The organism is Streptomyces sp. NPDC021562 (assembly GCF_040640875.1).
In the GTDB taxonomy this organism is placed as follows: Bacteria; Actinomycetota; Actinomycetes; order Streptomycetales; family Streptomycetaceae; genus Streptomyces.
This window is the reverse complement of record NZ_JBFACN010000041.1, coordinates 1-49,610: the sequence shown is the minus strand read 5'-3', so window position 1 is coordinate 49,610 and position 49,610 is coordinate 1. Positions and strand designations below refer to the sequence as shown.

Below are 49,610 nucleotides of genomic sequence, written 5' to 3'. Positions count from 1 at the left end.
CGCCCGGTTACATTCCGAACCCGGAAGCTAAGCCTCACAGCGCCGATGGTACTGCAGGGGGGACCCTGTGGGAGAGTAGGACGCCGCCGAACAAACATTGAAAGGGTTGGGCCCTGAACTTCGGTTCGGGGCCCAACCCTTTTTTGTTTTGCTTAACTTGACGTTCACTTGGCGCACCGAGCATCGCAGCATGAGTACTGCTGCAATGCTCAGGGCCGCCGGCGTCGGAGTCGGCGACGAGGTCATCGTGCCGGCCTTCGGGAACGTCGAGGTCGCCGAGGCCGTGACACTGGCCGGTGCGCTCCCGGTGTTCGCCGACATAGATCCGCTGACCTACTGCCTCGACGTGTCGGCGGTGGAAGCGGCCATAACGGAGCGTTCCGCGGCGGTCGTTGTCGTACACCGGTTCGGCCGGTGGGCCGACATCCCGCGGTTGCACGCCCTGGGGCAGCGGTACGGACTGCTGGTCCTGGAACAGGGCGAGTCCGAGGCGCCGTACGACGAGATCGCGCAGCGTCGGCAGCGGGCCGGCTACCTCGACGCGAAGCTGCGCGGGGTGCGGACTCCGGACGGCGGCGACGGGCACACCTACCAGCAGTACGTCGTAAGGGTGCCGGGGAACGGCAGGCCCGACCGGGACGCCTTCGCTCGGGCCCTGCGCGGCAAGGGAGTTGACTGCCGGGTGCCGGTGAAGACGCCCGTGCACCGGCTGCCCGAGTTCCGGCGGTGCGTGTCCCTGCCGGAGACGGAACTGGCCGCCGACGAGACGCTGGCGCTGCCGGTGGAGGCCTCGCTGACGAAGCGGGAGATGCAGCGGATCGTGTCCGCCTGCAACGCCCTCGGCGGACTGCTCCAGACCGCCTTCTGAGCGAATTTGGGAACTCGGGCGTCGTCGGGGTATGATCTATTCCGTTGCCGCGGGGGAAACCTCGAAAAGGCGACAGGCCCCTATAGCTCAGTCGGCAGAGCGTCTCCATGGTAAGGAGAAGGTCAACGGTTCGATTCCGTTTGGGGGCTCCATCGAAAAGGCCCCACCCTCACGGGTGGGGCCTTTTTCATGCCCTTTTCCCCGGCCCGCTCAGTCCTTCTGGAGGCCGGGGACCCGCATCGCCAGAATCGCCATGTCGTCCGAGGGCGCGTCCGACGCGAAACGCTCCACCGCGCGCATGATGCGCGCGGCCACCGCGCCCGCCGTCAGTCCCGTGCAGGTCGTCAGCACGTCCGCGAGGCCGTCGTCGCCGAGCATGCGCGTGCCCTCCCGGCGTTCCGTCACGCCGTCCGTGACGCACAGCAGGACGTCGCCCGGGTCGAGCGTGACCGTCTGCTCGTAGAGGTCCAGGTCCTCGATGACGCCGAGGAGCGGCTGGGGTTCGGCGGCGGCCTCCACCGTGCCGTCCTGGCGCAGCCGCAACGGGAGCGGATGGCCGGCGCACACCACCTTCATCTCGGCGCTGCCGTCCTCCTGGGGGCGCATCTCGCCGTACAGGAGGGTCAGGAAGCGGCTGCGGTCGCCCTCGTCGAGGATGGCCGAGTTGAGGCGCTCCAGGACGGCCGGTCCGCTGAGGCCCTCGCGGGCCAGCAGGCGCAGGGCGTGCCGGGCCAGGCCGGTCACCGCGGCCGCGTTCGGGCCCGTGCCGCAGACGTCGCCGATGGCGAAGCCGTACGCGCCGTCCGAGATGGGGAAGACGTCGTAGAAGTCGCCGCCGACCTCGTTGCCCTCGCCTGCGGCGCGGTAGATGACCTCGACCTCCATGCCCTCGATGTGCGGGGTCCCCGGGGGCAGCAGACTGCGCTGGAGGGCCTGGCTGATGGCGGTGCGTTCCGAGTACAGGCGGGCGTTGTCCAGGGCCAGGGCGGCACGACGGGAGAGGTCCTCGGCGAGTTCCAGGATCTCCTGGCGGAAGTGTTCGTCGGTGGGTTTGCCGAGCGTCAGCATGCCGATGACGCGGTTGCGGGCCACCAGGGGCAGGACGACGGTCTCGCCGCCGACGGCGGAGGCCGTGGCGAGGGTGGGGCCGATGCCGGAGGAGACCTGGCGGGTCGGGCCGCCGGTCAGGCCCAGGCTGCGCATGGAGCTGCGCAGGGCAGCCCGGTGGGCGTGTTCCCCGGGGGCGGTCCAGACGCGGGCGCCGGGCGTGGGCACCGGGTCCGGCGGGGGCACCTTGGAGAGCAACGACTTGATGCCGTCGATGAGTTCCTCGTCCTCGTGCAGGACGTACGACAGGTACGGCTCGGAGGCCTGGTCGGCGATCGTGTAGACGGCGCACCAGGTGGCCAGGGTCGGCACCGTCATCTGCGCCATCAGGGCGAGGGTCTGGTCGCGGTCCAGGGTGCCGGCGAGCAGGTCGGACGCCTCGACCAGGAAGCTGAGCGAGCCGCGGCGCAGCCGCTCCAGCTCGCCCAGGCGGGCCGACTCGACGGCCAGGGCGATGCGGTCGGCGGCGAACTGGAGGCGCAGCGCCTCCTCGTTGGAGTATCTGCCCGGAGCCTCGGCCGCGACACCCAGGGACCCCGTCAGGCGGCCCTCGACCTTCAGCGGGACCGTGACGACCGAACGCATGCCAGTGCCTCCCAGGAGGGGCACGGCGCCCGGTACGGCCGTCAGATCCTCGTGTACGGCCGGCATGCGGGCCGAGCCGTAGCGGCCGGGGCCCGCTTCGACGGGCACGCGCGCGAAGCGCTGGCGCGCGGAGGGCAGGCCGGTGGAGGCGCGGACCTCCAGCTCGGTCTCGTCGTCGGTGGCGAGGAGCAGGAAGGCGGAGTCACCGTCGAGCATGTCCCGGGCGCGTTCCACGGTGCGCTGGAGGAGGCCGTCGAGGTCGTCCGGGGCGGGGGAGCCGATGAACACCTCGAAGGGGTCCGCGCTCTGGCCGTCGGCGGTGCCGGTGGCGTCGGAGGCGGGCACGCGCAACGGGGTCTGCAGGACGGCGCGTTCGTGGTCCCGGACGAGCAGGCAGACGGTGGAGGGTTCGCCGTCGGTGTCGCGGACTCTCAGGTGGGAGGCGTAGACGGGGGTGACGCGGCCGTCCGCGCCGCGGATGCCGTAGCTGCCCTCCCAGCGGGAGAGCTGGAGGGCCTCGGCGATGCCGGTGCCGGTCCCCGGGGTGTGCGGCCAGGCCGCGAGGTCGGTGAGGGGCTTTCCGGTGACCTCGGCGGCGGTGTGGCCGAAAATGTCCTCGGCGTCCTCGTTCCAGGCCGTCACGGAGCCCTTGCGGTCGATCTGGATGACCGCCACGCGGACCCGGCCGTCGGCGAGGGGCAGCAGGTCGGGGGGGAGGGACGGGCCGGCGGCGCGGGTGCCGACGGGGCGCTCGGGGAGGTCGAGCTGGAACCAGACGTTCTTGTGGGTGGGGGTGTACTCGACGCCCCAGCGGGCGGCGAGGGCCGCGCAGAGCTGGAGGCCGCGGCCGCCCTCGCGGTCGGGGCTGCCCATGTTGACGGCGGATCCCTGGAGCGGGACCTCGCGTTCCGGGTAGCGGTCGGCGACCTCGATGCGGACGCCGTCCTCGGTGCGCAGGCACAGGACGTCGGCGTGGGTGCCGGCGTGCACCACGGCATTGGTGACGAGTTCGCTGGTGAGGACCACGGCGTCGTCGACGATGTCGGCGAAGCCCCAGCCCTGGAGGGTGTCGCGGACGAAGGCCCGGGCGGTCGCGACCGATCGCCCTACGGGCTCGAAGGTGGCGGCCGCGCGCGCGGTGATCACTGAACTCCTCGTCCGGGTCTCGACGTGCGGGCTCTGCCGGCCGGTGGGCTCGTGCCGCTGCTGCGGCATGCGCTCGCCCGTGGGCCGTGGCTCCGGGTTGTGTCCCCCGGGGATCACTCCGGTGGTCATGGTCTGCGGCCGCCCCTCCGAATGCCCGCTCGTTCTCGTGCCACCGCCCAGGCCGGACGGACCGGTGCGGCTGGACAGCCGCATGCAAGGTTACTTACCTTCGCCGTCCGAGCGGATGCCGGTCGCCGGTGTTTACGCCCCAAGGGTGTGCGGACGATGTGCGAAGCTGCCGAACTGTTATGGCCTGGTTCGGCCGGGGTGAAACACTGGGCAAGCTTCTGTTGAAGGTCCGGTCAGTCTGAGTGCGTTCCGTGTACGGAGGGCAGCAGCCCTTGGTGTGACCGGATCCCATCTGGCAGAAATACGCAGCAGTAACTGGTACGCCGAAGTAAGTGGTACGCCGAGTATGGCGGTATCCGGGCACGGCAGTGGCACAGCAGTAACGGTCGACCCCTGCGGGAGGGACACAGTGGAGTCTGGCGCAGCGACGCGGAGCACTCAGGCGCGCGCGAAAGGCGGACCGTCCCTGAGCAGGCGGCGGGGCGGCGGGACCACGGAGGTGGACTCGGCGTCTCTGGACCGGTTGCTGGCGGCTCTGGTGGCCATGCGGGACGGGAACTTCCGCAAGCGGCTCACGGTGTCCGGGGACGGCGTGATGTCGGAGATCGCGGCGGTCTTCAACGAGGTGGCCGACCGCAATCTCCACCTCACGGGTGAGCTGTCGCGGGTACGGCGTGTCGTCGGACGTGAGGGAAAACTCACGGAGCGGCTGGAGACGGGCGCCTGCGAGGGTTCCTGGGCGGCTGCGATCGACAACTCGAACGACCTGGTCGACGACCTGGTGCGGCCGGTCTCCGAGGTGGGCCGGGTCCTGACGGCGGTGGCCGAGGGTGACCTGTCGCCGCGGATGGAGCTGCGGACGCCGTCGCCGGACGGGGCCGGGCATCCGCTGCGCGGCGAGTTCCTCAAGGTCGGCCGTACGGTCAACAACCTGGTCGACCAGTTGTCGACGTTCACCGACGAGGTCACGCGGGTGGCCAGTGAGGTGGGCACCGAGGGCAAGCTGGGCGGTCAGGCACGCGTGCGTGGCATGTCGGGTTCCTGGCGGGACCTGACGGACTCGGTGAACACGATGGCGTACCGGTTGACGGCGCAGGTGCGGGACATCGCGCTGGTGACGACCGCGGTAGCCAAGGGTGATCTGTCCCGGAAGGTCACCGTGCAGGTGGCCGGCGAGATGCTGGAGCTGAAGGAAACCGTCAACACGATGGTGGACCAGCTGTCGGCGTTCTCCTCGGAGGTGACCCGGGTCGCCCGTGAGGTGGGTACGGACGGCATCCTGGGAGGTCAGGCGCACGTACCCGGTGTTGCGGGTACGTGGAAGGAGCTCACGGACTCCGTCAACACCATGGCGGGCAACCTGACGGCGCAGGTGCGCGGGATCTCGGAGGTGACCACCGCGGTCGCCAACGGTGACCTGTCGCGCAAGGTGACCGTTCCGGCGCGCGGTGAGGTCGCGCAGCTCGCCGAGACGATCAACCAGATGACCGAGACGCTGCGGATCTTCGCGGACGAGGTCACGCGGGTGGCCAACGAGGTCGGTGGCGAGGGGCGGCTCGGCGGGCAGGCGAACGTGCCGGGGGCGGCGGGTACCTGGAAGGACCTGACGGACTCCGTCAACACCGTCTTCAGGAACCTGACCACCCAGGTGCGTGACATCGCCGCGGTGACGACGGCGGTGGCCAACGGTGACCTGTCGCAGAAGGTCACGGTGGATGTGGCCGGCGAGATGCTGGAGCTCAAGAACACCGTCAACGGGATGGTTGACCAACTGTCGTCGTTCGGTGCCGAGGTCACCCGGGTGGCCCGGGAGATCGGTGTCGAGGGTGAGCTGGGCGGTCAGGCGCAGGTGCCGGGGGCGGCGGGTACCTGGAAGGACCTGACGGACTCCGTCAACACGGCGTTCCGCAACCTCACCGGTCAGGTGCGCAACATCGCCCAGGTGACGACGGCTGTGGCCAACGGTGACCTGTCGCAGAAGGTCACGGTCGACGTCTCGGGCGAGATGCTGAAGCTGAAGAACACCGTGAACACGATGGTGGACCAGCTGTCCAGTTTCGCCGACCAGGTGACGCGGATGGCCAGGGATGTGGGCACGGAGGGCCGGCTGGGCGGGCAGGCCCGGGTGGACGGTGTCTCGGGCACCTGGAAGGAGCTGACGGACTCCGTCAACTTCATGGCCGGCAACCTCACCTCGCAGGTGCGGCAGATCGCCCAGGTGACGACGGCGGTGGCGCGGGGCGACCTGTCCCAGAAGATCGACGTCGACGCGCGCGGTGAGATCCTCGAACTGAAGAACACGATCAACACGATGGTTGATCAACTGTCGGCCTTCGCCGACCAGGTCACGAAGGTGGCCCGTGAGGTGGGTACGGAGGGCCGGCTCGGCGGGCAGGCGCAGGTGCCGGGCGTGGCCGGGGTGTGGCGGGACCTGACGGATTCCGTGAACGGCATGGCCGGCAACCTGACGGCGCAGGTCCGCAACATCGCGCAGGTGGCGACCGCGGTGGCCCGGGGTGACCTCTCCCAGAAGATCACCGTGGACGCGCGCGGTGAGATCCAGGAGCTGAAGAACACCCTGAACACGATGGTGGACCAGCTGTCGTCGTTCGCCCAGGAGGTCACGCGCGTGGCGCGTGAGGTGGGCACGGAGGGCATCCTGGGCGGTCAGGCCGAGGTGCAGGGGGTGGCGGGCACCTGGAAGGACCTCACCCAGTCCGTGAACTTCATGGCGAACAACCTGACCATCCAGGTGCGCAACATCGCCGAGGTCACGACGGCGGTGGCCAAGGGCGACCTGTCGAAGAAGATCACTGTTGACGCGAAGGGCGAGATCCTCGAGCTCGTCACGACGGTCAACACGATGGTGGACCAGCTGTCCAGTTTCGCCGAGCAGGTGACCCGGGTGGCCCGTGAGGTGGGCACGGAGGGCATCCTGGGTGGTCAGGCGCGCGTTCCGGGTGTCACGGGCATCTGGAAGGACCTCAGCGACAACGTGAACCTGATGGCCAACAACCTGACCATGCAGGTGCGGAACATCTCCCAGGTCTCGGCGGCGGTCGCCAACGGCGATCTGACGCGGCAGGTGACCATCGAGGCGAGCGGTGAGGTGGCGCAGCTCGCCGACACCATCAACCAGATGGTGAAGACGCTGAGTTCGTTCGCCGACCAGGTCACCAAGGTGGCCCGTGAGGTGGGTACGGACGGTATCCTGGGCGGTCAGGCGCACGTACCGGGTGTGGCGGGGACCTGGAAGGACCTCACCGAGTCGGTGAACCAGATGGCGTCCAACCTGACCGGGCAGGTGCGCAACATCGCGATGGTGACGACGGCCATCGCCAAGGGCGACCTGACCAAGAAGATCGACATCGACGCGCGCGGTGAGATCCTCGAACTGAAGACGACGATCAACACGATGGTCGACCAGCTGTCCAGCTTCGCCGAGGAGGTCACCAGGGTCGCCCGCGAGGTGGGCACCGAAGGGGAGCTGGGCGGCCAGGCACGCGTGCGTGACGTGGACGGCACCTGGCGCGACCTCACCGAGTCCGTGAACGAGATGGCCGGGAACCTGACCCGGCAGGTGCGCGCCATCATGCGGGTGGCGACCGCGGTGACCCGTGGCGATCTGAACCTGAAGATCGACGTGGACGCCTCCGGCGAGATCCTGCAGTTGCAGGACTACATCAACAAGATGATCGCGAACCTGCGTGACACCACGATCGCCAACGAGGAGCAGGACTGGCTCAAGGGCAACCTGGCGCGTATCTCCGCGCTGATGCAGGGTCGCCGGGACCTGGCGGACGTGGCCGCGCTCATCATGAGCGAGCTGACGCCGGTGGTCTCCGCGCAGCACGGCGCGTTCTTCCTGGCGATGCCGCTGGTGGACGGGAAGGACCTGAGCGCGGAGAGCGAGGAGGCGTACGAGCTGCGGATGCTGGGTTCGTACGGTTACTCGATGGGTTCCATGCCGACGTCGTTCCGGCCGGGTGAGGCGCTGATCGGCACGGCCGCCCATGAGAAGCGCACGATCCTGGTGGAGAAGGCGCCGACCGGTTACCTGAAGATCTCCTCGGGGCTGGGCGAGGCTCCGCCGGCGCAGGTGATCGTGCTTCCGGTGCTGTTCGAGGGCAAGGTGCTCGGCGTGATCGAGCTGGCCTCGTTCACGCCGTTCACGCAGATCCAGAAGGACTTCCTGAACCAGATCGCCGAGATGATCGCGACCAGCGTCAACACCATCTCGGTGAACACCAAGACCGAGGTGCTGCTGAAGCAGTCGCAGGAGCTGACCGAGCAACTGCAGGAGCGGTCGGCCGAGTTGGAGAACCGGCAGAAGGCCCTGCAGGCGTCCAACGCCGAACTGGAGGAGAAGGCGGAGCTGCTGGCCCAGCAGAACCGGGACATCGAGGTGAAGAACACGGAGATCGAGGAGGCCCGGCAGGTCCTGGAGGAGCGTGCCGAGCAACTCGCGGTCTCCATGCGCTACAAGAGCGAGTTCCTCGCCAACATGTCGCACGAGCTGCGCACCCCGCTCAACTCGCTGCTGATCCTGGCCAAGCTGCTCGCCGACAACGCCGAGGGCAATCTGTCGCCGAAGCAGGTGGAGTTCGCCGAGACCATTCACGGCGCCGGTTCCGACCTGCTGCAGCTCATCAACGACATCCTCGACCTGTCGAAGGTGGAGGCGGGCAAGATGGACGTCTCCCCGACGCGCATCGCGCTCGTCCAGCTCGTGGACTACGTGGAGGCGACCTTCCGGCCGCTGACCGCGGAGAAGGGCCTGGACCTGTCGGTGCGGGTCTCGCCGGAGCTGCCCGCCACCTTGCACACCGACGAGCAGCGGCTCCTTCAGGTGCTGCGCAACCTGCTGTCCAACGCGGTGAAGTTCACCGACTCGGGTTCGGTGGAGCTGGTGATCCGGCCGGCGAGCGGCGAGGTGCCGGCGGGGATCCGGGAACAGCTTCTGGAGGCCGGTTCGCTCAGCGATCCGGACGCGCCGCTGATCGCGTTCTCGGTGACCGACACCGGTATCGGTATCGCGGCCAGCAAGATGCGGGTGATCTTCGAGGCGTTCAAGCAGGCCGACGGCACGACGAGCCGCAAGTACGGGGGTACGGGCCTGGGGCTGTCGATCTCGCGGGAGATCGCGCAGCTGCTCGGTGGTGAGATCCACGCGCAGAGCGAGCCGGGCCGTGGTTCGACGTTCACGCTGTACCTGCCGCTGCACCCGAGTGAGCTGCCGCCGCAGGGCTATCAGCAGTCCGTGCCCGCGCTGGAGGCCGGGGACCTGGTGGCCTCGCAGAACCGCAGCTCGGAGCTGTCGGGGGTGGAGATCGAGACGCCGGCCGAGGTGAAGTCGTACCAGGAGACCCAGAACGGCGCCGCCGCGCTCTTCCGGCGCCGGCGCCGGGGTGCTCCGGCGGTGCCCGAGACCTGGCCGGTGCTGGCCGAGCAGGAGGTGGCGGCCCCGCAGCCGCGCCGGGGGGTGCGGTTCGGCGGGGAGAAGGTGCTGATCGTCGACGACGACATCCGCAACGTCTTCGCGCTCACCAGCGTCCTGGAGCAGCACGGTCTGTCGGTGCTGTACGCCGAGAACGGCCGGGAGGGCATCGAGGTGCTGGAACAGCACGAGGATGTGGCGGTCGTGCTGATGGACATCATGATGCCGGAGATGGACGGCTATGCGACGACCAACGCGATCCGTCGGATGCCGCAGTTCGCCGGGCTGCCGATCATCGCGCTGACCGCGAAGGCGATGAAGGGCGACCGGGAGAAGGCGATCGAGTCGGGTGCCTCCGACTACGTCACCAAGCCGGTCGATCCTGATCACCTTCTGGCGGTGATGGAGCAGTGGATGCGCGGGGAGTGACCGAAACGATCAGGTGTGATGTGAACGGCAAGGGAACCTTCCGTGAGCGCGGGAAGTTGCTGACTCACGGTGGCCGAACCCGTGTAGAAGTGCGGGATTGGGGGAACCTTCTGGTCTCCGGCTGCGTTTCTGCTACGTGCACAGTGACATCGCGGTGACAGGGTGTGGCGACAGGCGGGGTGCGGCTACCATGACCGGCACAAGGACGGGCGGCGAAACGGAGTCGTCCCCTGGGGCGGCGCCCGGTGCACATCCGGGGCGAGGAGGGCGGGCCATGGTGCAGAAGGCCAAGATCCTCCTGGTCGATGACCGGCCGGAGAATCTGCTGGCGCTGGAGGCCATCCTCTCTGCGCTCGATCAGACACTGGTGCGGGCATCGTCCGGGGAGGAAGCGCTCAAGGCACTGCTCACGGACGACTTCGCGGTCATTCTGCTGGACGTCCAGATGCCGGGCATGGACGGTTTCGAGACCGCGGCGCACATCAAGCGGCGGGAGCGGACCCGGGACATCCCGATCATCTTCCTCACCGCCATCAACCACGGCCCCCACCACACCTTCCGGGGCTATGCGGCGGGCGCGGTCGACTACATCTCCAAGCCCTTCGACCCGTGGGTGCTGCGCGCCAAGGTCTCGGTCTTCGTCGAGCTGTACATGAAGAACTGCCAGCTCCGCGAGCAGGCGGCGCTGCTGCGGCTGCAGTTGGAGGGCGGCGGCAAGGGCGGCGCGGTGGCCGGCAAGGAGTCCGCGGGGCTGCTCGCCGAGCTGTCGGCGCGGCTCGCCGCCGTCGAGGAGCAGGCCGAGGCCCTGTCCAAGCAGCTGGACGACGAGTCCGCGGACGCGGCCGCGGTGGCCACGGCGGCCCACCTGGAGCGCAAACTCACCGGCCTGCGGCGGGCGCTCGACGCCCTCGAACCGGGTACGGGCGGCGGTTCCGCACCGCTCCCGTCGCAGAACTGACCACGGCGGCGGACCCAGTTGCCCATGCGCGTGCGTCAGTTCCGTGCCCCGGCAAGGGCGACACGAACGGGTGAAGCAGTGGGCACACGTGTCCCCTGTCGCATCCCCCGGTAACCTCACACCCATGGCCTCACGTCCCTCGGCAGCCAAGAAGCAGCCCGCGAAGAAGGCCGCTCCCTCGAAGGCTCCGGTGAGGAGGGCCGCCGCGAAGAAGGCCCCGGCCAAGAAGGCGCCGGCCAAGAGGACCGCGGCGAAGAAGTCCGCCCCGCCGCCCAGGCCGGCGCCCAGCCCCACCGGGGGCGTCGTCCGTCTGGTGCGCGCCCTCTGGCTCGGCCTCGCGCACGCCGTCGGCGCCGTCTTCCGCGGCATAGGACAGGGAGCCAGGAACCTGGACCCGGCCCACCGCAAGGACGGCGTCGCCCTGCTGCTGCTCGCCCTCGCCCTGATCGTCGCCGCCGGCACCTGGGCCGACCTGCGCGGCCCGGTCGGCGACCTGGTCGAGATCCTCGTCACCGGCGCCTTCGGGCGTCTCGACCTGCTGGTGCCGATACTGCTCGCGGTGATCGCCGTACGGTTCATGCGCCACCCCGAGCAGCCGGAGGCCAACGGCAGGATCGTGATCGGGCTGTCCGCGCTGGTCATCGGCGTGCTCGGGCAGGTCCACATCGCCTGCGGCGCGCCCGCCCGCAGCGACGGCATGCAGGGCATAAGGGACGCCGGCGGCCTCATCGGCTGGGCGGTGGCGACCCCGCTGACGTACACCATGACCGAGGTCCTCGCCGTACCCCTGCTGGTGCTGCTCACGGTCTTCGGGCTGCTGGTCGTCACGGCGACCCCGGTGAACGCGATCCCGCAGCGGCTGCGTGCGCTGGGCGTGCGCCTCGGTCTGCTGCACGACCCCGAACCGGACGACTACGCCGAGTACACCGAGGACGACGAGCGCTACGACGACCAGTGGCGCGAGGCGTTGCCCGCGCGCCCCCGCAAGCGCACCGGCGCCCCGGCGGAGTACGACCCCGACGCCGCCGAGCAGGAGGCGCTCGGCAAGCGCCGGGGCCGCCCGAGGCGCTCCGCGGTGCCGCAGCCCGAGATGGGGCGCAGGCTGGACGCGGTGGACGTCGCGGCGGCGGCCGCCGCCGCGCTCGACGGCGCGGTCCTGCACGGCATGCCGCCCTCGCCGCTCGTCGCCGACCTCACCCAGGGTGTCGGCGTCGGCGACCGCGAGGAGACCACACCCACGCCCACGCCCGGACCCGTGCCGGTCCCGAACCCGGTCCCGGCGGCGCGGCCCCAGCAGGAGAAGCTCAAGAGCGAACCGGTCGTCGCGGACCTGACGAAACCGGCCCCCGAGGAGCCCCGCGACCTGCCCCCGCGCGCCGAGCAGCTCCAGCTCTCCGGCGACATCACCTACGCGCTGCCCTCGCTGGACCTGCTCACCCGCGGCGGCCCCGGCAAGGCCCGCAGCGCGGCCAACGACGCCGTCGTCGCCTCCCTCACCACCGTCTTCTCGGAGTTCAAGGTCGACGCGCGCGTCACCGGCTTCACCCGCGGACCGACGGTCACCCGCTACGAGGTGGAACTCGGCCCCGCCGTGAAGGTCGAGCGGATCACTGCGCTCACCAAGAACATCGCGTACGCCGTCGCCAGCCCGGACGTGCGGATCATCAGCCCGATCCCCGGCAAGTCCGCGGTCGGCATCGAGATCCCCAACACCGACCGGGAGATGGTCAACCTCGGTGACGTGCTGCGGCTCGCCGAGTCCGCCGAGGACGACGACCCGATGCTGGTCGCCTTCGGCAAGGACGTCGAGGGCGGCTACGTCATGCACTCGCTGGCGAAGATGCCGCACATGCTGGTCGCGGGCGCCACCGGCTCCGGCAAGTCGTCCTGCATCAACTGCCTGATCACCTCGGTCATGATGCGGGCCACCCCGGAGGACGTGCGGATGGTCCTCGTCGACCCCAAGCGCGTCGAGCTGACCGCCTACGAGGGCATCCCGCACCTCATCACGCCGATCATCACCAACCCCAAGCGGGCCGCTGAGGCGCTCCAGTGGGTCGTGCGCGAGATGGACCTGCGCTACGACGACCTGGCCGCGTTCGGGTTCCGGCACATCGACGACTTCAACAAGGCGATCCGCGAGGGCAAGGTCAAGCTGCCCGAGGGCAGCGAGCGCGAGCTCAGTCCCTACCCGTACCTGCTGGTGATCGTCGACGAGCTCGCCGACCTGATGATGGTCGCCCCGCGTGACGTCGAGGACGCCATCGTGCGCATCACGCAGCTCGCGCGGGCCGCCGGCATCCACCTGGTGCTCGCCACCCAGCGCCCGTCGGTCGACGTCGTCACGGGTCTGATCAAGGCGAACGTGCCCTCCCGGCTCGCCTTCGCCACCTCCTCGCTCGCCGACAGCCGGGTCATCCTCGACCAGCCCGGCGCGGAGAAGCTGATCGGCAAGGGCGACGGGCTCTTCCTTCCGATGGGGGCGAACAAGCCGACCCGTATGCAGGGCGCGTTCGTGACCGAGGAGGAGGTCGCGGCGGTCGTCCAGCACTGCAAGGACCAGATGGCGCCCGTCTTCCGGGACGACGTCACCGTGGGCACCAAGCAGAAGAAGGAGATCGACGAGGACATCGGCGACGACCTCGACCTGCTGTGCCAGGCGGCCGAGCTGGTCGTCTCCACGCAGTTCGGCTCGACGTCCATGCTCCAGCGCAAGCTGCGCGTCGGTTTCGCCAAGGCCGGTCGGCTCATGGACCTGATGGAGTCGCGCGGGGTCGTCGGACCCAGCGAGGGGTCCAAGGCACGTGATGTTCTTGTGAAACCCGATGAGCTGGACGGAGTGCTCGCCGTGATCCGCGGGGAGTCTGAGGGGTAGGTCTGTCTCAGGGGCGCGGGCGCCTGTACGCCGGGTGGAGGCATGTCGTGATCCACCCGTTAGAGATCGTCGGGCAACCGTTTCCCTTTGACGTACGTCAAGTTGAGCGAGAGGAAAGGTGTGTACTCCATCTTGGGGCGCACACCTGACCTGTCATCGGGGTGTCCGACCATACCGATGGCGTAGAAAGTCGTATCGTCCGGTTGCCTCACCCTTTCGTACCCCCCCTAGACTGAACCTCCAGCACAGGCGGCTAAACGCTCGAAAGGCGCCCCCGTGTCCATCGGCAGCAACTCCCCTGAAGACGAGCGTCCGTTCCCAGACGTGTCCGAGGAAAACCGCCCCTCCGTAGGCCGAGCCCTCAAGCAGGCCCGCATCGCCGCCGGGCTGACCGTCGACGACATCAGCGGGAGGACCCGGGTCCGGATCGCCATCGTGCACGCCATCGAGGCCGACGACTTCGCCCCCTGCGGCGGCGACGTCTACGCCCGCGGCCACATCCGGACCCTGGCCAGGGCCGTCGGTCTCGACCCCGAGCCGCTGCTCGCGCAGTTCGCGGCCGAGCACGGTGGTGGGCGGCCCGCGCCGACGCCCGCCGCACCGCTGTTCGAGGCGGAACGCATCCGGCCCGAGCGGCGCGGACCCAACTGGACGGCGGCCATGGTCGCCGCGATCGTCGTCGTGATCGGTTTCGTCGGCTTCACCGCCTTCAAGGGCGGTGGCGACGACGCCAAGCAGTCGGTCGCCGAGGGGGCCACCCCGTCGACCAGCAAGCCGGCCTCGCCCACCCCGAAGGAGAGCAAGCCCGGCAAGGCCCCCGAGCCCTCCGACAGCGCGATCGCCGCCGCGCCCCAGGACAAGGTCACCGTCCAGGTCAGCGCGGCCAACGGACGCAGCTGGATCTCGGCCAAGGACCACAACGGCCGGATGCTCTTCGACGGGCTCCTGAAGAAAGGCGACTCCAAGACCTTCCAGGACAGCTCCAAGATCAACCTGATCCTCGGCGACGCCGGAGCCATCCAGCTCTACGTCAACGGGAAGAAGATCGAGGACCAGTTCCAGCCGGGTGCCGTGGAGCGCCTGACGTACACCAAGGGCGACCCGGAAGTCGGATAAAAGTTCGGATCGAGCACGTGCCCAAGGGGTTGGCCATGATCGGCCAGCCCCTTCGACGTGGGCTGTCGGTGAGACAAAGTAGTCTTGAGCCCATGCCTGAACGCCGTACCGTCGCACTTGTCACTCTCGGCTGCGCCCGTAACGAGGTGGACTCGGAGGAGCTCGCAGGCCGTTTGGAGGCGGACGGCTGGCACCTCGTCGAGGACGCGTCGGACGCCGACGTCGCCGTCGTCAACACCTGTGGCTTCGTCGAGGCCGCCAAGAAGGACTCCGTGGACGCCCTCCTGGAGGCCAACGACCTCAAGGGCCACGGCAGAACCCAGGCCGTCGTGGCGGTGGGCTGCATGGCCGAGCGGTACGGCAAGGAACTCGCCGAGGCGCTGCCCGAGGCCGACGGCGTGCTCGGCTTCGACGACTACGCCGACATCTCCGACCGCCTGCAGACGATCCTCAGCGGCGGCATCCACGCCGCCCACACCCCGCGCGACCGACGCAAGCTGCTGCCCATCAGCCCGGCCGAGCGACAGGACTCGGCCACCTCGGTGGCACTGCCGGGCCACGCGCCGGCCGACCTCCCGGAGGGCCTCGCGCCCGCCTCCGGACCGCGTGCGCCCCTGCGCCGCCGCCTGGACGGCTCCCCGGTCGCCTCGGTGAAGCTCGCCTCCGGCTGCGACCGGCGCTGCACCTTCTGCGCCATCCCGTCCTTCCGCGGCTCCTTCATCTCGCGCCGCCCGAGCGACGTGCTCAACGAGACCCGCTGGCTGGCCGAGCAGGGCGTCAAGGAGATCATGCTGGTCTCCGAGAACAACACCTCCTACGGCAAGGACCTCGGTGACATCCGCCTCCTGGAGTCCCTGCTGCCCGAGCTGGCCGAGGTCGACGGCATCGAGCGGGTGCGCGTCAGCTACCTCCAGCCCGCCGAGATGCGCCCCGGCCTGATCGACGTGCTGACCTCCACCCCGAAGGTCGCCCCCTACTTCGACCTGTCCTTCCAGCACTCCGCCCCCGGCGTGCTGCGGGCCATGCGGCGCTTCGGCGACACCGACCGCTTCCTGGAGCTGCTGGACACCATCCGCGGCAAGGCCCCGCAGGCCGGTGTCCGCTCCAACTTCATCGTCGGCTTCCCCGGTGAGTCCGAGTCCGACCTGGCCGAGCTGGAGCGCTTCCTGAACGGCGCCCGGCTGGACGCCATCGGTGTCTTCGGCTACTCCGACGAGGAGGGCACCGAGGCGGCCACGTACGAGAACAAGCTCGACGAGGACGTCGTCGCCGAACGCCTCGCGCACATCTCCCAGCTCGCCGAGGAGCTCGTCTCGCAGCGTGCCGAGGAGCGCGTCGGCGAGACCCTGCACGTCCTCGTGGAGTCCGTGGACGAGGAGGACGGCGTCTACGGCCGGGCGGCCCACCAGGCGCCCGAGACCGACGGACAGGTGCTGCTCACGAGCGGCGAGGGACTGCGTCCCGGTCGTATGGTCGAGGCGAAGGTGGTCGGTACGGAAGGTGTCGACCTGGTGGCCGAGCCGCTGCGTGGCTCGGCCACGTGGAGCGAGGAGGACGGCAGATGACCGGAGTCCCGGCGTCCGCCGCGGGCGGCCCCTCCGGCGCGCCCGGCGCCGCGGGCTCCGCCGCCACCTCCGGTCCCACCCCCGCCCAGGGCAGCGCGCAGAGCGGCTCGCACGGCGGCCCGCAGAGCGGCTCGCCGCACGAGGAGAAGCCGCCGCGCGGCGGGAAGATCACGGCCGCCGCCGTCAACCAGGCCAGCGTGTGGAACGTCGCCAACCTGCTGACCATGCTCCGGCTGGTCCTGGTGCCCGGCTTCGTCGCGCTGATGCTCGCCGACGGCGGATACGACCCGGCATGGCGCTCGCTCGCCTGGGCGGCCTTCGCCGTCGCCATGATCACCGACCTGTTCGACGGCCATCTGGCCCGCACCTACAACCTGGTCACCGACTTCGGCAAGATCGCCGACCCCATCGCCGACAAGGCGATCATGGGAGCGGCGTTGGTCTGCCTGTCCGCGCTGGGCGACCTGCCCTGGTGGGTGACGATCGTGATCCTGGCCCGGGAACTCGGCATCACGCTCATGCGCTTCGTCGTCATCCGCTACGGCGTGATCCCGGCCAGCCGCGGCGGCAAGCTCAAGACCCTCACCCAGGGCGTGGCCGTCGGCATGTACGTGCTGGCACTGACGGGATGGCTGGCGACCCTGAGGTTCTGGGTGATGGCAGTGGCCGTCGTCCTGACGGTCGTCACGGGCCTCGACTATGTGAGACAAGCCATTGTGCTGCGGCGGCAGGGGATCGCCGAGCGGACAACGGCCTCGGAGGAGACGGAAGCGTGAATTCCACGGCCGCCGAACTGGTGCGACTACTGACGGTGAGAGGCCAGAGCCTGGCTGTGGCCGAGTCGCTGACCGGTGGACTGGTCGCGGCCGAGATCACCACGGTCCCGGGGGCCTCCAAGGCGTTCCGCGGGTCCGTCACCGCCTACGCCACCGAACTGAAGCACGAGCTGCTCGGTGTCGACGCCACCCTGCTGGCCCAGCGCGGAGCGGTGGATCCGCAGGTCGCGGCCCAGATGGCCGCCGGGGTACGCAAGGCGCTCGGCGCCGACTGGGGCCTCGCGACCACCGGCGTCGCCGGACCCGAACCGCAGGACGGCCGCCCCGTGGGCACCGTGTTCGTGGCGGTCGACGGCCCCTTCGCGGCGGGTTCCGGTTCTGCCGGCGGCGGAAAAGTGGCGGCCCTGCGGTTGAACGGCGACCGTGCGGAAATTCGTAGAGAGAGTGTACGGAGCGTACTCGCGCTGCTCCTGAAGGAGCTTGCGAACGAACAGACCGGGAATGAGCGGACACAGGATACGGAACAGAACGGGGGGTTTTGATGTTTGCAGCCCTGAGTGAACACGACATCGCTCCCCGCACGGCCGCGGCGCAAGGCGGTACGGTGGGGCGTGAAGGATGCGGTTACGCGGTCCGAGGAGGGAGCCACCGATGATTCTGCTCCGTCGCCTGCTGGGTGACGTGCTGCGTCGGCAGCGCCAGCGCCAGGGCCGTACTCTGCGCGAAGTCTCCTCGTCCGCCCGAGTCTCGCTCGGCTATCTCTCCGAGGTGGAGCGGGGGCAGAAGGAGGCTTCCTCCGAGCTGCTCTCCGCCATCTGCGACGCGCTGGACGTACGGATGTCCGAGCTCATGCGGGAAGTGAGCGACGAGCTCGCCCTCGCCGAGCTGGCCCAGTCCGCCCAGGCCACCGAGTCCGTACCGACGCCGGTTCGCCCGATGCTGGGCACCGTCTCGGTGACCGGTGTGCCACCGGAACGGGTGACCATCAAGGCACCCGCCGAAGCGGTGGACGTGGTCGCGGCGTAACGCCCGCGCCGGTCTAGACCGACGTGGCGCCGACCCGGCGCCGAAGAAGTGCGCGAGGCCCCGGCCCCGCCTCCCCAGGAGAACCCTGGAAGGGCGCGGCCGGGGCCTTCGTGCGCCCCGGCGCCAAGTGCGTCCGTTTGCCGGTACCCGGTGCTGCGGTCATCGTGGAGGGACGTGACAGGGGGCCGAGCACCGGAGAGTACGCATGTACGTCGTGAAGAGCCCGCTGTCCGACGCGGACCTGAAGACCGTGGCCGAGGCGCTGCAGGGCGCCCTCGTCGACCTGGTGGACCTGGCCCTGGTCGCCAAACAGGTCCACTGGAACGTGGTCGGCCCCCGCTTCCGTTCCGTCCACCTCCAGCTCGACGAGGTGGTGTACTCGGCCCGTACGCACTCCGACACGGTCGCGGAACGGGCGTCCGCGCTGGGCGTCTCACCGGACGGGCGCGCGGCCACCGTGGCCGCGGGCAGCGGTGTCTCGGCGGCCCCCGCGGGCTGGGTCAACGACTCGGACGCGGTGGCGGCCCTGGCGGACGCGCTGGGCGCGGTGATCGCCCGGATGCGGGAGCGGATCACGGCGACCGCGGAGCCGGACCCGGTGTCCCAGGACATCTTCATCGCCGTCACGGCGGATCTGGAGAAGCATCACTGGATGTTCCAGGCGGAGAACGCGTAGCAGAGGCCGACGTCGGCCGACGGCCGTTGCATCGGTGAGCCCTCGGTGCGCCTCCCCGGTGGGCCGGGCGGCGTTCTAGCGTCCGGCTGGAGGTGGCGGCCAAGATGGGGCGGATGATGCGCTGGGGGGTTGCCCTGGGGTGCACGGCGCTGTGGTGGTGGGCCGTGCTGCGGATCGCGTTCGCCGACGGCGCCGGGGCGCTGGAGGCGACCGTGGCCGCCGGTGGCTGGGGGCTGAGCCTGCTGCCGGTGAACTGCGTGCCGCGGTCCCGGGCCGCAGGCGCCCTCGGCCCGGGCAGGTGGCGGGCCGCCTGGGAGGGCCGGCGCCCTACCAGGGCATCGCCACCCCTCCGTTCGGGCGCAGGATCTGGCCCGTCATGAACGACGAGGCGTCGCAGGCCAGGTAGAGCACGGCGTGCGCGATGTCCGTCGCCTCACCGACCCGGCCCAGCGGCGACATCCGGGCCATCCACCCCTCCGTGCGCCGCTGCTCCGCACTGTCGTCGCGGTCGGTCATGGGCGTACGGATCCAGCCCGGGGCGACCGCGTTGACCCGGATGCCGTGCCCGCCGACCTCGTTCGCGAGCGTCTTGGTCAGCTGCACCACGGCCGCCTTGGCGGCGCCGTAGCAGAGCAGGCCGGGGCCGCCGGTGTCGATCGCGCCGGACGCCATGGTGACGATGCTGCCCCCGGTCCGCCGCTCCAGCATCAGCTGTGCCGCCTCCTGGCAGCTGTGCAGGACGCCCTTGAAATTGACGGCCAGCACCCGGTCGAGGTCCTCGTCGCGGGTGTCCAGGACGGGACTGCGGTGCATGATCCCGGCGACCGCCGCCATGATGTCCAGCCGCTCGCAGGACCGTACGGCCCGTGCGAGCCCCGCCCGGTCGGTCACGTCGAGGGTGTGGGTGTGGGCGGTGCCGCCGGCGTCCTTGATCAGTGCGGCGGTCCCGTGCAGTCCGTCCGTGTCGAGGTCTCCGCAGTGCACGGTCGCGCCCGCCTCGGCGAGCAGCACGGCCGAGGCACGGCCGATGCCGCTGGCGGCGCCGGTGACGAATGCGGTGCGTCCGGTGAGGTCGTACGCATCGACTGGCATGAAGGGACGGTACGAGCGTTCCTGACGGGTCGTCAATTGGGTGTGCGTGTTCTGCGGGTCGGGGGCGAGCCCGGAGCCGGGGCCGGTCCGGTCTGGCAGGCCGGGCACCAGTAGGTGGGGCGGTCGCGGGAACCGTCGCCCTGGTCGGCCAGGCAAATCGGGGTGCGGCAGCGCAGGCAGGGCCGGGCCGCGCGGCCGTACACGAACAGGTCCTGGTGGCGCAGGCCCGTGGTCCGGCGGACCGGGCGGTCCCGGTTGGCCTCCAGGAGCCGCTGCGCGAGGCGGGGGAGGTGCGCGGCGCGGTCGGCGGGGAGCGCGCCCACCGGCAGCCAGGGAGTGGCGCCGATCAGGAAGCAGAGCTCGCTCTTGTAGACATTGCCGATGCCGGCGAGGTTGCGCTGGTCGAGCAGGGCCTCGCCGAGCGGGCGGCCGGGGTCGGTGAGCAGGTTGGCGAGGGCGCGCTCGGGGTCCCAGTCCGGGCCCAGCAGGTCGGGGCCGAGGTGGCCCACCGCGGCGTCCTCCTCGCCGGTGCGCAGGAGCTCCAGGACCGGAAGGCGGTAGCCGACGGCCGTGCGGTCGGCGGTGCTCAGGACGACCCGGATCTGGTGGGCGGGGCCGCCCTTCCAGGGCTCCCCGGCGCCGAACACCTTCCAGGCGCCTTCCATCCGCAGATGCGTGTGCAGGGTCAGGCCGCCCTCGAAACGGGTCAGCAGGTGCTTGCCACGGGGCACGGTGCCGAGGACGGTACGCCCGCCGAGGTCGACCGTGGCGTATCTGGGCACCCGGAAGTCACTGCGGGCCAGCACCTTGCCGGCGAGCGCGTCGTGCAGGCGCCGTGCCGCCTGCCAGACCGTGTCACCCTCGGGCATGGGTCAAGAGTGGCACGCGGGTGCCGGGCCGGGACGGACAGGGCCCGAGGGGCGCACGGTGAGCATGGCGGACGTTCATGGCGGTCACGCCCGTAGCCGAAGGCCGCGCGGGGTCGCGATGAACCCCGCCCCCTCCAGCAGGGTGCCCAGCGGTGAGGTCAGGGCCGCCGCGCCGTTGACCCGCTCCACCGTCACCGTGCCGAGGCTGCCCGCGCGGGCGGCCGCCGCGAGAGCCTCCGCCGCCGTCCGCAGACGCGGGTCGTCGGGTGCGGCCGAGTCCGGGTCGGAGGGCCAGGCCAGCAGCGTCTTGCCGCCGCGCTCCATGTACAGCGTCAGCTCGCCCTCGACCAGGACGACCAGCGAGCCCGCCTTGCGGCCCGGCTTGTGCCCGGCGCCGGTGGGTGGCTCGGGCCAGGGGAGCGCGGCGCCGTAGGCGTTGGCGGGGTCGGCCGCGGCGAGGACCGCGGCTCTGGGGTCGGGCCCCGCCGGGGTGCGGGTGTGGTGGTTGCCGTAGGTGTGGGGGGTGGCCGGGCCGCCGCCCCGGGGGCCGCCGTAGCCGGGGGCGGCGAAGGGGTCGGCGGGCGATTCGCCGAAGGGGCCGCCGGGGGCGAAGTCCTTCGGGGAGAGGTAGTCGCCGGGGGCGGCGGGCGGCTCGGGGGGCCAGGTGAAGTCGTCGCCGACACCGGCGGGGCCGGTTCCGTCGAAGGGGCCGAGGGGGGTGACGGGGGTTTCGGCGCCGAAGGCGGCCGCAGGGATGCGGCCACCGTTTCCGAAGCCGGTGGTGTCACCCGGACCGGTGCCGTTCCGCAGGCCGGTGCCGGGCGTACCCTCGCCGCGTTCACGGGCGTTGGACACGGCGCGCAGCCGGTCGACCGCGCCGTCCATCGCGAACTGGGCCGCGCCCAGCCCCTCGACCACGTAGCCCCGGCGGGCCTGCCCGCTCTCCTCGAACGCCGACAGGATCCGGTACACCGCAGAGAAGCCGCCCTCGACCCCCTCCGCCGCGACCGCGCCCCGGGTCACCACCCCGTGCCGGTCCAGCAGGGTGCGGGCCAGGGCGTGGGCGCGCACGGTGGTGTCCGGCTCGGGCTCGGGCAGCAGGGACCAGCGGCCGGCGACGGTCGGCGGGCCGGTACGGGAGGCCGTACGGGCGGCGGCCGTCAGGGAGCCGTAGCGGCCGCGCGGGACGGTGCGTTTGGCGCGGTGGGCCGTGGACCCGGCGGTACGGCCGGAGCCCAGCAGGGAGCGCAGCGGGGCCAGCGTGTCGTTGGTGAGCCGCCCCGACCACGCCAGGTCCCAGAGTGCGTCGGCCAGGTGGGGGTCGGTGGCGTCGGGATGGGTGGTGGCACGGACCTGGTCGGCGATCTGACGGAAGAACAGGCCGTAGCCGCCGGACAGGGCGTCCAGTACGGACTGGTGCAGGGCCGTCAGCTCCAGGGGGTGCGGTGGCGGAAGGAGCAGGGGCGCCGCGTCCGCCAGGTACAGGGATACCCAGCCGTCCTTGCCGGGCAGGGCGCCCGCGCCGGCCCACACGATCTCGCCGGCCGCGGTCAGTTCGTCCAGCATGGACGGCGTGTAGTTGACCACACGGGACGGCAGGACCAGCTTCTCCAGAGCCGACGCCGGGACGGACGCGCCCTGCAACTGCTCGACCGCGCGCACCAGCCCGTCGACGCCCCGCAGCCCGTGCCCCTTGCCGATGTGCTGCCACTGCGGCAGGAACTGAGCGAGCGCGGCCGGTGCCACCGGCTCCAACTCGTGCCGCAGCGCGGCCAGAGAACGGCGGCGCAGCCTGCGCAGCACGGCCGCGTCGCACCACTCCTGACCGATGCCCGCCGGATGGAACTCGCCCTGGACCACCCGGCCGCCCGCGGCGAGCCGCTGCAACGCGCCTTCGGTGACCGCCACCCCGAGCCCGAAGCGGGCGGCAGCGGTGGCCGACGTGAACGGGCCGTGGGTGCGCGCGTACCGGGCGAGGAGGTCGCCGAGCGGATCCTTCACCGGCTCGGTGAACGCCTCGGGGACGCCGACCGGCAGGGCCGTGCCGAGGGCGTCGCGCAGCCGCCCCGCGTCCTCGATCGCGGCCCAGTGGTCGGCGCCGCCGATCCGCACCTTGATGGCCCGACGGGCGCCGGCGAGCTCCCGGGCCCACTGCGGTTCGGCGCCCCGCTCCGCCAGCTCGGCCTCCGTCAGCGGTCCCAGCAGCCGCAGTACGTCGGCGACTCCCTCCAGATCCTTGATCCGGCGGTCCTCGCTGAGCCATTGGAGTTCGCTCTCCAGTTCCGTGAGGACCTCGGCGTCGAGCAGTTCGCGCAGCTCCGCCTGGCCCAGCAGCTCGGCCAGCAGCCGCGAGTCCAGGGAGAGCGCGGCCGCGCGGCGCTCGGCGAGCGGCGAGTCGCCCTCGTAAAGGAACTGGGCGACGTACCCGAAGAGCAAGGAGCGGGCGAAGGGGGAGGGCTCGGGGGTGGTGACCTCGACCAGGCGGACCTTGCGGGACTCCAGGTCGCCCATCAACTCGACCAGGCCGGGCACGTCGAAGACGTCCTGGAGGCACTCGCGGACCGCTTCCAGGACGATCGGGAACGAACCGAACTCGCCGGCCACCTGGAGAAGCTGGGCGGCACGCTGGCGCTGCTGCCACAGCGGGGTGCGCCTGCCGGGGTTGCGGCGCGGGAGCAGCAGCGCGCGGGCGGCGCACTCGCGGAAACGGGAGGCGAACAGGGCGGAGCCGCCGACCTGGTCGGTGACGATCTGGTCGACCTCGCCCTTGTCGAAGGCGACGTCGGCGGCGCCGACCGGGGCCTGCTCGGCGTCGTACTCGCTGCCGGCCCGCACGGGCGCCTGGTCCAGCAGGTCCAGGCCCATCAGGTCGGCGTCGGGCAGCCGCAGCACGATCCCGTCGTCCGCGTGCATGACCTGCGCGTCCATGCCGTACCGCTCGGACAGACGGGCGCCGAGGGCCAGCGCCCAGGGGGCGTGCACCTGGGCTCCGAAGGGGGAGTGGACGACCACGCGCCAGTCGCCCAGTTCGTCGCGGAAGCGCTCCACGACGATCGTGCGGTCGTCGGGGACATGGCCGCAGGCCTCGCGCTGTTCGTCCAGGTACGACAGCACGTTGTCCGCCGCCCAGGCGTCGAGGCCCGCCGCCAGCAGACGCAGCCGGGCGTCCTCCTTGGAGAGCGAACCCACCTCGCGCAGGAACGCGCCGACCGCACGGCCCAGTTCGAGCGGGCGGCCGAGCTGGTCGCCCTTCCAGAAGGGCAGCCGGCCGGGGACGCCGGGCGCGGGGGAGACCAGGACCCGGTCGCGGGTGATGTCCTCGATCCGCCAGGAACTGGTGCCGAGGGTGAAGACGTCGCCGACCCGGGACTCGTAGACCATCTCCTCGTCCAGCTCGCCGACCCGGCCGCCGCCCTTCTTGGGGTCGGCACCGGCGAGGAAGACACCGAAGAGACCGCGGTCGGGGATGGTGCCGCCGGAGGTGACGGCGAGCCGCTGGGCGCCCGGGCGGCCGGTGACCGTACCGGTGACCCGGTCCCAGACCACCCGCGGGCGCAGCTCCGCGAACGCGTCCGACGGATAGCGGCCCGCGAGCATGTCCAGGACCGCCGTGAACGCCGACTCCGGCAGGGAGGCGAAGGGGGCCGCGCGGCGGACCGTGGTCAGCAGGTCGTCCACCTGCCAGGTGTCCAGGGCGGTCATCGCGACCAGCTGCTGGGCCAGCACGTCGAGCGGGTTGGCGGGGACCCGCAGGGACTCGATGGAGCCGGTGCGCATCCGCTCGGTGACCACGGCCGCCTGCACCAGGTCGCCGCGGTACTTGGGGAAGACCACCCCGGTGGAGACCGCTCCGACCTGGTGTCCCGCGCGGCCGACGCGCTGCAGTCCGGAGGCGACCGACGGCGGGGACTCGACCTGGACGACGAGGTCCACCGCGCCCATGTCGATGCCCAGTTCGAGGCTGGACGTGGCCACCACCGCGGGCAGCCGGCCGGCCTTGAGGTCCTCCTCGACCAGCGCGCGCTGCTCCTTGGAGACCGAACCGTGGTGCGCGCGGGCGATGACCGGCGGGGCGCCCTGGGCCGCGCCCGAGCCGCCCATCAGCTCCGCCGGCGCGTGGTGTTCGTCCAGGGGCTCGCCGGTCACCCGCTCGTAGGCGATCTCGTTGAGCCGGTTGCACAGGCGCTCCGCCAGCCGGCGGGAGTTGGCGAACACGATCGTGGAGCGGTGGGCCTGCACCAGGTCGGCGATCCGCTCCTCCACGTGCGGCCAGATCGACGGCTTCTCCGCTCCTTCGGCGCCGTCGCGGGCCGGGGAGCCGCCCAGCTCGCCCATGTCCTGGACCGGCACGACCACGGAGAGGTCGAACTCCTTGCCGGACTCGGGCTGGACGATCTCCACCTTGCGGCGCGGCGACAGATAGCGGGCCACCTCGTCGACCGGGCGGACGGTCGCGGACAGACCGATGCGGCGGGCGGGCCTCGGCAGCAGTTCGTCCAGCCGCTCCAGGGAGAGCGCGAGATGAGCCCCGCGCTTGGTGCCGGCGACCGCGTGCACCTCGTCCAGGATCACCGTCTCGATGCCCGTCAGCGCGTCGCGCGTGGCCGACGTCAGCATCAGGAACAGGGACTCCGGAGTGGTGATCAGGATGTCGGGCGGTCGGGTGGACAGGGCGCGGCGCTCGGCGGCCGGGGTGTCGCCGGAGCGGATGCCGACCTTCACCTCCGGCTCGGGCAGGCCGAGGCGGACGGACTCCTGGCGGATGCCGGTCAGCGGACTGCGCAGGTTCCGCTCGACGTCGACGGCGAGGGCCTTGAGCGGCGACACGTACAGCACCCGGCAGCGCTTCTTCGGGTCGGCCGGCGGCGGGGTGGAGGCCAGCTGGTCCAGGGCGGCGAGGAAGGCGGCCAGCGTCTTGCCCGAGCCGGTCGGGGCGACCACCAGCACGTCCGAGCCCGCGCCGATGGCCTGCCACGCGCCCGCCTGGGCCGCGGTGGGCGCGGAAAACGCCCCCGTGAACCAGCCGCGGGTCGCGGGGGAGAAGCCGTCGAGGGCTCGTTGACCGGATTTCGCCATGCGTCCATCCTGCACCCGACCACCGACAATCAACCTGACCTGCGCAAACGCGAGTGACGGGGTGGGGTGGCGCTCGGCGGGAGGGGGGAGGCCGGGTGCGGGGTGCGGGGTGCCCGTCGTGGGGCGGTCGGGCTGGCGTGGGCGGGGTGGTCGTGGCCGAGGCGGTGCGGCTGACAATGGTCGTATGAGCGGATCGGGTGAGCGGGCGCGGCACTGGCGGTACGAGGCACTGCCCGACGTCGACCTGCTGCGCGCCCGGTACATCCGGAAGACCTTCGTCCGGCACACTCACGAGCACTTCGTGATCGCCGGGATCGCAGCCGGGGTCGAGGTCTTCCGGCACCGGGGCACGGACGTGACCGTCGGAACCGGGGCGCTCGCGCTCGTCAACCCCGACACCGCGCACACCGGCCGGGCCGGAGTGCCCGAGGGCTGGCGGTACGGAGCGGTCTACCCGGCGCCCGAGCTGGTGGCCGCGATCGCCGCCGAGACCACCGCGATCCGGGGCACCCCCGGTTTCGTCAGCCCGATGCTCGACGATCCGTACTCCGTCGCCCTGGTGCACCGGGTGCTGCGCGCCGCCGACGAGGGCAACGCGCTCGCCGCCGACACCCTGCTGCGCGTCGCCGTGACCAGGCTGCTGCGGCTCAACGGCGGCCCGCTGCCACAGCGGCCGGTCCGCACCGCCGGCGCCCGGCTCGCCGCCCGCGCGCGTGCCGTGCTGGAGGACCGGATGGCCGAGCCGCCGACCCTGGAAAGCCTCGCCACCGGCCTTGGCAGCAGCCCCTTCGCCCTGCTGCGGGCGTTCCGTGACGCGTACGGCATGCCACCGCACACCTGGCTGACCGACGCCCGCGTGCGCCGGGCCAGGCTGCTGCTCGACGCGGGCACGGCCCCCGCCGACGCGGCCGTCGCCGTCGGCTTCACCGACCAGCCCCACCTCAACCGCCACTTCGCCCGGATCGTCGGCGTCCCGCCCGGTGCCTACCAACGCGAGCGCAAGAACGTACAAGACACGCGGTCAGAGCCCCCGTAACGTCCTGGGCGTGGCACAGCAGACAACACTCGCGCACACACACGGCGGCGCGGTCGGGCCGAAGCCGGACTCCGCCGTCGTCCGGGACGCCCTCGGCGTCGGCGTCGCCGTGGGACTGTCCGGGTTCGCCTTCGGGGTGACCTCGGCGGGCAGCGGGCTCGGCCTGCTCCAGACCTGCGCGCTCAGCCTCCTGGTGTTCACCGGCGCCTCCCAGTTCGCCCTGGTCGGCGCGCTCGCGGCGGGCGGCAACCCGCTCACCGCGGCGGCCGGCGCCTTCTTCCTGGGGGTGCGCAACGCGTTCTACGGGCTGCGGCTGTCCCAGATGCTCGCCCTCCCGCGCGCGGTACGGCCGTTCGCCGCCCAGTGGGTGATCGACGAGACCACCGCGGTGACCCTCGCCCAGCCCACACGGCGCGCCGCCCGGATCGGCTTCACGGTCACCGGGCTGACCCTGTACGTGCTGTGGAACCTCACCACCCTGCTCGGCGCGCTCGGCGCCAAGGCCGTCGGCAACACCGACGCCTGGGGCCTGGACGCGGCCGGACCCGCCGTCTTCCTGGCGCTGCTCGCCCCCATGCTGAAGTCCACGACCGACCGCGCGGTGGCCGCCCTCGCGGTACTGCTCGGGCTCGGCCTGCTGCCGGTGCTGCCCGCCGGTGTCCCGGTCCTGGTAGCCGCGCTGGCGGCGCCGGCCGCCCTGTTCGTCTCCGGCCGGCGGACCGGCCGTACCCGCGACGACTCCCCCGAGGAGACCCGGTGAACTTCTGGACCGCGATCGCCGCGACCGCCGTCGGCTGCTACGCCGTCAAGCTCGCCGGACTGCTGGTGCCCACAGGCGCCCTGGAGCGGCCGGTGGTGCGGCGGCTGGCCGCCCTGCTGCCGGTGGCCCTGCTCGCCGCCCTCACCGCCCAGCAGACCTTCGCCCACGGGCACACGCTGGTGCTGGACGCCCGGGCCGCCGGGGTCGGGGCGGCGGCCGTGGCGCTGCTGCTGCGCGCGCCCTTCCTGGTCGTCGTGGGCGTCGCCGTGGCGGTGACGGCGGGGCTGCGCGCCGTGACCGGCTGAGAGACGGTTCACCCCACGAAGCGGCCGTACGCCCTGAGGGTGCGCAACGCCTCGATCGTCACCAGCGGACGGGCCTCCAGGGCGGCGGCCGGTGCCCACTGCCGCCACCGGATCGGCCAGCCGCCGTCCTCGGACTGCTCGGCGGCGAGGAACTCCAGCGACCGCTCCATCTCCGCGTCGGTGAACCACGCGCGCGCGAGGGAGTGCGGTGACCTGGCGAAGTCGTGCGGGAAGTGGTGCTCATCCGGGGCGTAGCCGGGCGCGACCGGGTACGCGTCGAGGCGGCCCGGGTCCAGCGCGGCCAGCCGGTGCTCGCGCACCAGGCGACCCAGCCGGTCGGCGGCCGCCTCCGCGCGCGGGCGGTCGGGTACCGCGTCCAGGAAGGCGACCGCGGCCTCCACCTCGTAGGGGTGCGTCTTGTCCAGGGACTCCACCGCCTCCCAGCAGAAATCCGTGGCCCGGAACAGCCACGCGTGCCACACCTCGTTGCGGTGCAGCAGGCCCACCACCGGCCCGGTGGCGAGGAGCTCACTGGGCGGGTCGTCGACGACCGGGACGAAGGGGGCCGCCGGATAGCCGCGCTGGCTCGGATGGATCGCCGGCAGCGCCCCGTCCGCGGTGGAGACGGACGTGAGATAGCGGCACACGCGCTCCACCCGCTGCCCTCCGCACCGCCCGATCGCGTCCAGGACGCGCAGCGCGTGCGCCGTGTGCAGCGGCTGGCTCACCGGACCGCGCAGATCGGGCTCCAGGGCGTGGCCGTAGCCGCCGTCCCCGTTGCGGTAGGCGTCCAGCGCCGTCTCCACCGGATCGGGACCGCCGTTCAGGAAGTGGTACGAGAACAGACGCTGCTCCAGCACGCGCGCGGTGAGCCACATGAACTGTTCGGCGCGGAAGAGGGGGGAGCGCGCCGGGGGCGTAGGGGGGAGTGGGGAAGCTCCGGTTTCGGACATGCGAAAGACCGTAGGGCGGAAAGCGGTGTCGGCAAGCGGTCCCGGGCAGGGCCCACTCTCAGGGGCGGGATACTGGTGTCATGCGGTTGACGGTCTTCTGGCAGCGGATGGCGGAACACTTCGGTTCGTCCGGGTACGCCGACACCTTCGCGCGCGATCATGTGATGACGGAACTCGGCGGACTGACCGTGCACGAGGCGCTGGACTCCGGCTGGGAGGCCAAGGACGTGTGGCGCGTGGTCTGCGCGGTCATGAACGTTCCGGGGGAGAAGCGCTGAGCGTGCACGGAGACCGGACACGGGCCACGCGTTGTCGGTGGCGTCGGCGAGACTTGCACCGTGGCACCCACTGACGACGACGGGCGTACCGCCCGGCCCGCATCCCCGGCAGGCACGACGCCGCCCGCCGCCTCCCCGGCACCCGGCGCCGCGCCGCTGGGCGCCCGCATGCCCCGCTGGCTGCCACGCGCCATGGTGCTGGCGCTCGCCCTCATCGCCGCGTTCCAGCTGGGCAGCTGGGCCTTCCACCAGCTCACCGGCCTGCTGATCAACATCCTCATAGCGTTTTTCCTGGCGCTCGCCATCGAGCCCGCGGTGAGCTGGATGTCCCTGCGCGGTATGCGCCGCGGCTTCGCCACCTTCCTGGTCTTCCTCGGCCTGGCGATCGCCGTCGCGGGGTTCGTCACCCTGCTCGGCTCGATGCTGGCCGGCCAGATCATCAAGATGGTCGAGGGTTTCCCGGACTACCTGGACTCGGTCATCAACTGGGTCAACGAGACCTTCCACACCCATGTGCGACGGGTCGACGTCCAGGAGGGCCTGCTGCACTCCGACTGGCTGCGCAAGTACGCGCAGAACAGCGCGGCCGGTGTGCTCGACGTGTCCGGGCAGGTGCTCGGCGGCCTTTTCCAACTGCTGACGATCGGGCTGTTCGCCTTCTACTTCGCCGCCGACGGCCCCCGGCTGCGCCGCACCCTGTGCTCCGTGCTGCCGCCCGCCCGGCAGGCCGAGGTGCTGCGCGCCTGGGAGATCGCCGTCGACAAGACCGGCGGCTACCTGTACTCGCGCGGTGTGATGGCGCTGATCTCGGGCATCGCCCACTACATCCTGCTGGAGGCGCTCGGCGTGCCCTACGCGCCCGTGCTGGGCGTCTGGGTGGGTCTGGTCTCGCAGTTCATCCCCACCATCGGCACCTATCTCGCGGGCGCGCTTCCGATGCTGATCGCGTTCACCGTCAACCCGCTGTACGCGGTGTGGGTGCTGGTGTTCGTCGTGGTCTACCAGCAGTTCGAGAACTACATGCTGCAACCCAAGCTGACCTCCAAGTCCGTCGACATCCATCCCGCGGTCGCCTTCGGGTCGGTCATCGCGGGCACCGCGCTCCTCGGCGCCGTCGGAGCCCTGATCGCGATCCCGGCGGTTGCCACGCTCCAGGCCTTCCTGGGCGCCTACGTGAAGCGGTACGACGTCACCGACGACCCTCGCGTGCACGGGCACCGACGCCGCGGCACGGGCGGACCGGGGATGCTCACGCGCGCGCGTCGGCTGGTAGGGCAGCGACCGGCCGAGGAACCCGAGGAGAGCCCGTCCTGACGGCACTCGCGGTCGGCGGCACCGCGCGCCCGGCGCGGGTCGCCGCGCTCGGCTGATCAGCGCCGCCCGACCCGCGCGCGATCACCGCGGCGCCCGAGCGCGGCTCCCTCCTCGGTCACGAGGCGACCCGGCAGGCGGAGCAGGCAGCGGTCAGGAGACCGTGGCGGCCGGCGGCGTCCAGCGCCGGCCGCGGGGGACGCCGCCCGGGAGGCCGTAGTCCTTCCTGAGGTGCTCGGGGATGGCGTAGTGCATGACGCGGCCACGGGTGAGGGAGGACAGTTCGAGGACGGTGGTGAGGTGGCCGAGGCGGTCCAGGGCCCAGGCGCCCAGCGGGGAGCGGTCCTCGATGGTCTCCAGGACCCCGAGGAGATGCGGTACGGCCCTGACGACGGTGTCCCAGGGGGTCCGTGGCACCTCCAGCCAGTCCGCGCAGGTGTCGCCGACCAGATGGCGGATCAGGGCGGAGACGATCGGGTCGAAGAGGGTGCCGGGGACGACCTCCTCGTAGAGCTCGATGAGCTGCCGGGTGAGGTGCGCGCCCTCCTCGGAGGGACCCATGTGCCGGACCATGTACAGGTCGAGGAAGACGCGTGCCTCGTCGAGGGTCCTGGGGACGGCGTCCTGGTCGACGCCGAGCATGGCACCCACCACCCGCCACGCGTAGTAGTACGCCTCCGCGCCCTCCGTGGACAGGTGGATGCCGAGCCGGTGCAGGCTGTCCAGGACCAGCAGTGAGAAGAACATCTGACCGCCGATCATGTCCTCCTGGCAGATCGGCGTGCCGAGCGCCGCGGAGTCCCAGCGCTCCTCCCGCTCCAGGTGGTGCCGGACGGCGGCGTGCAGCAGACGCACCTTCTGGGCGGCCGGGACGAAACGGCCGCCGGCCTCGAAGGCGTCGGGCCGCATCAGGTAGACGGTGAACTGGCCGGTCTCCGCCATGCGCCTGGAGGGGTAGCTCAGCCCGTGGGTGGCCGACAGCAGCTTGGCGACGCGCGGGACGACGTAGCAGGCCGGCATGGAGGCGAAGGACAGCGCGGTCGAGATGTGCACGTTGTTGTCGATGAAGAACAGCCGGGCCTTCTCCATCTCGCCCCAGTCCACCCAGGACGGCGGGACCCGGGTGGCCTCCAGGTACTCCCGCGCGACGTGGGGCAGCCGCTCCGGCAGCGGCGCACCCGCGGTGGAGACGTAGCGCATCAGCGCGTTGAACGTGCCCACCTCCCCGCGCGCGAAGAGCGCGGCGACCGTGGCGTCGGCGAGTTCGTCGCCGGCGTCCCGCAGGGCGTCCATCGAGGCCTCGGTGTGGGTGGTCACGGCAGGGCTCCTTGTCTTCGAAATCTTCCCCGGGGCTTCAGGACCGGCGGACCGTCGCCGAGCGGGCCAGCGCGGTCAGCGCGCCGGCGGCCGGAGCGGGCACGTCCATTTCGTGGAGGGCGTCGAGCGCTTCCGTGACCCGCGTGCCGATCATGTGCTCGATCCGGTCGGGTGATCCGAGCCGGCACATCACCTCGCGGACCGTGTCCAGGCCCTCCGCGTCCAGGTCACGGCTGCCGAGCAAGGTCTCCAGCCGCTCCCGGTCGTCGTCGCGGGCGAGCCGCCAGGTCTCCGCCAGCAGCGCCGTGGGCCGGTGGCCGCGCACGTCGTCGGCGTTGGCCTTGCCGGTGTGTTCCGGTGCCCCGAACAGCCCGAGAAGGTCGTCGCGGAGCTGGAACGCCTCACCCAGCGGCAGCCCGTACGCGGAGAACCCCTCGCGCAGCCGCTCGCCGGCTCCGGCCAGGGCGCCGCCGATCAACAGAGGCTGCTCGACGGTGTACTTGGCGGTCTTGTAACGGATCACCTTCAGCGAGGCGGCGGTGTCCGGGCCGGCCCCGGTGCGCAGGATCTCCAGGCACTCGCCCGCGATCAGGTCCCGGGCCAGCACCGACCACAGGGGGCGGGCCCGGGCTAGGTAGGCGGCGGGCAGTCCGCAGGTCGCGAAGAGCTGTCCGGCCAGCGACATCAGCAGATCGCCCACGAGCATCGCCAGCGACCGCGCGGTGGCGTCGGCGTGCGGACGGTCCGCCACGGCGGCGCGCAGGGCGATGTGCGGGGTGGGGCGGCCGTGGCGCAGCGGGCTGTCGTCGATGAGGTCGTCGTGCACGACGGCCGCGGCGTGCACCAGCTCCATGGAGGCCGCCGCCCGCACCAGCGCGTCGCTGTCCGGCTGGCCGACCGCGCGCCAGCCCCAGTAGCAGAACGCCGCCCGCAGCCGTTTGCCGTCCGTGACCGCCGCTTCCAGCTGTCCGGCCACCGGGGCCAGGAGCGGGTCGATCGCCGCGAACAGATCGGCCTCCTGGGCGACGAAGCGGCGCAGCACGTCGTCGACGCGGCTCTTGAAGGAGCCCGGATCCCAGCGGTCAGTCATCGTGGGCGGCCCGCCGGGCGAGGGTGTGCCGGGCGAGGACCTCCAGATGGGCCGGGGGAACGGCCGTGTACCGGTCCAGGACCAGTCGGCCCCGTGCGGCGAGGTCGTGCTCGGCCTCCGCGGCCAGCGCCCCGGCGTCCGAGCGCCGCAGCAGTCCCCGCACCGTCCCCCACGCGGTCCCCAGGGTGCTCACTGCCAGGTCCGCCAGCCCCGCGGCCAGCAGCACGGCCTGTTCGTCCAGGCCACGTCGTCCCGTCTCACGTGTCATGCGCTCTCCCGTCATGGCACACAGGGCGGCGCCGTCCACCGGCCGCCTCGTCGAGCATCGCGCCACGACGGGCGCGGTCATGCGGAAACTCACGAGTGGGTGACCCCTTCGCCAGGCAGTGCGGGCAGCGGGCGGGACAGGGCCTCGGAAGCCGTCCGTGCGGGGCGGGTGAGCGCCGTGCGGGGAAGTGCGGGAGTGCCGCGTGGTGCGCTTGACACGAAAATCGAACATCCATTCTTATGGAAGCTCCGGCGCGGCTTACGACGGGGATTCCAGCGCCAGTTCGGCGTGGTTTCGGCGGAGATGTCCCCGAGTTATCCGCAGGCCGGACCGACGTCGGGGCGCATTGTCAGTGGCAGGCGTTAGCGTCTTTGACGTGAAGCGATCGACTCAAGCAAACCGGGTGGAACCCATGGCAGGAACCGACCGCGAGAAGGCGCTCGACGCCGCGCTCGCACAGATTGAACGGCAGTTCGGCAAGGGCGCCGTCATGCGCATGGGCGAGCGGGCCAAGGAGCCCATCGAGGTCATCTCGACCGGCTCGACCGCGCTCGACGTCGCCCTCGGTGTCGGTGGCCTGCCGCGTGGCCGCGTCGTGGAGATCTACGGCCCGGAGTCCTCCGGAAAGACGACCCTGACCCTGCACGCCGTGGCCAACGCCCAGAAGGCCGGCGGCCAGGTCGCGTTCGTGGACGCGGAGCACGCCCTCGACCCCGAGTACGCCAAGAAGCTCGGCGTCGACATCGACAACCTGATCCTCTCCCAGCCGGACAACGGCGAGCAGGCCCTGGAGATCGTGGACATGCTGGTCCGCTCCGGCGCCCTCGACCTCATCGTCATCGACTCCGTCGCCGCGCTCGTGCCGCGCGCGGAGATCGAGGGCGAGATGGGCGACAGCCACGTCGGTTTGCAGGCCCGCCTGATGAGCCAGGCACTGCGGAAGATCACCAGCGCGCTCAACCAGTCCAAGACCACCGCGATCTTCATCAACCAGCTCCGCGAGAAGATCGGCGTGATGTTCGGCTCCCCGGAGACCACGACCGGTGGCCGCGCGCTGAAGTTCTACGCCTCGGTGCGTATCGACATCCGCCGCATCGAGACCCTCAAGGACGGCACCGAGGCGGTCGGCAACCGCACCCGTGTGAAGGTCGTCAAGAACAAGGTCGCGCCGCCCTTCAAGCAGGCCGAGTTCGACATCCTCTACGGCCAGGGCATCAGCCGCGAGGGCGGCCTGATCGACATGGGCGTGGAGCACGGGTTCGTCCGCAAGGCCGGCGCCTGGTACACGTACGAGGGCGACCAGCTCGGCCAGGGCAAGGAGAACGCCCGCAACTTCCTCAAGGACAACCCCGACCTGGCCAACGAGATCGAGAAGAAGATCAAGGAGAAGCTGGGCGTGGGGGTCCGCCCGGAGGAGCCCGCCGCCGAGCCGGGCGCCGACGCGGCGGTCACCACCGCGGCCGCGGACGACACGGCGAAGACGGTGCCCGCCCCGGCCGCCGCCAAGGTCACCAAGCCCAAGGCCACCACCGCCAAGAGCTGACGCCGTGACACGACGAACCGACTGGGCCGACCACGAGTACACGTCCCCCGGTGCCCCACGGGGGAGGGGCACCGGGGGCCACCCGGGCTCCGCCGGGGACGGTGAACTGGCCCACGGCACAGGCGGGTACAGGGGCGAGGGAGCATCCGACGGTCCGGACGGGCACCGCGGTCATGGGACACCCGGCCGTGGCTCGCGGAAGCCCGGGACGCGCCGTCGGCGCGGCTTCGGGGAGCCGTCCGGTGAGGACGGGGGCTCCTCCTCCTCGTCGAGGGCCGAGCAGGGGGAGCCTCCAGCGGACCCGGCCGAGCAGGCGCGGGCGATCTGCCTGCGCCTGCTCACCGGGACCCCGCGCACCCGCAAACAGCTCGCGGACGCCCTGCGCAAGCGGGAGATCCCGGACGACGTCGCCGAGGAGGTGCTGTCGCGGTTCGAGGAGGTCGGGCTGATCAACGACAGCGCGTTCGCCGACGCCTGGGTGGAGTCCCGGCACCACGGCCGGGGCCTGGCCCGGCGCGCCCTCGCCAGGGAACTGCGCACCAAGGGCGTCGACTCCGCGCTCATCGACGACGCCGTCGGCCGACTCGACTCCGAGCAGGAGGAGGAGACGGCCCGCGAACTCGTCGCCCGCAAACTCCGCGCCACCCGGGGACTCGACCGCGACAGACGCATCCGCCGCCTCGCCGGCATGCTCGCCCGTAAGGGGTACTCCGAGGGCATGGCCCTCAGAGTCGTCCGGCAGGCCCTGGAGGACGAGGGCGAGGACACGGAGTTCCTGGCGGGCGACGACTTCTGACGGGCGGCCGGATCCGGGGCGGTGCGTGCCGGCGGAGTGGGGTTAACCCCCGGCGAAGACGCCGGACCACCGCAGTGCCCCACGGCCACCGGGTGAACGACGGTGTACGCCATGATGCTGCGCTACGCACTCAAGACCGTCCGCGCCCGCAGGGCCGCCTTCCTCGGAGCCTTTCTCGCCCTGCTGTGCGCGGCCGCACTGATCTCGGCCTGCGGCACCCTCCTCGACACCGGACTGCGCGGCACGATCCGCACCGAGCGTTACGTGGCGGCGCCCGTCGTGGTCTCCGCCGACCAGTACGTCCACCGGACCACCGTCAAGCACAAGCACGGCAAGACCAAGGTCAAGCACAAGGCGAAACCCATCGCCGAACGTGCCTGGCTGCCGGCGGACCTCGCCGTCCGGATCGCCCGCACGCCCGGTGTCGCCCGGGTCGTGCCCGAACTGACCTTCCTCGCACAGCCCTCGACCCCGGCCGGCACAGGAGGCCGTACCGCCTACGGCCACGCCTGGGAGTCCGCCCCGCTCACCCCGTACCGGCTGGTCACCGGTACCGCCCCGCGGGCCGCCACCGACCTGGTCGTCGACCGCGACCTCGCCGCCCGTGCCGGGCTGCGGCCCGGCGACCCGCTCACCGTGCAGTCGACGCAGAGCCCGCGCACCTACCGGATCACCGGAGTCGCCGCCCCGGCCACGGACGTGCGCCACCAAACTTCCCTCTTCTTCTCCGCTGCCGAGGCCCGCAGGCTGGCCGGGCACCCCGGGCAGGTCACCGCGTTCGGCGTGCTGCCCGTGCAGGGCACCGACCCGGGCCGGCTGGCGCAGGCCGTGAAGCGGGCGCTGGCCGGCACCACCGCCCAGGTCTCCACCGGGGACGCGCGCGGCCCCGTGGAGTTCCTCGACGCTGCCGACGCCAGGGTCCGGCTGGTCAGCATGGGCGCCGCCATGGGCGGTACCTCGCTGCTCGTGGCGATCCTGGTGGTCGTCGGTACCTTCGCGCTCACCGTCCAGCAACGCCACCGCGAACTCGCCCTGCTGCGCGCCATCGCCGCCACCCCCGGGCAGATCCGCCGACTGCTGGGCCGGGAGGCGCTGGTCGTCGGCGCCCTGGCCGGCACCCTGGGCGCACTCCTCGGCCTGCCCCTCGGGGCGTGGCTGCAGAGCAGGTTCGTCGCCCTGGGCGCCGTACCCGCCACGCTTCAGCACACCACCGGTGTCTTCCCGCCGTTCTCCGCCCTCGCCGCGACCCTGGCCGGTGCCTGGGGGGCCGCCCGGATCGCCTCCCGGCGAATCAGCCGGATCCGGCCGACCGAGGCACTGGCCGAGTCCAGGATCGAGCCCGCCCGGCTCGCCCCAGGACGGATCGCCGCCGGTCTGCTGCTGCTCGCCGGTGGAGCCGCCCTCGTCCTCCTGCTCACCTCCCTGCGCACCGAGCCCGCGTCGACTCCCGTCACCTTCCTCGCCGTCGTGGTCCTCGCCACCTCCGTCGCACTGCTCGGTCCGCTGCTGGTCAGGGCGGCCGCGCTGCTGCTCGCCGGGCCCCTGCGCCTCACCGGCCACGGCGGCCGGCTCGCCACCGCCAACCTGCGCGGCAACGCCGCCCGGATGGCCTCCGTCGTCACCCCCCTCACCCTGCTCGTCGGCATGACCTGCACCGTGCTGTTCGTCCAGTCGACCCTCGCCGACGCCGCCCGCGCCCAGAGCCGCGCCGGCGTCACCGCCGACTGGGTGGTCGCCGCCCGGGGACCGGGCGTACCGGCCGAGGCGGCACGGCGGTTGCGCGCCCACCACGACGCCGTCACCGAAGTGGTCCGCACGACGGTCCGCGTCGGACTCGACAAGTACCCCGCCCAGGGCGTCACCCCGGAAGGACTCACCCGCACCTGGGACCCCGAGGTCACCGCCGGCTCCCTCGGCCGGCTGACCGACCGCACCGTCGCGGTCAGCGAACTGGCCGCCGGACAGCACCACCTGAGGCCCGGCAGCACTCTGCGAGTCACCCTCGGCGACGGCACGCCCGCCACGCTCACCGTCGCCGCCGTCTACAGCCGGGGTCTCGGCTTCGGCGACCTCACCTTCCCCCACGACCTCGTCGCACACCACGTGGACAACCCGCTCGCCTCCTCCGTCCTGGTCAGCACAGCCCGTACACAAGCACAACTCGCGACTACGCTCCGTAAGTTCCCGGGGCTCGACGTTCTTTCGCCGGCCGCGGCGGACTCCCTCCTGGCCGACCAGCAGCGGGACACCGCCGAGGTCAACTACCTCGCCATGGGGCTGGTCCTGGCCTTCACCGCCATCGCCGTCGTCAACACGCTCGCCATGTCGGTCACCGACCGCGTCCGCGAGTTCGCGCTGCTCAGGCTGGCCGGCGCGACCCGCCGCCAGGTGCTGCGGATGCTGCGCACGGAGGTGCTCTCGGTGCTGACACTGGCCACGGCGCTCGGCAGCGGCATCGCGCTCGCCGTACTGACCGCGTTCAGCGTCGGCATGACGGGACGGGCCGCGCCGACGGTCACGCCGTTGCTGTACGTGACCGTCGTCGCGACCGCCGCGCTGCTCGCCCTGGCGGCCGCGGCCCTGCCCGGACGGGTGGCGCTACGGGTGCCGGCGGTGACGGTGGCGACGGCGAAGGACTGAGGAAGGGCCCTCGGCCCGCCGCTCAGTGGCCGCCGGGGCCGTCCCAGTCGACGAGTTGGACGATGACGCCGTTGGGGTCGGTGACCTGGAAGGCACGCTCGCCCCACGGCTCTTCGCGCAGCGGCATGGTGATAGTGACGCCCTCGGCGGTCAGGCGGGCCAGTTCGGCTTCCAGGTTGTCGACCACGAAGGCGAGGATCACCCCGTCGGCGTGGTCCGGGTGACCGGGAGTCCCGCCGCCTTCCAGGCCTGGAAGCCGCCGATCAGGTCCGTCGCGCGGTGCAGGCCGAGTTGGTGGAGGGAGGCGGCGGCCAGGCTGGAGGCGTAGCCCTCGTTGCAGATCACGACGATGCGCAGGCCGTGGCCGGTGGCCTCGGGGACCTTGTGGCTGCCCTGGGGGTCCAGGCGCCACTCCAGTTCGTTGCGCTCGATGACGAGGGCGCCCGGGATCAGCCCGTCGCGCTCCCGCAGCGCCGCGTACCGGATGTCGACGAGCAGGGCCTCGCCGGCCCGGGCCGCGTCGTGCGCCTCCTGCGCCCCGACGCGCCGGTAGCCGGTCCGTACCCGCTCCAGCAATTCGTCTATTCCGGTCGGTTGTTGCTCCGGGCCGCTCACTGCCAGTCCTCCGGGCGCTCGACCTGCTCCAGGCGCAGCACCTGGCCGCTGCGGCTGTAGCGGCGGATCCGGGGCAGCGGCGGGTAGTAGGCGTGGACTGAGATCGCGTGGTGCTCGGTGGACTCGTTGAGCACCTCGTGGACGTGGTCACGCCCGAAGGAGCGGCCCTTCCCGGCCGGCAGCCGGCGCTCGCGGTCGACGCCCTCGGAGAGCTCCAGGGTCCGCCAGCCGTCGGTGGGCAGCCGGGTGGCGAGCGAGTGCTCCTTGAGCTCACCGGCCGCCGTGAGGAAGGCGCCGACCGACTCGGCGTGGTCGTGCCAGCCGGTGCCGGTGCCGGGCGGCCAGCCGATCAGCCAGGCCTCGCTGCCGCCGGGGCCGTCGAGCCGGATCCAGGTGCGGCCCTCTGGGTCCAGCGGGAGTGAGGCGATCAGCTCGGTGTCGGCGGCCGTACGCCGGACGAAGTCGAGGAGGTCCGCCTGAGTGGGCGCGTCGAGGGGCGCGGCGGCGGAAGCGGAAACGGAGGAGGAGAGGGAGGCAGACACGTGCACCGTTCCTGATGAGAGTTCGCAGAACAGGGCGCAGACGGCGCCCGGAGAGAGGGAGATGCGAAGTCAGCAGGACGGAAGACACACGCAGCCCGCATAGCGGACCAGGTCCACATGGACCTTCCGCCACAGGCGCACAGTCGTGTCGTTCACGATGCGGAGTACACCATGCCGGTGCGGGTCGGTCAACTCACTGTCACATGGTGGACCGCAGGGTGACCGCGGTCACCGCGCGGGGGAACCGGACCGGGTGTCGGCCTCCGTTTCCGTCCTGTCCGTTGCGGTCCTCTCCGTCCCGGCCCTCTCGGTTCCGGTCCTCTCGGTTCCGGTCCTCTCGGTTCCGGTCCTCTCCGTTCCGGCCCTCTCCGGTTTCGTCCTCTCCTTTTCCGGCCTGTCCTTGTCCTTGCCGCCCAGGGTCGCCTCGGCGGCCGCGTACAGATCGGCCGGCCGTACCCCGTTGAGGGCGGTGACCAGGTGGCCGTCGGGGCGCACGAGCAGCACGGTGTGCGCCGGGGCGCCGGGGTAGGCCTCGGCGACCAGCAGTTCGGCCGGGTGCGGCAGCGCGGTCACGGCCGCCGCGAGCCGGGGCATGATCCCGGCGGAGACCCAGTGCTTGCGGTCCCACACGCCCGTACCGGGAGCGACGAGGACCACCAGCAGCGCACCGCGGCCCAGTCGCGAACGCAGCGGCACGAAGGTCCCGTCCTCCGCCGTGACCCGGACGTCGGTGACCGGCGCGCCCGGCGGGGTGTCGACCGGGATCTCGTGCTCCAGCTGCCGGGGCGCGAGAGGCGAGTCGGCGTACGCCCCCGGCGCACCGAGCGCGCCGTGTCCCAGGTGACCGTCGGTGAGGAGCGCGTCGTGCCCCCGGGACGCGCCGGGCACGAACCCGCGCAACCCCCGGCCGCCGCGCAGCACCGGCAGGACCTGGTCGGCGGCGCGCAGCCGGGCCGCGACCGCCGTGCGGCGCTCGGTCTGGTAGCTGTCCAGCAGCGCCTCGTGCGGACCGTGGTGCCAGGCCGGGGCCAGCTTCCAGGCGAGGTTGTCGACGTCCCGCAGTCCCTCGTCCAGCCCGTGGGTGCCGAGCGCGCCGAGCAGGTGGGCCGCGTCCCCGGCGACGAACACCCGGCCCACCCGCCACCGGCGGGCGAGCCGGTGGTGCACGGTGTGGACCCCGGTGTCCAGCAGGTCGTACGGCGGTGTGGTGCCGCCCGTCCAGCCCGCGAGCGTCTCGCGGATCCGGTTGACGAGGAGCTCGGGCGTCACCAGGTCCTTGCCGGGCGGCAGCAGCCAGTCCAGGCGCCAGACGCCGTCCGGGAGGGGGCGGGCGGTCACCTCCCCGGCCGAGGGCCCGGACATCCGCCACGGCGGTGTCCGATGGAGCAACGCCTGACCGGGCCACGGAAGTTCCGCGCGCAGCGCGGCGACCGCGTGCCGCTCCACCGCGGTGCGGCCCGGGAAGCGGATGTCCAGGAGCTTGCGCACGGTCGACCGCGGGCCGTCGCAGCCGACCAGGTAGCTGCCGCGCCACCAGGTGCCCCTGGGGCCACGGGTGTGCGCAGTGACGCCGGAGCGTTCCTGCTCGACGCTGTCGAGGCGGCTGTCGGTGGCGACCTTGACCAGCGGTTCGTCGGCGATCGCGGTGCGCAGGGCGTTCGTCAGCACGTGCTGGGCGATGTGCAGCGGTGACGGCTCGGTGGCGTCGTCGAAGAGCACCTCGCGCATCATCTGCCGGCGGCGCATCGACCGCCATCCGGTCCAGCGGGCCCCCAGCTCGTCCAGCGGGGCCCCGCTCAGCCGGGTCATCAGGGCGGCGGTGTCCTCGGGCAGCACCACGGTGCGCGCCGGCCGGGGCTCGTCCTTGCCCGGCCCCTCGTCCAGGACGACGGACGGCACCTCCTGACGGGCCAGTGCCAGGGCGAGCGTGAGCCCGACGGGCCCCGCTCCGACGATGATCACCGGGTCCACGGCGCGGCGCCCCCTGCCCGTACGCAAGTCCCGGCGGACATGGATGAACAGATTGTTGGAGCAGGGTGCACGATCACAGAACGTATGCAACAGACTGGGCGCCAGCGGGTCAAGCGGCGCACCCGGGGACACGTCAGCATGGCGGGCGCGCGCGGGCCCCGTCGGGTCGGCGGAACGCGGCGGAGGCGACGACCGTACGGTCGTCGCCTCCCTGCCCGGTGCGGGTCGGCTCACGGTCGGATTCCGGAGCCGCGGTCGCCGCCGACGCGGCTTCTGGTTTCGACCGACGGCCGCCACCGCGCGTGCCGTACGTCGGCGGTGGAATCCGTCACCATTCTTGGCGGCGCCGAACTGGGCTTTTGATTGTTTTTCGTGTAGCCGCGTTTATCGTTTATGCGGGACGGTGCCTTTGTGGGGCGGTATCAGCACTTGTAGATGCCGATGAAGTAGCCGGACAGTCCCTGCTGGAACTTGATGCTGTCCTTCTTCCCGGCGGGCACGGAGAAACAGTCCTCCGTCACGGTGCCGTTGTGGTCCTCGATGTGCGCCGCGGCGCGCACCGTGTAGTTGCAGTGGTTGTTGTAGTAGACGGTCGTGGTGACGCTTCCGGGGTGGTAGTCGAAGTTCACGCGCTGCGAACTGTTGTCACAGCCCCAGGAGTTCTTCGCCGCCGGCCCGTCGAACGCCTGGGCGCTCCCGCTGAAGACGGGAACCGAAAGGGCGACAGCCAGAGCGACCATTCCGGCCTTGGAGAATGCGTTCCGCATGTTTTTTCCGTTCCTATGGGGGGGTTACATGAGGAATGTTTTCATTCTTGACATGGCCGGGGCAATGATATTGAGCGAGATTTGAGCTTGTTGATCTTGCTGGAATTCGTAATTCCGCTTGAGGGGGAAACGAAGAGAGGCAGTGGCATGCGCCACTGCCTCTCTTCGTTTCCCCCTCAAGCGACGCCGCGTCAGGTGCTCCCACCGACCGCGTCGGCGCCGAAGCCGCCACGGACCTCACCCGCGTTCAGTTCGTCGACCTTCTCCACGCCCAGGACCGCGCCCGTGCTGCGCTTGCTGCGCCGCAGCCTGCGCTCCAGCTGGCTCGCGAAGCTGGTCAGGAGGAAGTTCAGCACGATGTACATGGCCGCGACCACGAAGAAGCTCGGGATCACGTTGGCGTAGTTCGCCGCGAGCGTGCCGCGTGAGTTGAGCAGCTCGGTGAAACCGATCATCACGCCGCCGAGCGCGGTGTCCTTCACGATCACCACCAGCTGGCTGACGATCGCCGGAAGCATCGCCGTGACCGCCTGCGGGAGCAGGATGCTGCTCATCGTCTGGCTCTTGCGCAGTCCGATGGCGTAAGCGGCCTCCGTCTGTCCCCGGGGCAGCGAGAGGATGCCGGCCCTGACGACCTCGGCGAGGACGGCCGCGTTGTAGAGCACCAGGCCGGTGATGACCGCGTACAGGGGGCGGTCCTCACTGGAGACGTCCGTGGAGCGCGCGTAGAACTCGTTGGCGAAGAGCATCAGCAGCAGTACCGGGATGGCCCGGAAGAACTCCACCACCGTGCCGGACACGCCCCGCACCCACCGGTGGTCGGACAACCGGCCCATCCCCAAGGCCGCGCCCAGGGGAAGGGCGATCACCATGGCGAGTGATGCGGCCTTCAAGGTGTTGACGAGGCCGGGGAGCAGATAGGTCGTCCAGGCCTCGGACTCGACGAACGGCTTCCACAGGGCGGAGGCGAACTGGCCCTTCTCATCCATCTTCTGCCATGCCCACCACAGGAGCAGAGCGAGCAGAACCGAGAAGACCACCGTGAGGAGGAGGTTGCGCCGCTTCGCGCGGGGGCCGGGAGTGTCGTAGAGGACGGAGCTCATCGCTTCACCGCCAGTCGCTTGCCCAGCCGGCCCAGCAACAGGCCGGTCGGCAGGGTCAGTACCACGAACCCGAACGCGAAGACCGCGCCGATGAGCAGCGTCTGTGCCTCGTTCTCGATCATCGTCTTCATCAGGTACGCGGCCTCGGCGACGCCGATCGCCGCCGCGACCGTGGTGTTCTTGGTCAGCGCGATCAGGACGTTGGCCAGCGGTCCGATCACCGAGCGGAACGCCTGCGGCAGCACCACCAGCGTGAGGGTCTGGCTGAAGCTCAGACCGATGGCCCGGGCCGCCTCCGCCTGTCCCAGCGGCACCGTGTTGATACCGGAGCGCACCGCCTCACAGACGAACGCCGCGGTGTAGGCCACCAGGCCGAGCACGGCGAGCCGGAAACCCTGGACCTTGAAGTCGTCGGTGCCCATGGTGGCCCCGAAGATGTCGGCGAGGCCGAGCGAACTGAAGAGGATGATCACCGTCAGAGGGATGTTCCGGACGACGTTGACGTAGACGGTGCCGAAGCCGCGCAGCAGGGGGACCGGGCTTACCCGCATCGCGGCCAGCACGGTGCCCCAGACCAGGGAGCCGACGGCGGAGAGGACGGTCAGTTCCACCGTCGTCCAGAACGCCCCTAGGACGTCGTAGCCTTGAAGAAAGTCGAACACGATTTCCCGCGCTTCCGGGTGTGTGGCGTACGTGGAGGGCAGGGCGCGCCGCCGCCGGAGAGCGGTGGCCACGGCGCGCCCGAGGAACCGTGCGAGGGCCTGCCGGATCCCCGCGGCGGCGGAAGTCCGCGACCCGCGCGGGCTTCCACCGTGCGTGGCGCCTTACTTGACGATGACGCCGATCTTCGGGGCGGGCTCGTTCTTGTAGCCGGCGGGGCCGAAGTTCTTGTCGACGGCCTTCTGCCAGGAGCCGTCGGAGACCATCTTCTCCAGCGCCTTGTTGATCTTGTCGACGGTCGCGGAGTCGCCCTTCTTGACGCCGACGCCGTAGTTCTCGTTGCTCAGCTTCAGGCCGGCAAGCTTGAACTTGCCCTTGTACTGGTCCTGCGCGGCGAAACCGGCCAGGATCGAGTCGTCGGTGGTCACCGCGTCGACGGCACCGCTCTGCAGGCCGGCGATGCACTCCGAGTAGGAGCTCAACTCCTTGAGCTTCGCCTGCGGGGCGATCGACTTCTGTACGTTCTGCGCCGACGTCGAGCCGGTCACGGAACACAACTTCCTGCCGTTGAGGTCCGTGCCCTTGGAGATGTCCGAGCCGGTCTTGACCAGCAGGTCCTGGTGGGCCAGCAGGTAGGGCCCCGCGAAGTCCACCTTCTGCTTGCGCTCGTCGGTGATCGAGTAGGTCGCCGCGATGAACTTCACGTCGCCGCGCGCGAGCGCGTTCTCGCGGTCGGCGCTCTTGGTCTCGACCCACTCGATCTTGTCGGGGGCGTAGCCGAGCTGCTTGGCCACGTAGGTCGCCACGTCCACGTCGAAGCCGGCGTAGGAGCCGTCCGGCTTCTTGAGGCCCAGACCGGGCTGGTCGAACTTGATCCCGATCTTGATCGTGCCGCCGCCCGACGAACCGCTGTCCTTCTTGTCGCCGCCGCACGCGGTGGCGGACAGGGCGAGGGCGAGCACGGCGGCGGAGACGGCGGTGACCTTGCGGAGCTGCATGATGAACGTCCTTAAGAAGTGATGAGAGGGTGCTGGATCGCCGTGCGGGTCAGTGGTGCAGGATCTTCGACAGGAAGTCCTTGGCCCGGTCGCTGCGCGGGTTGCTGAAGAACTGGTCGGGGGTGGCCTCTTCGACGATCCGGCCGTCGGCCATGAAGACCACCCGGTTCGCCGCCGAGCGGGCGAAACCCATCTCGTGGGTGACCACGACCATCGTCATGCCGTCCCGGGCCAGCTGCTGCATGACCTCCAGGACCTCGTTGATCATCTCGGGGTCGAGGGCCGAGGTCGGCTCGTCGAAGAGCATCACCTTCGGGTCCATCGCCAGCGCCCGGGCGATGGCGACGCGTTGCTGCTGGCCGCCGGAGAGCTGTGCGGGGTACTTGTCGGCCTGGGTGCCCACGCCGACCCGGTCGAGCAGCGCGCGGGCCTTCTCCTCGGCCTGCTTCTTGTCCGTCCTGCGGACCTTGAGCTGCCCGAGCATCACGTTCTCGAGCACCGTCTTGTGCGCGAAGAGGTTGAAGGACTGGAAGACCATCCCGACGTCGGCGCGCAGCCGGGCCAGCTCCCTGCCCTCCTGGGGCAGCGGCCTGCCGTCGATGGTGATCGTTCCGGAGTCGATGGTCTCCAGGCGGTTGATGGTGCGGCACAGGGTGGACTTGCCGGACCCGGAGGGGCCGATCACCACGACGACCTCACCGCGGCCGATCGTCAGTTCGATGTCCTGGAGCACGTGCAACGCGCCGAAGTGCTTGTTGACGCTCTTCAGGACGACCAGTTCGCCGGTCGCGGCCTTGTCTTCCTCGGCCACCGATACTTCGGTCATCGCTATCGGGCTCCGTCCTCCTCGGTTTCGGAGGAATGTAATGAGGGCGCATGACCAGCGTCATTACATCTGAGCGAGATCTGAGCATCACGATCCGATAGCATTCGGACACATGTCGTAGCAGGGCCGACCCGGCCGTATATCGGCCGCGTAACGGAACCCGCCCACCGCCGGAACCCCCTTGACGCCGCCCGCGTCCATCAGCGTGACTGCCCTGATGCACGCACGCGTGCGCGTACGTTCACTGCAGCCGGAGGGGGCCGGGATGAGACTGCTGCTCGTCGAGGACGACAACCACGTCGCCGCCGCACTCTCCGCGGTCCTGGCCCGGCACGGATTCTCCGTCACCCACGCGCGCAGCGGCGAGGAGGCGCTCAAGGCCCTCGTGCCCGACAGCGACGCCTACGACGTCGTCCTGCTCGACCTCGGCCTGCCCGACCAGGACGGCTACGAGGTCTGCGGCAAGATCCGCAAGCGCACCGGCACCCCGGTGATCATGGTGACCGCCCGCTCCGACGTCCGCTCCCGCATCCACGGCCTCAACCTCGGCGCCGACGACTACGTGGTGAAGCCGTACGACACCGGGGAACTGCTCGCCCGGATCCACGCCGTCAGCCGGCGCACCCACCACGACGACGGCCAGGCCGGCAGGGAAGGCGACAGCGCGCTGCGGCTCGGCCCGGTCCGCATCGAACTGCCCACCCGCCAGGTCAGCGTGGACGGCACGGTCGTCCAGCTCACCCGCAAGGAGTTCGACCTGCTGGCACTGCTCGCCCAGCGGCCCGGCGTGGTGTTCCGCCGGGAGCAGATCATCAGCGAGGTGTGGCGCACCAGCTGGGAGGGGACCGGTCGCACCCTGGAGGTCCATGTCGCCTCCCTGCGCGCCAAGCTGCGCATGCCCGCCCTCATCGAGACGGTACGCGGCGTCGGCTACCGGCTCGTCGCCCCGGCCGCGTAGCGGGGACGGGTGCGCACACGTCTCCTCCCGCTGCTCATCGTCCTGCTGGCGGCCGTGCTGCTCGCGCTCGGCGTCCCGCTCGCCGTCAGCACGGCCTCCGCCCAGCAGCAGAAGGTCGTCGTCGACCGGATCGACGACACCGCGCGGTTCGCGGCCCTCGCCCAGTTCGTCACCGACGCGCCCACCACCGCCCGCCCCATGCGTACCGACGACCGGCTGGAGACCCTGCGCCGCGAACTCGCCAGCTACTACGGCGTCTACGGCATCCGCGCGGGCGTCTTCTACCGCAACGCGTCCTCCATGGCCAACGCCCCCGACGACTGGGTGCTGCCGACGACGGGCGAGGTCAGGGAAGCGTTCGACGAGGCGCTCCTGAGCCGTCGCAGCCACGATCCCGCGCAGGTGTGGCCCTGGCAGCGCACCCGGCTGGTGGTGGCCTCCCCGGTCATCCGGGACGGCGACGTCGTCGCCGTCGTGGTCACCGACTCGCCCACCGGCCAGATGCGCTCCCGCACCCTGCGCGGCTGGCTGTTCATCGGCGCCGGCGAGTTCGCCGCGATGCTGCTCGCCGTCGGCGCCGCGCTCAGGCTGACCGGCTGGGTGCTGCGGCCGGTGCGGATCCTGGACGCCACCACGCACGCGATCGCCAGCGGGCGGCTGAAGTCCCGGGTCGCGGCGGCCGGCGGCCCGCCGGAACTCAGACGGCTGGCCCGGGCGTTCAACGAGATGGCGGACAACGTCGAGGACGTGCTGGAGCAGCAGCGGGCGTTCGTCGCCGACGCTTCCCACCAACTGCGCAACCCGCTCGCCGCACTGCTGCTCCGCATCGAACTGCTCGCCCTCGAACTCCCCGAGGGCAACGAGGAGATCGCCTCCGTCCGCACCGAGGGCAAGCGGCTCGCCCAGGTCCTGGACGACCTGCTCGACCTGGCGCTGGCCGAGCACGCCGAGGCGGATCTGATGCTGACCGACGTGGGGCAGCTGACCCGGGAGCGGGTCGCCGCGTGGGCGCCGGCCGCCGCGGCGCAGGGCGTCCGGCTGGCCGGTGACTGCCCGCCGGCCACCGGGTGGGCCGACCCCGTCACACTGTCCAGCGCACTGGACGCGGTGATCGACAACGCGGTGAAGTTCACGCCGGAGGGGGGCGTGGTCGAGGTGGCGGTGGCCGTCGACGGCGGGGCCGCGAAGGTCGTGGTCACCGACACGGGGCCGGGGCTTACCGACGAGGAACTCGCGCGCGTGGGGGACCGGTTCTGGCGCAGCGGACGGCACCAGAACGTGAAGGGGTCGGGGCTGGGGCTGTCGATCACCCGGGCGCTGCTCGCGGCGGGCGGGGGTTCGCTGTCGTTCGAGCACCATGAGCCACGGGGGTTGCGGGTGACCGTTTCGGTGCCGCGGGGAGAGTGACCCGCTCGTCGGGCACCGCCCCGCGGCACCCAGAGCACCGGCGCGCTCCCGTCAGGGTTTCACCGAGCGGTAGTAGCGGCGTGCGCCCTCCTGCAGGGGCAGGGGGTCCGTGTAGATCGCGGTGCGCAGGTCCACCAGTTGGGCGGAGTGGACGTGGTTGCCGATGTCGTCCCGGCTCTTGATCACCGTGCGGGTCACCCACTCCGTGAGGCGCGGGTCCACGTCCTTGCGGGTGATCAGGACGTTGGACACCGCGATCGTCGCCACCGGGGTGTTCTCCTGCACGACCGGGTACGCCGACTCGGGCATGTTGGTCGCCCGGTAGTAGAGCGCGGCCTCGCCCTCGGAGTGCAGCCTGGTGACGAGGTCCCCGTCGATCGGGACGAACGTGAACGGGTAACGCTTCGCCAGGTCCACGAGCCCCTTGGTCGGCAGCCCGCCCGACCAGAAGAACGCGTCGATCCTTTTCTGCCGCAGCTGGTCGGGGCCGGTGTCTATGCCGTCGGACACCGGGGTGATGTCCTTCGCCGGGTCGATCCCGGCGGCCTTGAGCACCCGGTTGGCGATGAGCCGCACACCCGAGTTGGGCAGCCCGATCGCGACCCGCTTGTGCCGCAGCTGCGCGACGTCGGTGATGCCCGAGTCACGCGCCACGACGAGCTGGACGTAGTCGTCGTAGAGCCGTGCCACGCCGCGCAGCCGGCCGGCGCCCCTGCCGTCGTTCAGTTCGTACGTCTTCACCGCGTCGGCCGCCGCGATGGTGAAGTCGGCCTGGCCGGTGGCCACCCGGCGTACGTTCTCGTACGAGCCGGCGCTCTGCACCAGCTTCACCTTCAGCCCGGGCATGTCCTTGCCCAGCTCGGTGCGCAGCCGTTCGCCGTAGTCCTGGTACACCCCGGCCAGGGTGCCCGTGCTGAAGGTGATCGTCCCGGTCGGCGGCTCCTCGCCGAGCGGCAGCAGCCACCACAGCAGCAGCCCGAACACGACGGCGCCGGCGGCCGCGCCCTGGAGCGCGCGGCGCCTGCCGATACGGGGGAACACCTTGGACATGCGGGCGATCCTGCCAGCAGGTCACGGTTCTGACCAGGCCCGGGGGAACCGGCGGCGGACCGGGACCGCCCGCGGCGCGGAGGACCGGGACTGGCGGTGGCGCTACGGAACGGGACTGTCCGTGGCGGACGCTAGAGTCGTCCGCATGACCAGCCCCACCCCGGCCGACCCTCCGACCAGCACCTCGCCCGCCCGGCTCGTCAGGGAGTTCCACCGCGCCTTCGGCCTGGACGCCCGCACCACTCCGACCGAGGTGTCCCCCGAACTGGCCGCGCACCGTGGGGAGCTGCTCGCCGAGGAAGCCGCGGAGGTCGCCGAGGTCGCGGTCGCCGGGCCGCTGGACCGGCTCGCGCACGAACTGGCCGACGTCGTCTACGTGGCGTACGGCACGGCACTGGTGCACGGGATCGACCTCGACGCGGTGCTCGCCGAGATCCACCGCTCGAACATGAGCAAGCTGGGTCCGGACGGTCAGGTCGCCCGACGGGCCGACGGCAAGGTCCTCAAGGGGGCGCACTACCGGGCCCCGGACGTCTCGGCGGTGCTGCGCAGCCAGGGCTGGACCCCGGACGACGAGCACCGACCGCAGCCCTAGGGCGTGTTGCGAAAGTCCCGCCTGCCGCGCGACGCCATGCACGCTCCCCCAGCCTTCGGCCGGGGGGACCCCCACTCGCCGCACCGGGCCC

The 49,610-nt window shown here is 71.4% G+C and carries 39 protein-coding genes, 1 tRNA gene, 1 rRNA gene and 1 pseudogene; 23 read left to right on the top strand and 19 right to left on the bottom strand.

The annotated features are described in order from the left end of the window. The 3 genes from rrf to AB0G52_RS38220 all read left to right on the top strand — a co-directional run. Positions 1–92, top strand: a 5S ribosomal RNA gene (gene rrf, locus AB0G52_RS38230); the annotation flags it as partial. A 113-nt stretch (positions 93–205) separates the two neighbouring features. Then, positions 206–868: a DegT/DnrJ/EryC1/StrS family aminotransferase gene (locus tag AB0G52_RS38225; protein ID WP_132894404.1), complete on the top strand. Its 663-nt coding sequence runs from the start codon at positions 206–208 to the stop codon at positions 866–868. Positions 869–944: 76 nt separating this feature from the next. Continuing rightward, positions 945–1,020 (top strand) — tRNA-Thr (locus tag AB0G52_RS38220). 58 nt (positions 1,021–1,078) lie between these two features. On the opposite strand, the gene AB0G52_RS38215 is transcribed toward AB0G52_RS38220, so the two are convergent. Then, the gene (locus tag AB0G52_RS38215; protein ID WP_132894396.1) at positions 1,079–3,835 is read right to left on the bottom strand and encodes a SpoIIE family protein phosphatase; all 2,757 of its coding nucleotides are present in this window, start codon (positions 3,833–3,835) and stop codon (positions 1,079–1,081) included. A 409-nt stretch (positions 3,836–4,244) separates the two neighbouring features. On the opposite strand from AB0G52_RS38215, the gene AB0G52_RS38210 reads away from it, so the two are divergent. The 9 genes from AB0G52_RS38210 to AB0G52_RS38170 all read left to right on the top strand — a co-directional run bounded on the left by AB0G52_RS38210 (position 4,245) and on the right by AB0G52_RS38170 (position 18,693). Then, the gene (locus tag AB0G52_RS38210; RefSeq protein WP_132894395.1) at positions 4,245–9,701 is read left to right on the top strand and encodes a HAMP domain-containing protein; all 5,457 of its coding nucleotides are present in this window, start codon (positions 4,245–4,247) and stop codon (positions 9,699–9,701) included. Positions 9,702–9,975: 274 nt separating this feature from the next. Beyond that, entirely contained in the window at positions 9,976–10,659 is a 684-nt protein-coding gene (locus AB0G52_RS38205) for a response regulator (RefSeq protein ID WP_132894393.1), read from the top strand. Positions 10,660–10,783: 124 nt separating this feature from the next. Beyond that, complete coding sequence (locus AB0G52_RS38200; RefSeq protein ID WP_361343491.1) at positions 10,784–13,534, top strand: DNA translocase FtsK; 2,751 nt, start codon at positions 10,784–10,786, stop codon at positions 13,532–13,534. A gap of 276 nt (positions 13,535–13,810) precedes the next feature. Then, complete coding sequence (locus AB0G52_RS38195) at positions 13,811–14,650, top strand: helix-turn-helix domain-containing protein (protein ID WP_132894389.1); 840 nt, start codon at positions 13,811–13,813, stop codon at positions 14,648–14,650. A 92-nt stretch (positions 14,651–14,742) separates the two neighbouring features. After that, a complete protein-coding gene (gene rimO / locus AB0G52_RS38190) occupies positions 14,743–16,215 on the top strand; it encodes a 30S ribosomal protein S12 methylthiotransferase RimO (RefSeq protein WP_361343487.1) in 1,473 nt (490 codons plus the stop codon). Beyond that, positions 16,212–16,991 carry a CDP-diacylglycerol--glycerol-3-phosphate 3-phosphatidyltransferase gene (gene pgsA / locus AB0G52_RS38185; RefSeq protein ID WP_361343484.1) on the top strand — a complete coding sequence of 260 codons (780 nt, stop codon included), beginning with the start codon at positions 16,212–16,214 and terminating at the stop codon, positions 16,989–16,991. Before rimO ends, pgsA begins: the two co-directional genes overlap by 4 nt. Beyond that, positions 16,988–17,533 (top strand): CinA family protein, encoded by a 546-nt coding sequence (locus AB0G52_RS38180; RefSeq protein WP_132894384.1) that lies wholly within the window; start codon positions 16,988–16,990, stop codon positions 17,531–17,533. The genes pgsA and AB0G52_RS38180 overlap by 4 nt, the downstream gene beginning before the upstream one ends. A gap of 109 nt (positions 17,534–17,642) precedes the next feature. Next, complete coding sequence (locus AB0G52_RS38175; RefSeq protein WP_132894382.1) at positions 17,643–18,017, top strand: helix-turn-helix transcriptional regulator; 375 nt, start codon at positions 17,643–17,645, stop codon at positions 18,015–18,017. Between the two features lie 205 nt (positions 18,018–18,222). Continuing rightward, positions 18,223–18,693 (top strand): DNA starvation/stationary phase protection protein, encoded by a 471-nt coding sequence (locus AB0G52_RS38170; protein ID WP_361343480.1) that lies wholly within the window; start codon positions 18,223–18,225, stop codon positions 18,691–18,693. A 327-nt stretch (positions 18,694–19,020) separates the two neighbouring features. Here AB0G52_RS38170 and AB0G52_RS38165 read toward each other — a convergent pair whose 3' ends face one another. From AB0G52_RS38165 to AB0G52_RS38155, 3 genes are all read right to left on the bottom strand, one after another. Beyond that, positions 19,021–19,785 (bottom strand): SDR family NAD(P)-dependent oxidoreductase, encoded by a 765-nt coding sequence (locus tag AB0G52_RS38165; protein ID WP_361343477.1) that lies wholly within the window; start codon positions 19,783–19,785, stop codon positions 19,021–19,023. A gap of 32 nt (positions 19,786–19,817) precedes the next feature. Further along, positions 19,818–20,654 (bottom strand): DNA-formamidopyrimidine glycosylase family protein, encoded by an 837-nt coding sequence (locus AB0G52_RS38160; protein WP_361343474.1) that lies wholly within the window; start codon positions 20,652–20,654, stop codon positions 19,818–19,820. A gap of 84 nt (positions 20,655–20,738) precedes the next feature. Further along, complete coding sequence (locus tag AB0G52_RS38155; RefSeq protein ID WP_361343471.1) at positions 20,739–25,730, bottom strand: ATP-dependent helicase; 4,992 nt, start codon at positions 25,728–25,730, stop codon at positions 20,739–20,741. Positions 25,731–25,914: 184 nt separating this feature from the next. On the opposite strand from AB0G52_RS38155, the gene AB0G52_RS38150 reads away from it, so the two are divergent. From AB0G52_RS38150 to AB0G52_RS38140, 3 genes are read left to right on the top strand one after another with little or no spacing between them, the layout of a single operon-like run. Further along, positions 25,915–26,766: an AraC family transcriptional regulator gene (locus AB0G52_RS38150; RefSeq protein WP_132894367.1), complete on the top strand. Its 852-nt coding sequence runs from the start codon at positions 25,915–25,917 to the stop codon at positions 26,764–26,766. A gap of 10 nt (positions 26,767–26,776) precedes the next feature. Beyond that, entirely contained in the window at positions 26,777–27,526 is a 750-nt protein-coding gene (locus tag AB0G52_RS38145) for an AzlC family ABC transporter permease (RefSeq protein WP_165939561.1), read from the top strand. Beyond that, positions 27,523–27,831 (top strand): AzlD domain-containing protein, encoded by a 309-nt coding sequence (locus tag AB0G52_RS38140; protein ID WP_132894365.1) that lies wholly within the window; start codon positions 27,523–27,525, stop codon positions 27,829–27,831. Before AB0G52_RS38145 ends, AB0G52_RS38140 begins: the two co-directional genes overlap by 4 nt. A gap of 8 nt (positions 27,832–27,839) precedes the next feature. On the opposite strand, the gene AB0G52_RS38135 is transcribed toward AB0G52_RS38140, so the two are convergent. Beyond that, a complete protein-coding gene (locus AB0G52_RS38135) occupies positions 27,840–28,784 on the bottom strand; it encodes a hypothetical protein (protein ID WP_132894363.1) in 945 nt (314 codons plus the stop codon). An 80-nt stretch (positions 28,785–28,864) separates the two neighbouring features. Between AB0G52_RS38135 and AB0G52_RS38130 the strand changes: the two genes are divergently transcribed. Together AB0G52_RS38130 and AB0G52_RS38125 are read left to right on the top strand one after the other, a co-directional pair. Then, positions 28,865–29,062, top strand: a complete 198-nt coding sequence (locus AB0G52_RS38130; RefSeq protein ID WP_132894361.1) for a DUF3046 domain-containing protein — start codon at positions 28,865–28,867, stop codon at positions 29,060–29,062. Between the two features lie 60 nt (positions 29,063–29,122). Beyond that, positions 29,123–30,376: an AI-2E family transporter gene (locus AB0G52_RS38125; RefSeq protein ID WP_132894359.1), complete on the top strand. Its 1,254-nt coding sequence runs from the start codon at positions 29,123–29,125 to the stop codon at positions 30,374–30,376. 150 nt (positions 30,377–30,526) lie between these two features. Here AB0G52_RS38125 and AB0G52_RS38120 read toward each other — a convergent pair whose 3' ends face one another. From AB0G52_RS38120 to AB0G52_RS38110, 3 genes are all read right to left on the bottom strand, one after another. Beyond that, a complete protein-coding gene (locus tag AB0G52_RS38120) occupies positions 30,527–31,666 on the bottom strand; it encodes an oxygenase MpaB family protein (RefSeq protein WP_361343496.1) in 1,140 nt (379 codons plus the stop codon). A 61-nt stretch (positions 31,667–31,727) separates the two neighbouring features. Continuing rightward, positions 31,728–32,780, bottom strand: a complete 1,053-nt coding sequence (locus tag AB0G52_RS38115; RefSeq protein WP_132894358.1) for a polyprenyl synthetase family protein — start codon at positions 32,778–32,780, stop codon at positions 31,728–31,730. Continuing rightward, on the bottom strand, positions 32,773–33,048 hold the full coding sequence (locus tag AB0G52_RS38110; protein WP_132894356.1) for a polyprenyl synthetase: 276 nt from the start codon (positions 33,046–33,048) through the stop codon (positions 32,773–32,775). Before AB0G52_RS38110 ends, AB0G52_RS38115 begins: the two co-directional genes overlap by 8 nt. Positions 33,049–33,460: 412 nt before the next feature. Between AB0G52_RS38110 and recA the strand changes: the two genes are divergently transcribed. The 3 genes from recA (at position 33,461) to AB0G52_RS38095 (ending at position 38,027) form a co-directional block, all read left to right on the top strand. Then, complete coding sequence (recA, locus tag AB0G52_RS38105; protein ID WP_132894354.1) at positions 33,461–34,591, top strand: recombinase RecA; 1,131 nt, start codon at positions 33,461–33,463, stop codon at positions 34,589–34,591. A gap of 4 nt (positions 34,592–34,595) precedes the next feature. Further along, the gene (gene recX / locus AB0G52_RS38100) at positions 34,596–35,387 is read left to right on the top strand and encodes a recombination regulator RecX (RefSeq protein ID WP_132894352.1); all 792 of its coding nucleotides are present in this window, start codon (positions 34,596–34,598) and stop codon (positions 35,385–35,387) included. A gap of 111 nt (positions 35,388–35,498) precedes the next feature. Beyond that, complete coding sequence (locus AB0G52_RS38095; RefSeq protein WP_361343462.1) at positions 35,499–38,027, top strand: ABC transporter permease; 2,529 nt, start codon at positions 35,499–35,501, stop codon at positions 38,025–38,027. Between the two features lie 22 nt (positions 38,028–38,049). Here AB0G52_RS38095 and AB0G52_RS38090 read toward each other — a convergent pair. The 10 genes and pseudogenes from AB0G52_RS38090 to AB0G52_RS38045 form a co-directional block, all read right to left on the bottom strand. Then, positions 38,050–38,241: pseudogene (locus tag AB0G52_RS38090) on the bottom strand (VOC family protein); the annotation flags it as partial. Continuing rightward, entirely contained in the window at positions 38,226–38,642 is a 417-nt protein-coding gene (locus AB0G52_RS38085) for a rhodanese-like domain-containing protein (RefSeq protein ID WP_132894348.1), read from the bottom strand. The gene AB0G52_RS38085 and the pseudogene AB0G52_RS38090, both read right to left, overlap by 16 nt. Next, positions 38,639–39,190: a cysteine dioxygenase gene (locus tag AB0G52_RS38080; RefSeq protein WP_132894347.1), complete on the bottom strand. Its 552-nt coding sequence runs from the start codon at positions 39,188–39,190 to the stop codon at positions 38,639–38,641. Before AB0G52_RS38080 ends, AB0G52_RS38085 begins: the two co-directional genes overlap by 4 nt. A gap of 63 nt (positions 39,191–39,253) precedes the next feature. Next, complete coding sequence (locus tag AB0G52_RS38075) at positions 39,254–39,325, bottom strand: putative leader peptide (RefSeq protein WP_311737274.1); 72 nt, start codon at positions 39,323–39,325, stop codon at positions 39,254–39,256. 87 nt (positions 39,326–39,412) lie between these two features. Beyond that, positions 39,413–41,155 (bottom strand): FAD-dependent monooxygenase, encoded by a 1,743-nt coding sequence (locus tag AB0G52_RS38070; protein WP_361343458.1) that lies wholly within the window; start codon positions 41,153–41,155, stop codon positions 39,413–39,415. A 422-nt stretch (positions 41,156–41,577) separates the two neighbouring features. Next, positions 41,578–41,922, bottom strand: coding sequence for a hypothetical protein (locus AB0G52_RS38065; RefSeq protein ID WP_132894343.1), 345 nt, complete (start codon positions 41,920–41,922; stop codon positions 41,578–41,580). A 191-nt stretch (positions 41,923–42,113) separates the two neighbouring features. Then, a complete protein-coding gene (locus AB0G52_RS38060; RefSeq protein ID WP_132894341.1) occupies positions 42,114–43,025 on the bottom strand; it encodes an amino acid ABC transporter permease in 912 nt (303 codons plus the stop codon). Continuing rightward, positions 43,022–43,687, bottom strand: coding sequence for an amino acid ABC transporter permease (locus tag AB0G52_RS38055; protein WP_132894339.1), 666 nt, complete (start codon positions 43,685–43,687; stop codon positions 43,022–43,024). The genes AB0G52_RS38060 and AB0G52_RS38055 overlap by 4 nt, the downstream gene beginning before the upstream one ends. Positions 43,688–43,849: 162 nt before the next feature. Continuing rightward, the gene (locus AB0G52_RS38050) at positions 43,850–44,683 is read right to left on the bottom strand and encodes a glutamate ABC transporter substrate-binding protein (protein ID WP_361343454.1); all 834 of its coding nucleotides are present in this window, start codon (positions 44,681–44,683) and stop codon (positions 43,850–43,852) included. A gap of 49 nt (positions 44,684–44,732) precedes the next feature. Next, positions 44,733–45,509 (bottom strand): amino acid ABC transporter ATP-binding protein, encoded by a 777-nt coding sequence (locus tag AB0G52_RS38045; RefSeq protein WP_132894335.1) that lies wholly within the window; start codon positions 45,507–45,509, stop codon positions 44,733–44,735. A 265-nt stretch (positions 45,510–45,774) separates the two neighbouring features. Here AB0G52_RS38045 and AB0G52_RS38040 point away from each other — a divergent pair, with 265 nt between their 5' ends. Together AB0G52_RS38040 and AB0G52_RS38035 are read left to right on the top strand one after the other, a co-directional pair. Continuing rightward, a complete protein-coding gene (locus AB0G52_RS38040; protein WP_361343450.1) occupies positions 45,775–46,467 on the top strand; it encodes a response regulator transcription factor in 693 nt (230 codons plus the stop codon). A 9-nt stretch (positions 46,468–46,476) separates the two neighbouring features. Further along, entirely contained in the window at positions 46,477–47,874 is a 1,398-nt protein-coding gene (locus tag AB0G52_RS38035; protein ID WP_132894332.1) for a HAMP domain-containing sensor histidine kinase, read from the top strand. 51 nt (positions 47,875–47,925) lie between these two features. Here the strand turns inward: AB0G52_RS38035 and AB0G52_RS38030 are convergent, their stop codons facing one another. Beyond that, entirely contained in the window at positions 47,926–48,924 is a 999-nt protein-coding gene (locus AB0G52_RS38030; protein ID WP_132894330.1) for a TAXI family TRAP transporter solute-binding subunit, read from the bottom strand. 145 nt (positions 48,925–49,069) lie between these two features. On the opposite strand from AB0G52_RS38030, the gene AB0G52_RS38025 reads away from it, so the two are divergent. Continuing rightward, complete coding sequence (locus AB0G52_RS38025; RefSeq protein WP_132894328.1) at positions 49,070–49,519, top strand: MazG nucleotide pyrophosphohydrolase domain-containing protein; 450 nt, start codon at positions 49,070–49,072, stop codon at positions 49,517–49,519. Positions 49,520–49,610: the final 91 nt, after the last annotated feature.

Bases quoted from the DNA above. Each gene is read 5' to 3' on its own strand.
- AB0G52_RS38225 (WP_132894404.1), top strand. From the start codon at position 206: ATGCTCAGGGCCGCCGGCGTCGGAGTCGGCGACGAGGTCATCGTGCCG.
- AB0G52_RS38215 (WP_132894396.1), bottom strand. From the start codon at position 3,835: ATGACCACCGGAGTGATCCCCGGGGGACACAACCCGGAGCCACGGCCC.
- AB0G52_RS38205 (WP_132894393.1), top strand. From the start codon at position 9,976: ATGGTGCAGAAGGCCAAGATCCTCCTGGTCGATGACCGGCCGGAGAAT.
- AB0G52_RS38200 (WP_361343491.1), top strand. From the start codon at position 10,784: ATGGCCTCACGTCCCTCGGCAGCCAAGAAGCAGCCCGCGAAGAAGGCC.
- rimO (WP_361343487.1), top strand. From the start codon at position 14,743: ATGCCTGAACGCCGTACCGTCGCACTTGTCACTCTCGGCTGCGCCCGT.
- pgsA (WP_361343484.1), top strand. From the start codon at position 16,212: ATGACCGGAGTCCCGGCGTCCGCCGCGGGCGGCCCCTCCGGCGCGCCC.
- AB0G52_RS38175 (WP_132894382.1), top strand. From the start codon at position 17,643: ATGATTCTGCTCCGTCGCCTGCTGGGTGACGTGCTGCGTCGGCAGCGC.
- AB0G52_RS38170 (WP_361343480.1), top strand. From the start codon at position 18,223: ATGTACGTCGTGAAGAGCCCGCTGTCCGACGCGGACCTGAAGACCGTG.
- AB0G52_RS38165 (WP_361343477.1), bottom strand. From the start codon at position 19,785: ATGCCAGTCGATGCGTACGACCTCACCGGACGCACCGCATTCGTCACC.
- AB0G52_RS38160 (WP_361343474.1), bottom strand. From the start codon at position 20,654: ATGCCCGAGGGTGACACGGTCTGGCAGGCGGCACGGCGCCTGCACGAC.
- AB0G52_RS38155 (WP_361343471.1), bottom strand. From the start codon at position 25,730: ATGGCGAAATCCGGTCAACGAGCCCTCGACGGCTTCTCCCCCGCGACC.
- AB0G52_RS38150 (WP_132894367.1), top strand. From the start codon at position 25,915: ATGAGCGGATCGGGTGAGCGGGCGCGGCACTGGCGGTACGAGGCACTG.
- AB0G52_RS38135 (WP_132894363.1), bottom strand. From the start codon at position 28,784: ATGTCCGAAACCGGAGCTTCCCCACTCCCCCCTACGCCCCCGGCGCGC.
- AB0G52_RS38130 (WP_132894361.1), top strand. From the start codon at position 28,865: ATGCGGTTGACGGTCTTCTGGCAGCGGATGGCGGAACACTTCGGTTCG.
- AB0G52_RS38120 (WP_361343496.1), bottom strand. From the start codon at position 31,666: ATGGACGCCCTGCGGGACGCCGGCGACGAACTCGCCGACGCCACGGTC.
- AB0G52_RS38115 (WP_132894358.1), bottom strand. From the start codon at position 32,780: ATGACTGACCGCTGGGATCCGGGCTCCTTCAAGAGCCGCGTCGACGAC.
- AB0G52_RS38110 (WP_132894356.1), bottom strand. From the start codon at position 33,048: ATGACACGTGAGACGGGACGACGTGGCCTGGACGAACAGGCCGTGCTG.
- recA (WP_132894354.1), top strand. From the start codon at position 33,461: ATGGCAGGAACCGACCGCGAGAAGGCGCTCGACGCCGCGCTCGCACAG.
- AB0G52_RS38095 (WP_361343462.1), top strand. From the start codon at position 35,499: ATGATGCTGCGCTACGCACTCAAGACCGTCCGCGCCCGCAGGGCCGCC.
- AB0G52_RS38065 (WP_132894343.1), bottom strand. From the start codon at position 41,922: ATGCGGAACGCATTCTCCAAGGCCGGAATGGTCGCTCTGGCTGTCGCC.
- AB0G52_RS38060 (WP_132894341.1), bottom strand. From the start codon at position 43,025: ATGAGCTCCGTCCTCTACGACACTCCCGGCCCCCGCGCGAAGCGGCGC.
- AB0G52_RS38050 (WP_361343454.1), bottom strand. From the start codon at position 44,683: ATGCAGCTCCGCAAGGTCACCGCCGTCTCCGCCGCCGTGCTCGCCCTC.
- AB0G52_RS38045 (WP_132894335.1), bottom strand. From the start codon at position 45,509: ATGACCGAAGTATCGGTGGCCGAGGAAGACAAGGCCGCGACCGGCGAA.
- AB0G52_RS38040 (WP_361343450.1), top strand. From the start codon at position 45,775: ATGAGACTGCTGCTCGTCGAGGACGACAACCACGTCGCCGCCGCACTC.
- AB0G52_RS38030 (WP_132894330.1), bottom strand. From the start codon at position 48,924: ATGTCCAAGGTGTTCCCCCGTATCGGCAGGCGCCGCGCGCTCCAGGGC.
- AB0G52_RS38025 (WP_132894328.1), top strand. From the start codon at position 49,070: ATGACCAGCCCCACCCCGGCCGACCCTCCGACCAGCACCTCGCCCGCC.